Source organism: Enterobacter sp. K510 (assembly GCF_055804875.1).
On the sequence record NZ_JBNRLQ010000008.1, the window covers coordinates 57,085 to 114,755 of the forward strand.

Genomic DNA, 57,671 nt, shown 5'->3' on the forward strand with positions numbered 1-57,671 from the left:
GGCGGCCATTGCCTACGGTCTGGATTCCGGCACCGAAGGGGTCATCGCGGTTTACGATCTGGGCGGCGGCACCTTTGATATTTCCGTCCTGCGTCTGAGCCGCGGCGTGTTCGAAGTGCTGGCTACCGGCGGCGACTCCGCGCTGGGCGGCGATGATTTCGATCACCTGCTCGCGGATCATATCCGTGAGCAGGCGGGCCTGAACGATCGCAGCGACAACCATCAACAGCGCGAGCTGCTGGATGCGGCCATTGCGGCGAAAATTGCCTTAAGCGATGCCGACAGCGTTGAAGTTAACGTGGCTGGCTGGCAGGGCACTATCACCCGCGAGCAGTTCGATGCGCTGATCGCGCCGCTGGTGAAACGCACGCTGCTTTCCTGCCGTCGCGCCCTGAAAGATGCGGGCGTCGAAGCCAGTGAAGTGCTGGAAGTGGTGATGGTCGGCGGTTCAACCCGCGTGCCCCTGGTGCGCGAGCGCGTCGGCGAATTCTTTGGCCGCACGCCGCTGACCTCCATCGATCCCGATCGCGTGGTCGCCATTGGCGCGGCTATCCAGGCCGACATTCTGGTGGGTAACAAGCCGGACAGCGAAATGCTGCTGCTGGACGTCATCCCGCTATCCCTCGGCCTTGAAACCATGGGCGGACTGGTGGAGAAAGTGATCCCGCGTAACACCACCATTCCGGTAGCGCGTGCGCAGGAATTCACCACCTTCAAAGATGGGCAAACCGCCATGTCGATCCACGTGATGCAGGGCGAGCGCGAGCTGGTGCAGGATTGCCGTTCGCTGGCCCGCTTTGCGCTGCGTGGCCTTCCGGCGATGCCGGCGGGCGGGGCGCATATCCGCGTCACCTTCCAGGTGGATGCTGACGGACTGCTTTCCGTCACCGCGATGGAGAAATCCACCGGCGTGGAAGCCTCTATTCAGGTCAAACCGTCGTACGGGCTGACCGACAGCGAAATCGCCACCATGATCCAGGATTCCATGAGCTTTGCCGGGCAGGACGTGAAAGCGCGTATGCTGGCGGAGCAAAAAGTGGAGGCGGCGCGCGTGCTGGAAAGCCTGCAAAGCGCGCTTGCTGCCGATGCCGCGCTGTTAAGCGCCGCAGAGCGTCAGGCCATTGACGACGCTGCCGCGCATCTGCGCGCGATGGCGGAAGGCGATGACACCGACGCAATAGAACAAGCCATTAAAAATACAGACAAACAAACCCAGGAATTTGCCGCTCGCCGCATGGACCAGTCGGTCCGTCGTGCGCTGAAAGGCCATTCCGTAGACGAGGTTTAACATGCCTAAGATTGTTTTTCTGCCTCATCAGGACCTCTGTCCGGATGGCGCAGTTCTGGAAGCGAAAACCGGTGAAACCATTCTCGACGTGGCGCTGCGCAACGGTATCGAGATTGAACACGCCTGCGAAAAATCCTGCGCCTGTACCACCTGCCACTGCGTGGTGCGCGAAGGTTTTGACTCGCTGAACGAGAGCACCGAAGACGAAGACGATATGCTGGACAAAGCCTGGGGGCTGGAGCCGGAAAGCCGTTTAAGCTGTCAGGCCCGCGTCGCCGACGAAGACCTGGTGGTCGAGATGCCGCGCTACACCATCAACCACGCGCGGGAGCATTAATATGGGCCTCAAGTGGACCGACAGCCGCGAAATCGGCGAGGCGCTGTACGACAGCCGCCCGGATCTGGATCCGAAAACCGTTCGCTTCACCGATCTGCACCAGTGGATTTGCGACCTGGAAGACTTTGATGACGATCCAAACGCATCCAATGAAAAAATTCTGGAAGCGATTCTGCTAGTCTGGTTAGATGAAGCAGAATAATTAAACGGGCTGCCTGCGGGCGGCCCTTTTAACATACAGGCCAGAAAGGATAAAAAAATGACAACTGAAGCCATGAACATCACCTTATCCACCGCGCCTGCCGACGCGCGCTGGGGCGAAAAAGCGACCTACAGCATCAATGCTGAAGGCATCATGTTGCACCTTAACGGTAAAGACGATTTAGGCTTGATCCAGCGTGCCGCGCGTAAAATCGACGGGCTGGGTATTAAACATGTGGCGCTGGCTGGTGAAGGCTGGGACGTGGATCGCAGCTGGGCTTTCTGGCAGGGTTATAAAGGGCCGAAAGGCAGCCGCAAAGTGGAGTGGGCCAGCCTGCCGGAAGCGGAGCAGAAAGAGCTGGACAGCCGCCGTAAAATTATCGACTGGGTGCGCGACACCATCAACGCCCCGGCTGAAGAGTTAGGCCCGGAGCAGCTGGCAGAGCGCGCGGTCGATCTGCTGAGCGACGTGGCTGGCGACCAGGTCAGCTATCGCATCACCAAAGGCGAAGATCTGCGCGAGCAGGAGTACATGGGGATCTACACCGTGGGTCGCGGCTCTGAGCGCACGCCGGTACTGCTGGCGCTGGACTACAACCCGACCGGCGACAAAGATGCCCCGGTGTTCGCCTGTCTCGTCGGCAAAGGCGTGACCTTTGACTCCGGCGGCTACAGCATCAAGCAAAGCGCCTTTATGGACTCCATGAAGTCCGATATGGGCGGCGCGGCCACCATCACCGGCGCGCTGGCCTTTGCCATCACTCGCGGGCTGAAAAAACGCGTCAAACTTTATCTCTGCTGCGCCGACAACCTGATCAGCGGCAATGCCTTCAAACTGGGCGATATTATTCGCTATCGTAACGGCAAAACCGTGGAAATCATGAATACCGATGCGGAAGGCCGCCTGGTGCTGGCTGACGGCTTAATCAACGCCGACAAGCAAAAACCGCAGATGATCATCGACGCAGCCACCCTGACCGGCGCGGCGAAAACCGCCCTGGGTAACGACTACCACGCACTGCTGAGCTTTGACGACCAGCTGGCTAACCGTCTGCTGGCGAGCGCCGCTGCCGAAAACGAACCGTTCTGGCGTCTGCCGCTGGCGGAGATCCATCGCAGCCAGCTGCCGTCGAACTTTGCAGAGCTCAATAACACCGCCAGCGCGGCTTTCCCGGCGGGTGCCAGCACCGCGGCAGGTTTCCTGTCCCACTTTGTGGAAAACTACAAACAGGGCTGGCTGCACATCGACTGCTCCGCAACCTATCGTAAGGCGGCGGTGGAACAGTGGTCCGCAGGGGCGACCGGTCTGGGCGTGCGTGCCATCGCGAACCTGTTGACGGCGGAATAAGCATGTCGGAAACGAAAAACGAACTGGAAACCTTGCTTGAGCAGGCGGCCACGGAACCTGCACACCGCCCGGCATTTTTCCGGGCGCTGATGACGGCCACCGTCTGGGTGCCGGGTACGGCAGCAGAAGGGGAGGCCGTGGTCGCAGACTCCGCGCTGGAGCTTCAGCACTGGGAAAAAGATGACGGCACTTCGGTGATCCCGTTCTTTACCTCGCTGGAGGCCTTACAGCAGGCGGTAAGCGACGAGCAGCCATTTGTGGTGCTGCCGGTGCGTACGCTGTTTGAAATGACGCTGGGCGAAACCCTGTTCCTGAACGCCAAACTGCCGACCGGTAAAGAGTTCACGCCGCGCGAAATCAGCCATCTGGTGGGTGGGGAAGAAAACCCGCTCAGCCAGCAGGAAGTGCTGGAGGGCGGTACTTCGCTGTTGCTGTCAGAAGTGGCGGAGCCGCCCGCGCAGATGATCGATTCGCTGACCACGCTGTTTAAGACCCTGAAAACGGTGAGGCGCGCCTGGCTGTGCTCCATCAAAGAAGGGGCCGACGCGCCGGCGAATTTACTGATTGGCATTGAAGCGGAAGGCGACATCGAAACGGTGATCCAGACCACGGGCAGCGTCGCCACAGACACCCTGCCGGGGGATGAACCCATCGACATCTGTCAGGTGGTGGAAGGCGATAAGGGCATCAGCCACTTTATGATGGCGCACATTACGCCGTTTTATGAAAAGCGCTGGGGCAGCTTCCTGCGCGACTTCAAACAAAACCGTATTATTTGATCAGCACACAGGCCGGATAAGGCGCTTGCGCCGCCATCCGGCGTACTGTCACCCCGCCTTTGTAGGCCGGATAAGGCGCTTGCGCCGCCATCCGGCAAACTGTCACCCGATCTTTGTAGGCCGGATAAGGCGTTTACGCCGCCATCCGGCACAGTATCAACCGGTCGCTTCAAGCAACAGCAAATCCATCAGCAGCACCAGATTCGACTCAAACGAGGTCACGCCTGCGGCCTCGGCATCGTAATGCACCGCTTCGTCATACAGCGGAAAGTGCAGATCCGCCATCCCCGCCAGGGTATTCGCCGAGGCGCGGGTAAAGGCCACCACCGTCATGCCGACATTCGCGGCGATCGTCGCCTTATCCACCACCTGCTCCGTTTCGCCGCTGCGCGATACGGCAATAAACACTTCATAGCGCGCCGCATTGCTGAGAAAAATATTGCGGCTGTCACCCGGCCCGGAAATAAACGCCGTCTTGCCCAGCACCTGTAGCTTCTTGGTCAGGTATTCAGCAAACAGATAGGAAAACCCGGCGCCATAGAGAAAAAAGCTCTCTTTTTCCCGCAACAGCGCCGCGAACTGGCGGCGTTTTTCTTCCGTCACCCAGCGAAAGGTTTGCTGATAGTTATTGATAAACTGGCTGAACAGCGCGGGCAGATCCGCGCTCAGCCCCGCCTCCACGCCGATATGTGGCGTGTCGGACAGCAGTTGCTTACAGTGCCAGATAAGCTCGCTGTAGCCGCTGAATCCGAGCTTGCGGCATAAACGCATAATGGTGGCGGTGGAAACGTAGGTCGCCTGCGCCAGATCGCGCACGGTCATTTTGCCCACCTGCAGCGGGTGCGCCGTCAGATGGGCCAGTACGCGGTACTCCGCCCGCGTCAGCGATTTACTGTGCGTCAGCAACGGCGCCAGTCGGTTATCCATATCCGTGGTTATCCTTGTTTATACAGGCTCAACGGGCAGATCGTCCCGCGCGCCCCATTCACTCCATGAGCCGTCGTACAGTTTGACATCGTTGACGCCAAGCGTTGCCAGCGCAAGGATCACCACCGCCGCCGTGACGCCGGAGCCGCAGCTGGCGATAATCGGCTGATGCAGATCCACACCCTGACGCGCAAAGATTTCTTTTAACTCATCGGTGGTTTTCAGCTCGCCTTCAATCACCAGATCCGGCCAGGGCACGTTAAGCGCGCCGGGAATATGGCCGCGGCGCAGACCGGGGCGAGGTTCGTCGGCTTCGGCGTTAAAGCGTGCCGCCGGACGGGCATCCACCAGTTGCGCCGTGCGTTCATGACTCACCAGCAGCACATCGGTAAGACGTTTTACACGATCGGCATCGAAGGTCGCCTCGAAATCGCTTTCCGCTTGCGTGACTTCCCCCTCCTGTAGCGGCAGCCCGGCGCGCTGCCAGCCCGCCAGCCCGCCCGCCAGAATCGAGACGGTCTCAACGCCAAAGGCTTTCAGCATCCACCAGGCGCGCGGCGCGGAAAACAGGTTGCCTTCATCGTAGACCACCAGATGTTTACGGTGATCGACGCCCAGCTCGCGCATCGCCACCGCAAAGGCTTCGGCGCGCGGCAGCATATGCGGCAGGGGAGTGCTGTGATCGGAAAGGGCTTCGATATCAAAAAAAACCGCGCCCGGCAGGTGCCCGGCGCGGTATTCAGCGTTCATATCCCGCAGATGCTCCTGTCCGGCAGGGGCCATACGGGCGTCAATAATCTGGATTTCAGGATCATCACTGTGTTCGATGAGCCAGTCGGCTGCGACAAAATACGAGGTGGTCATGGTTATCTCCGTCAGCGTCTTTACCCGTCATACTTCAAGTTGCATGTGCGTTGGCTGCCTTCGTTCACCCCAGTCACTTACTTGTGTAAGCTCCTGGGGATTCGCTCAGTTGCCGCCTTCCTGCAACTCGAATTATTTAGGGTATGTATTAACGGATTGTCGGTGTTTTTTCTCACACCGACAAGGTCACCATCGCTAAGTCGCGAGCAAGCTTCAGAAAATCACACGGATTCTCCGTCTCGCCAGGCTTTTTTCAGCGCTGGCCAGTAGTCCTGATTCGCCTCGATCATGTCATCCAGAATCGCTTTCGCATGCTGCATGGTCGGCACGGTACGGTTAAGGGTGAAGGCCTGGAGCGCTTTCTCGTAGCTGCCTTCAATGGTGGCTTCCACCAGCAACTGCTCTGACGCCAGCTGTTGCATTAACAGCGTCTGGTGGAATAACGGCACCGCGCCCATGCGCACCGGCTCCGGCCCCTGCGAGGTGATATACGCGGGCACTTCCACCATGGCGTCGTAGGGCAGGTTCGCGATTGCGCCTTTGTTTTCCACAATCACCAGATGGCGCTGACGCAGGTTAAACGCCAGCGAGCAGGCCACATCGACGATAAAAGCGCCATGCACGCCAACGTGAAAGGCATCGGGGAGAATACCGGTACGCTGATACTCTTCGGCTGCGGCAAATAGTTTTTTCTCGCGCCCGTTCATCACTTCATTGGCGCGGGTGATGTTCGGATCCTGATGTTCGACGATCTGATTCGGCATCAGGTAATACTGTAAATACGGATTCGGCAGGTACTCCGGGAAGTGCTCCATAATCGGCTGGATGTTACGCCAGGTTTTCACCCACGACGGATCCGAGTGCTGCGGATCGGTTTGCGCCGCATCTTCCGTCAGCAGGCCAAATTTCGCGATATGCCGACGCAGTTCCGGCAGGCGATCTTCGCCATCCACCAGCACGCGGGTAAACCAGCCGAAGTGGTTCAGACCAAAATAATCCACCTCCAGCTTATGGCGATCCACCCCGAGAATAGCGCCCATATTACGCATGGCGGCGACCGGCATATCACAGATATTCAGCACCCGCGCATGAGGACGCAGACGTCGTACCCCTTCGGCAACGATAGCCGCCGGGTTGGAATAGTTGACGATCCAGGCGTCTTTATGGGCATAGCGCTCCACCAGATCGATCAGTTCCACCATCGGCAGAATAGTACGCAGGCCGTAGGCCAGGCCGCCAGGCCCGCAGGTTTCCTGACCTACCACGCCGTGACGCAGAGGGATTTTTTCATCCTGCTCGCGCATTTTGTACTGACCGACGCGCATCTGGGCGAAGACGAAATGTGCGCCGCTAAAGGCCACTTCCGGATCGCTGGTGACGGTAAACCTGATGCTCTGGCTGTGATCGCGGATCACTTTTTCCACTACCGGCGCGATGGTGTTCTGACGCGCGGCGTCGATATCGTAAACGCGGATCTCCGCCAGCGGAAAATCTTCCAGGCGCACCATCAGGCTTTTTACGATGCCAGGGGTGTAGGTGCTGCCGCCGCCGGCGATAGCTAAAATAAAGGGAGGTTTAAACATGTTTGGCTCCTTTAGAGAAACGTCTCAACGGCTTCTCGCATTTTTTTGACATGCAGCCCGTAGACCACCTGAACGTTATTACCTTGTTTGATGATGCCCTTCGCGCCTGTCGCTTTCAGGCGGGGTTCATCAATGACGTCGACATCTTTTACCGTCACCCGCAGACGGGTATAACAGTTGTCGACCACGTCAATATTCTCGCGTCCGCCCAGCCCCAGCACGATGGCTTCGCCCAGCCCGCTGTTATTGCCTTTCGCCTGATACTCCTGCTTGCTGTACAGGCGCGTCTCCTGATCGTCCTCTTCACGCCCTGGCGTTTTCATATCAAAGCGGCGGATCAGGAAGCGGAAAATCACGAAGTAGAGGCAGAACATGATCAGCCCGACCAGGATATACATCGGCCAGTTAGACTTTTCGGTGCCGAGCGGCAGGTTATAGAGAATGAAATCAATGATGCCGTTCGCGCCGATAGCGTGTACGCCCAGCAGATAAAACAGCATCATGCCGATACCGGTAAGCACCGCATGCACCACAAACAGCAGTGGGGCGACGAACAGGAAAGAGAATTCGATGGGTTCGGTGACGCCCACCAGCAGGGAGGTTAACGCCGCCGGAATAAGGATGGCTTTTGCCGCCGCTTTACGCTCCGGCTTCGCGGTCATATACATCGCCAGCGCCGCCGCGGGCAAACCGAACATTTTGCTGATGCCGCGTGCATCCCAGACCACGGTGCTGCTCAGCTGCTTAACATCCGGACAGGCCATCTCCGCAAAGTAGATATTACGCGCGCCCTGATACGTCTGGCCGCACACGTCTGCCGTTCCGCCCAGCTCGGTATACAGGAAAGGGGTATAGACCAGATGATGCAGACCGGTAGGCACCAGAATGCGCTCAAGGAAGCCGTAAATCGCCACGCCAATGGGACCCGCGCCTTTGATCGCCAGCGCCAGCGTGCTGATACCGTGCTGGGCGAAGGGCCAGAGTTCGCTCATGATGACGCCCAGAATCATGGAAACCGGCAGCATAATGATGGCGACGAAGCAGTGACCGGAATAGATCGCCATCGCCCCGGCAAACTGCACCCCGGAGTAGCGGTTATAGAGATAACCCGACAGCGCGCCGGTGAGGATCCCGGCGAACACGCCCATCTCCAGCACCTGCACGCCAAGCACCATACTCTGCCCCGCGGCTTTCATCTGATCCGCAGGAGCCAGCTCGCCCTGCATTTGCAGCGTGACGTTCATGGCGTTGATAAAGACGACAAAGGTAACGAGACCAATCAGCGCCGCATAGCCTTTATCCCGCGCGGCAAGGCCTACCGGAATACCGACGGCGAAGACCAGCGCCAGGTTAACCAGCACCGAAACCGCAGACTTAGCGATGAGCTGTCCGATGTTCTGAATAATCGGATGACCGAGAAAAGGCACATACTCGGCCAGATTCCCGTTACCGAACACATTGCCAAATGCGATAAACAGACCCACAATTGGCAGGATAAGTACCGGACCATAAAGCGATTTACCGAAATTCTGTAGGGCATTAACGGCTCTTTTCATAACGTATTCTCTTATATGAACCGCGCACAACGGTGCGAAGACAGGATAACGGTAGCAGTCGCAAGCGGTGCTTATCCAGCTATCTTATTGTTTTAAAAACAAATGACGCATAACGTAACATGTAACGTTATGACCTGTGATCCACCTTACAATGGTGCATCAACAGGCGCAGGGCAATTTGCGAGGCGTCTTCCAGAGTCAGAATCTGACTTTGTATTTCAGCCGCTCGCGCATAATAATCAGCGTACCGTCGCGTAACGGGCTTTTGGGCAAGGGACACAGGATGAAACCGTTAAAATTAGCGGCGCTGTCAGTGGCATTACTGACAGCGCTCACCGTCGTGGGTTGTGATGACAACGATAAGCCGCAGGCAGCGCCTGTCAAAGCGGCAACCACAGCAGAGGCAAAACCCACCGCAAAACCTGATGCGGCGCAAAGGGAAAAACTGGCGGCGCAGAGCAAAGATAAAGCGCTGACGCTTATCGACGCCTCAGAAGTTCAGCTGGATGGCGCCGCCACCCTGGTGCTGACTTTCTCCATTCCGCTCGATCCGGATCAGGATTTCGCGCAAAACGTGCACCTCGTCGATAAGAAAAACGGCAAGGTCGACGGGGCATGGGAGCTGGCGCCCAACCTGAAAGAGTTGCGTTTACGCCATCTGGAGCCGAACCGCGAACTGGTGGTCTCCGTTGACTCTGGTCTGCTGGCGCTCAACAAAGCCACGTTCGGCGTCAATTACGAAAAAACCCTTACTACCCGCGATATTCAGCCCAGCGTTGGCTTTGCCAGCCGCGGATCGCTGCTGCCCGGAAAAGTCGTCGAAGGGCTGCCGGTGATGGCGCTGAACGTGAATAACGTCGACGTGAATTTTTACCGGGTGAAGCCAGAATCACTGCCCGCCTTCGTCAGCCAGTGGGAGTACCGTAATTCGCTCTCTAACTGGGAATCTGACGAACTGCTGAAAATGGCGGATCTGGTGTATACCGGCCGCTTTGACCTCAATCCGACGCGTAATACCCGTGAAAAACTGCTGCTGCCGCTTGGCGAAATCAAGCCGTTACAGCAGGCAGGTATCTATATCGCGGTGATGAACCAGGCCGGGCATTACACCTACAGTAATGCCGCCACCCTCTTTACGCTGAGCAACATCGGCGTGTCCGCGCACCGTTATCACAACCGGCTGGATGTCTTCACGCAGAGCCTGGAAAACGGCGGGGCGCAACAGGGTATCGAAGTGATGCTGCTCAATGAGAAAGGGCAGACGCTGGCGCAGTCATTAAGCGACGACAAAGGCCACGCGACCCTGGAAACCGACAAAGACGCCGCGCTGCTGCTGGCGCGCAAAGACGGTGAAACCACGCTGCTCGATCTTAAACTTCCGGCGCTGGATCTGGCGGAGTTCGACATCGCAGGCGCGCCTGGCTACAACAAACAGTTCTTTATGTTTGGCCCGCGCGATCTCTATCGCCCCGGCGAAACCGTGATCCTCAATGGCCTGCTGCGTGATACCGACGGTAAACCGCTGGCGGCGCAGCCGGTGAAGCTGGAAGTGGTGAAACCCGACGGCCAGGTGGTGCGCACGCTGGTGAGCCAGCCGCAGGACGGGCTGTATCAGGTGAATTATGCCCTTGATGCAAACGCCCAGACGGGCCTGTGGCACGTGCGCGCCAATACCGGCGACAACCAGTTGATCCAGTGGGATTTCCACGTGGAAGACTTCATGCCGGAGCGCATGGCGCTGGTGCTCGAAGGCAGTAAAACGCCGCTGGCGATGGCGGACAATGTGGACTTTAACGTCACCGGTTACTATCTGTATGGCGCGCCGGCAAACGGCAATACCTTGCAGGGACAGCTGTTCCTGCGTCCATTGCGTGAAGCGGTGAAAGCCCTGCCGGGCTTCCAGTTCGGTAACATCGCGGAAGAAAATCTCTCCCGCAGCCTGGACGAAGTACAGGCCACGCTGGATGAAAAAGGCCACGGCCAGGTAAGCGTGGAAAGCCAGTGGCAGGAAGCGCACTCGCCGTTACAGGTGATTTTGCAGGCCAGCCTGCTGGAATCCGGTGGCCGCCCGGTCACCCGTCGCGTTGAACAGGCTATCTGGCCTGCGCAGGCGCTGCCCGGTATTCGTCCGCAGTTTGCCGCTAAAGCGGTGTATGACTACCGCACCGACACCACGGTCAATCAGCCGATGGTGGATGAAAACAGCAATGCGGCCTTTGATATCGTTTACGTCAACGCGGAGGGCGTAAAACAGCCGGTGTCCGGCCTGCAGGTGCGTCTGATCCGCGAGCGCCGCGACTACTTCTGGAACTGGTCAGAGAGCGAAGGCTGGCTGTCGCAATATGACCAAAAAGATCTGGTCGAAGGCGAGCAGTCGCTGGATCTGCGCGCTGATGAAACGGGCAAAGTAACCTTCCCGGTGGAGTGGGGCTCCTATCGCCTCGAAGTGAAAGCGCCGGATGAAACGGTCAGCAGCGTGCGTTTCTGGGCCGGTTACAGCTGGCAGGATAACAGTGACGGCGCGGGCGCGGCGCGTCCCGATCGCGTCACCATGAAGCTGGATAAACCCGCCTATCAGCCTGGCGACACCATTAAGTTACATATTACGGCACCGGCCGCCGGTAAAGGTTACGCCATGGTCGAATCTGCCGCAGGCCCGCTGTGGTGGCAGGAGATCGACGTGCCTGCTGAAGGGCTGGATCTGGACATTCCGGTGGATAAAGCCTGGAAACGTCACGATCTGTACCTGAGTACGCTGGTGGTGCGTCCGGGGGATAAATCCCGCTCCGCCACGCCGAAACGCGCGGTCGGGCTGCTGCATCTGCCGCTGGGCGATGAAAACCGCCGCCTGAGTATTGCGCTGGATAACCCGCCGAAAATGCGTCCGAATCAGGATCTGACGGTTAAGGTGAAGGCCACGGTAAAAAATGGCGTGGTGCCGAAAAAGGTTAACGTTCTGCTTTCCGCCGTTGACAGCGGGGTGCTGAACATCACCGATTACGTGACGCCGGATCCGTGGAACGCCTTCTTCGGGCAGAAACGCTACGGCGCGGACATCTACGATATTTACGGGCAGGTCATTGAAGGGCAGGGGCGTCTTGCCGCGCTGCGCTTCGGTGGCGACGGCGATGAGCTTAACCGCGGCGGCAAGCCGCCGGTCAACCATGTGACCATAGTCGCGCAACAGGCGCAGCCGGTAACGCTGGATGAAAACGGCGAAGGCACCGTCTCGATGCCGATCGGCGATTTCAACGGTGAACTGCGCCTGATGGCCCAGGCCTGGACCGACGACGATTTCGGCAGCAGTGAAAACAAAATTGTCGTCGCCGCGCCGCTGATTGCGGAACTTAATATGCCGCGCTTTATGGCGAGTGGCGATACCACGCGCCTGACGCTCGATCTCACTAACCTGACCGACAAACCGCAAACGCTGAATGTCTCCCTGAATACCAGCGGGCTGATTAGTCTGGAAGGCGCACAGCCGCAGCCGGTGAAAATCGCCCCGGGCGCACGCTTTACGATGCATATCCCGGTACGTGCGAAAGATGGTTTTGGCGACGGTGAAATCAACGCGCAAATCAGCGGCCTGACGCTGCCGGGTGAAACCTTCCCGGCGCAGCAAAAACAGTGGAAAATTGGTGTGCGTCCGGCGTACCCGGCGCAGACGGTCAATACCGGTATGCTGCTCAATCCGGGAATGAGCTGGACCGCGCCGACGTCAAGTCTCAGCGGATTTGCGCCATCAACCCTGCAGGGCCAGCTGTTGCTCAGCGGTAAGCCGCCGCTGAACCTGGCGCGCTATATTCAGGAACTACGAGCCTATCCTTACGGTTGCCTGGAGCAAACCGCCAGCGGTCTGTTCCCGTCGCTGTATACCAACGCCGCCCAGTTGAAGGCGCTGGGTATTGTGGGCGACAGTGATGAAAAACGCCGCGCGGCGGTGGATATCGGTATTGCCCGTCTGTTGCAGATGCAGCGTGACGACGGCGGTTTTGCCCTGTGGGATAAAAATGGCGCAGAAGAGTTCTGGCTCACCGCCTACGTGACCGACTTCCTGGTCCGTGCCGGACAGCAGGGGTACAGCGTACCGACTGACGCGCTTAACAACGCCAACCCCCGTCTGCTGCGCTACTTGCAGGATCCGGGCGTGATTGCCGTGCGCTACAGCGAAGATAGCGAGGCGAGCAAATTTGCCGTCCAGTCCTATGCCGCTCTGGTGCTGGCGCGTCAGCAAAAAGCCCCGCTCGGCGCACTGCGCGAGATCTGGCAGCATCACGATAAGGCGAATTCCGGCCTGCCGTTAATGCAGCTTGGCGTGGCGCTGAAGCTGATGGGCGACGAAGCCCGCAGCGGTCAGGCGTTGAAACTGGCGCTCAAAACCCCGCGTAAAGGGGGCGATCGCTGGACCGGGGATTACGGCAGCGCGCTGCGTGATAACGCCCTGATGCTGGCGCTGTTGCAGGAAAACAATCTGCTTAACGACGCGCAGAATCAGCTGCTGATGACCCTCTCTGAACAGGCTTACGGCCAGCGCTGGCTCTCCACCCAGGAGAGCAACGCGCTGTTCCTCGCCGGTAAATCCCTACAGGATCTGCCGGGCACCTGGCAGGCGCAAACCTCTCTGGAGGCGGAAGCGCTGCACGGCAATAAATCCCTGACCCGCAATCTGTCGGGGGATCAACTGACCGCGCTGCAGGTGACGAACACTGCCGATACCCCGCTGTGGCTGCGTCTGGACACCACCGGTTATCCGGAATATGCGCCGCAGCCGTCGTCTAATGTGCTGCACATCGAACGCCGCATTTATGGCACCGACGGCCAGGCAACGACGCTCAGCTCGCTGAAGAGCGGCGATCTGGTGCTGGTCGCGCTGGAAGTGAACGCCAGCCAGAACGTACCGGATGCGCTGGTGGTGGATCTGCTGCCTGCCGGTCTGGAACTCGAAAACCAGAACCTGGCCAGCAGCAGCGCCAGCCTTGAAGACAGCGGCGATGAGATCCGCAATCTGCTTAATCAGATGCAGCAGGCGGATATTCAGCATATGGAGTTCCGCGACGATCGCTTTGTCGCTGCCGTGGCGGTGAACGAAGGGCAGCCGGTGACGCTGGTCTATCTGGCGCGCGCGGTGACGCCGGGCACGTATCAGGTGCCGGTGCCGCAGGTGGAATCGATGTATGTGCCGCAGTGGCGGGCGACGGGAGCTGCAAGCGGCCCGCTGATTGTCACGCCATAACGTGAAGCAACATCGTTTATTGCGCTCCCGCTGGCTTTGGCTGCCGGGAGCGCTGTTGATCGTGCTGGCGTTGGTCTGGCTTGCGGATCGGATCTGGCCGCTGCCGCTCACCGAGGTGCACCCGGCGCGCGTGGTGGTCAGCGAAGACGGCACGCCGCTGTGGCGCTTCGCTGATGCCGACGGTATCTGGCGTTATCCGGTAACCATTGAAGAGGTCTCACCGCGTTATCTGGACGCGCTGATCCAGTATGAAGATCGCTGGTTCTGGCAGCATCCGGGCGTTAACCCGCTGTCGGTTCTCCGCGCGGCCTGGCAGGATCTGAGCTCGGGGCGGGTGGTGTCCGGCGGCAGTACGCTGACCATGCAGGTGGCGCGTCTGCTCGATCCCCATTCCCGCACCTTCGCCGGTAAAGCGCGGCAGCTGTGGCGCGCGCTGCAACTGGAGTGGCATCTGTCCAAGCGCGATATTCTTACGCTCTATCTCAATCGCGCCCCCTTCGGCGGCACCTTACAGGGCGTGGGGGCTGCAAGCTGGGCTTATCTGGGTAAACCCCCGTCACAGCTGAGCTATGCGGAAGCCGCGCTGCTCGCAGTACTGCCACAGGCGCCGAGCCGTCTGCGTCCCGACCGCTGGCCGGAGCGCGCCCAGGTGGCGCGGGATAAGGTGCTGGCAAGAATGGCATCGCAGGGTGTGTGGTCGGCACAACAGGTGCGAGAGTCGCGGGAAGAACCGGTGTGGCTGTCACCCCGACAGATGCCGCAGCTCGCCCCGCTGTTCGCCCGTCTCGTCGCCGGGAAAACCCGTAGCGACAAGATTGTTACCACCCTGAACGCCGGGCTGCAACGCCAGCTGGAAGATCTGGCGCTGAACGTAAAAACCCGTCTGCCGCAGCGCAGTTCGCTGGCGATGATCGTCGTCGATCACACTGATATGAAAGTGCGCGGCTGGGTGGGATCGGTGGACATCAACGACGACAGCCGTTTCAGCCACGTGGATATGGTGACCGCCGTGCGATCGCCTGGCTCGGTGCTGAAACCCTTTATCTATGGTCTGGCGATGGACGACGGGCTGATCCATCCGGCTTCTCTGTTACAGGACGTTCCGCGTCTCTCCGGCGACTATCGCCCCGGCAACTTTGACAGCGGTTTTCACGGCCCGGTCAGTATGAGCGAAGCGCTGGTCAGATCGCTGAATCTGCCCGCTGTGCAGGTGCTGGAAGCCTACGGGCCAAAGCGTTTCGCCGGGCGTCTGCGTAACGCGGGATTACCGCTGATTTTACCGGCGGGAGCGGAGCCTAATTTATCGCTGATCCTCGGCGGGGCAGGGGCGCGCCTGGCGGACATTACCGCCGCCTACAGCGCTTTTGCCCGTCAGGGGAAAGCGGGCGCGCTGCGTCTACTGCCGTCCGATCCTCTGGCCGAGCGGCCGCTGCTCTCCCCGGGTTCGGCCTGGATCATTCGCCGCATTCTGGCTTCCCAGGCGCAGCCGCTGCCGGACAACGCCCTGTCGCCGGTGGTGCCGCTGGCCTGGAAAACCGGTACCAGCTACGGCTACCGGGATGCCTGGGCGATTGGCATTAACGCCCGCTATGTGATCGGCATCTGGGTCGGCAGGCCGGACGGTACGCCGGTCGCCGGACAGTTCGGTTTCGCCAGCGCCGTGCCGCTGCTTAACCAGGTACATAATCTGTTGCAGGCGCAGTCGGTGAGCGGCAACGCGCGTCAGCCTGTCGATCCGCGTCCGGCATCGGTGACGCGCGGCGTGATTTGCTGGCCGGGGGGACAGAGTTTGCCGCAGGGCGACAGCAACTGCCGTCGTCGCCTCGCCACCTGGCTGCTCGACGGCAGCGAGCCGCCGACGCTGCTGTTACCGGATCAGGAGAGCGTGAACGGTATTCGTTTTCCCATCTGGCTGAATAAGGCGGGCGAGCGGGTGGCGGCGGACTGCCCGGACGCCACGCAACAGACGCTCATCGTCTGGCCGCGTCCGCTTGAAGCCTGGCTGCCGGCGGGAGAGCGTCGTGCCGCCAGATTGCCGCCCGTTTCGGCGCAATGCCCGCCGCCTGTGCAGAATGCCGCCGCGCCCTTGCTGTTGACCGGCGTACGGGAAGGGGCGTTAATCCGCCGTCTGCCCGGCGAGGCGCAGGTTTCGCTACCGCTGTATGCTCCCGGCGGCGAAGGACGCCGCTGGTGGTTTATTAATGGCGAAGCGTTAAATGAGTCGTCCGCAAGATTAACCCTGCAACTGACGAAGGCGGGCAACTACCAGGTTGTGGTTATGGATATTTCAGGGCAAATGACGGCTGTAAGCTTCGAATTGCGTTAAAAAATCAGAAAAGTAAGTCTTATTTCTCAACTTTAAATAAGAACCATTTAGGTTAAGGGGCTTTTAAACTAATAACTTAGTGGTAGTTGATAAAGGTCAAAAGGCATTCGTTCGAAAAAGATGAAACTTACGTTTTTACGTAATCCCTCTCTTTTTTTACGGATGAAAATGACCAGTTCCAGAAATCCCCGGCCTGAAGAAGGCCTGCTGCCTGTTTCACGGCGCAGTTTCCTTCAGGCCAGCTCCGCGCTGCTAACCCTGCCTTTTTTCTCCACGTCCGGTCACGCCGCGCCAGCAGACGCACAACCGCTGGCGGCGGTTACCGGCGACGAGCGCGTGGTACAGACCTGCAGCACCTTTGACTGCGGCGGTAAATGTGACATCCGCGCCCATGTAAAAGACGGGGTTGTCACCCGTATTTCCACCCGCGCCGATAACGAACTGGATCCGCAGATGCCGGTAATGCGCGCCTGTGTGCGGGGCCGCAGCTACCGCAAATTCGTTTATCATCCGGATCGTCTGAAATATCCGATGAAGCGCACCGGCAAACGCGGCGAAGGCAAGTTTGAGCGCATCTCCTGGGATGAAGCCACCACCCTGATCGCCGAAAAGATGCGGACGATCACCGAAAAATATGGCCCCGCCTCACGCTATGTTCACGTCGGCACTGCTGTTTCTGGCGGGCCTTTTTCCGGTACGGCAATGGTGCAGCGCTTACTGAATCTGACCGGCGGGCATCTGGCCAGCTATCACTCGGTAAGCATGGGCAATACCGCCGCAGCCACGCCCTATACCTACGGCGTGGCGGCCAGCGGCAGTTCGCTGGACACGCTTGTGGATACCAAACTGGTGATCCTCTGGGGTCATAACCCGACGGAAACCATTTTTGGGCACAGCAACCATTACTTCCAGCAGATGAAGCAAAACGGCACCCGTTTTATCGTCGTTGATCCGCGCTATTCAGATACGGTGGCGTCGCTGGCAGACCAGTGGATCCCGCTGTTGCCGACCACCGATAACGCCCTGATGGACGCGATGATGTACGTCATCGTCACCGAATCGCTGCATGACGAGGCCTTTATTCGTCGTTATACGCTGGGCTTTGATGAAGCGTCCATGCCGGAAGGCGCGCCGGAAAACGAATCGCTGGTGGCGTACCTGACTGGCGCGAAAGATGGCGTGCGCAAAACCCCGGAATGGGCGGAGCGCATTACTCATGTTCCGGCGCAAACCATTCGCCAGCTGGCGCGCGACTATGCCACCACTAAACCGGCGGCGCTGATCCAGGGCTGGGGACCGCAGCGTCACAACTGCGGGGAACGCACCGCGCGCGGCTCGACGCTGCTGGCGACCATCACCGGCAACGTCGGCGTAAAAGGCGGCTGGGCGGCGGGCTACGGCGGCTGCGCGAACCGCAAATTCACCGTCGGGCCGGAAATGCCGGACAACCCCGTTAAAGCGCAAATCTCGGTGATGAACTGGGTGCAGGCGGCTGAGGACGCGTCAAAAGTCACGCCGCAGGACGGGCTGAAAAATGCGGAAAAACTCGACAGCAATATTCGTCTGCTGTTCTCGCTGGCCGGAAACTACCTCACCAATCAGAACCCGGATCTGCGCCAGGCCGCCAGAATGCTGGAGGATGAATCTAACATTGAGTTCATCGTCGCAAGCGATCTCTATATGACGCCAAGCGCGAAATACGCCGACCTGTTGCTGCCGGAAACCAGCTTTATGGAACGCTGGAATATCGGCGAAACCTGGGGCACCGCCAGCTATCTGATGCTGTCTGAAAAACTCATCGAGCCGGAATTTGAGCGCCGTTCTGACTATGAATGGCTGCGCGAGGTGGCGGCAAAACTGGGCGTTGAACCGGCGTTCAGCCTGGGGCGCGATGAGAAACAGTGGATCGAGAGTATCTGGGAGCGTACGCGTCAGGCGATGCCGGAAGAACAACTGCCGGATTTCGCTACCCTGCAAAAAACCCGTCAGCACCTGTTCAAAAGCGAGCCTTATGTGGCCTTCGCCGACAATATCCGCGATCCGGATAATCACCCGTTCCCGACGCCGTCCGGCAAAATTGAGATCTTCTCACAGCGGCTTTACGACATGCAGCATCCGGAAATCCCGGCGCTCTCCCACTATGTGCCCGCGCATGAAGGGCCGGACGATCCGCTGGCGGAAAAATACCCGTTACAGCTGATCACCTGGAAAGGGAAAAACCGCGCCAACTCTACTCAGTATGCCAACCCCTGGCTGCAGGAAGTGCAGACGCAAAAACTGTGGATCAACCCGCAGGACGCGCAGGCGCGCGGCATCCGCCAGGGGGATGAGGTACGTATTCATAACGACCGCGGCATCAGCGTTGTACCGGCGGAAGTAACGCCGCGCATCATCCCCGGCGTGGTGGCGATGCAGGCTGGCGCCTGGTGGCAACCCGATGCGCAGGGCATCGATCGCGGCGGCTGCGCCAACGTTCTGAGTTCGGCGCGCATCACGGCGCTGGCGAAAGGGAATTCACATCAAACGATGCTTGTTGAGGTAGTAAAAGCATGAGTCAGTTTACAGACTATCCACCGGTGAGCGACAAGCAGCTGGGATTTTTTATTGATTCCTCACGCTGTTCAGGCTGTAAGGCCTGTCAGGTGGCCTGCAAGGATAAAAACGATCTGGAAGTCGGGCGTCGCTTCCGTCGCGTGTATGAAGTGACCGGCGGCGGCTTTATACCGACCGGGCAGGGCGGGGTGCAGCATAACGTCTTTGCTTACACGCTCTCCATTTCCTGTAATCACTGTGCCGATCCGATCTGCACTAAAAACTGTCCGACCACCGCTATGCATAAACGGCCTGGCGACGGCATCGTGCGGGTGAATACCGATAAGTGCGTGGGCTGCGGCTACTGCGCCTGGTCCTGTCCTTACGGCGCGCCGCAGTTAAATACGCAGACCGGCCAGATGTCAAAATGCGACTTCTGCGTCGATTTGCAGGCTAAAGGCGAACCGCCGGTATGCGTGGCTACCTGTCCACTGGGCGCGATCAAGTTCGGGCCGATTGACGAGCTGCGCGCGGCCTGGGGCAATGTTAACAGCGTGAAAGGGCTGCCGGATGCCGCCATCACGCAGCCGAATCTGGTGATCAAAGCGCATCAGGGCGCAGAAAAAGAGGAGCCGCGCCATGCATGAGTTGCCCTTACTGCTGTTTACGCTACTGCTTCAGGGATCGGTGGGCATCACGCTCTGGCTGGCATTGCTGCCAGCTCGTGGCACCCCGCCGCGCAGCGGGCTGTTGCTGGCCTTCATCATGGCCAGCCTTGGGCTGCTGGCCTCCACGCTGCATATGGGGTATCCGCTTAATGCCCTGAACGCCCTGCGTCATATCGCCAGCTCCTGGTTAAGCCGGGAAATAGTGTTCGCCTCGCTGTATCTCGGTGCGCTCGGGCTGTGCACGCTGCTTGCGCTGTGGCGCAAACCGGGGGGCGGATGGTTGCTGCCGGTGGCGGCGCTGTTCGGCTTGATCGATGTGTTCTGCATGGCGCAGATTTACATTAATACCGCGGTGATCGCCTGGCAGCACCTGAATACGCTGATCCTGTTTGCCGGTACGACGGGCATTGTCGGCTCGGTATATGCCGCGCTGAGCGCTCCGGATATACGCAGAAGGCGTATTACGCTTGCCGTTATGGTCGTGGCGCTGGTGGTACTGATTCGCCTGCTGGCGCAGCCACTGTGGATGGGCGCGCTCTCTGCCAGCCCGCAGATCGTCACCCTGCCGCATAATCCGCTGGCCGCCTTTGAGAAGCTGCGCACGCTCTCTATCCTGAGCTGGGCAGTGTCGGCGGCGGGCATGATTATTTTTGGTCTGGGAGGTATTCGGAAAGCGAAAAAGCTGCTGCTGGCGGGAAGCGGGCTGCTGTTGCTGGCTGAGATCGGCCTGCGCTTTATTTTCTTCAGTATCGGCTGATGGTGCGCTTCAGGCTCACTCAGAAAGCAGCGGCGCCAGCCATCGGCGACCGCTGCGTGCGCCATGCGCTGCGTTTTGCCCGCTGTCAGGCCTGCGTGTCGGCATGCCCCGTGGAGGCGCTGTCGGTGGTGAACGGAAAAGTCACGCTCGCAGAGGATCGCTGTCTGTCCTGCGGCGACTGCCTGTTTGTCTGTCCGACAGAGGCCATCAGCGGTATTACTCCGCCGATCCGCCATTACCGCGGGGATGCGCTGGTCGCGCCCTTGTCCTTACGGGCGGCCAGCACGGAAGAGCTGCTGATCTGGCACCGGCTTTATCAGCTTCGTGCCGTGGCCTGTAATATTGATGCGCAACCCGGCTGGGCGCTGGCGGTGGCGCGGCTCAACCTGACGTTGCGCCGCTATCAGGAGCCGGAATGGCGGATTATTCCGCCAGCGGATGCCGGAATCGATAGCTCGCGCCGTTCATTGCTGCGCGCTCAGGCTATTGAAACCCGCAGCGCCCGTGTACCGACGGGAAGGCGCGTGTTGCGCCAGCTGTATCCGCAGGTAAGCGGCTGGCTGCCGGACATAGATCGGCAGCGCTGCCAGTTATGTGGGGCCTGCTGGCGGATCTGTCCTGAACAGGCGCTGCGCGCAGAAGGCGGGCGTTTTATCATCGAATCAGCGCGCTGTACCGGCTGTGGAAACTGTCAGGCGGTGTGCCATCATCAGGCGGTGATCCTGAATGCCGGGCCGCGGGAGGATCCCGTCAGGCAACTGCCGCTGGCATCTGCCCGTTGCGCCTCCTGCCAGCAGCCGTTTCTGACGTGGCAGCAGGGCAGTACGCACTGTCCGACCTGCCAGCGGCATCAGCACGGTATGCGGGCGCTTTGTTGCTAATACTCATCTTATTTTAAAAAAATGTTACCTTCGTCCATAGGCAATAGTGCGGTTGCTCTCTATAATTCGCGCCGGGTCATACGCATGTATGCACAACAACAAAACATAACACTGAGGTAATCATGGCTATTGAACGTACTTTTTCCATCATTAAACCTAACGCGGTGGCAAAAAACGTTATTGGAAGCATCTTTGCGCGCTTTGAAACGGCAGGTCTGAAAATTGTCGGTACCAAAATGCTGCATCTGTCCTCTGAAAAAGCCGGCGGTTTCTATGCTGAGCATCAGGGCAAACCTTTCTTTGACGGTCTGGTTGAGTTTATGACCTCCGGCCCGATCGTGGTTACCGTGCTGGAAGGCGAAGACGCAGTACGTCGTCACCGTGAAATCCTTGGCGCAACTAACCCGGCGAACGCGCTGGCAGGTACTCTGCGCGCGGATTACGCTGACAGCCTGACCGAAAACGGTACCCACGGTTCCGATTCCGTTGAATCAGCTGAGCGTGAAATCGCTTACTTCTTCGCTGAAGGCGAAGTTTGCCCGCGTACCCGCTAACTATTTATTTAGTAAATGTCACGCGCGGTCGTGGCATCTGCGCAACATAATTTGTACAATGCAACGCCCCAGGATGAGCACAGGCTTACCGGGGCGTTTCTTTTTAACCCTCCACGGGCCATAACGTGTAATAACGAGGCCGGAATAAAATATGTCTGAACAAACTGTTACGCCTGAAACCGTTATCTCAACGGTACCGAATAAAGACGCCAAAATTAACCTGCTGGATTTAAACCGTCAGCAGATGCGTGAATTTTTCAAAAATATGGGCGAAAAACCCTTCCGCGCCGATCAGGTGATGAAGTGGATGTACCATTATTGCAGCGACAACTTTGACGAGATGACTGACATCAACAAAGTGTTGCGCACCCGCCTGAAAGAAGTGGCGGAGATCCGCGCCCCGGAAGTGGTGGAAGAACAACGCTCCGCTGACGGCACCATCAAATGGGCAATTGCCGTAGGCGATCAGCGCGTGGAAACCGTCTATATCCCGGAAGACGATCGCGCGACGCTGTGCGTGTCGTCCCAGGTCGGCTGTGCGCTGGAGTGTAAATTCTGCTCCACGGCGCAGCAGGGCTTTAACCGCAACCTGCGGGTTTCCGAAATCATCGGCCAGGTCTGGCGCGCAGCGAAAATCGTCGGCGCGGCAAAAGTCACCGGCACGCGTCCGATCACCAACGTGGTGATGATGGGCATGGGTGAACCCCTGCTTAACCTGACCAATGTGGTTCCGGCGATGGAAATCATGCTCGATGACTTCGGCTTTGGCCTGTCCAAACGTCGCGTGACGCTCTCCACTTCTGGCGTTGTGCCAGCGCTGGATAAGCTGGGCGATATGATTGACGTGGCGCTGGCGATCTCCCTGCACGCCCCGACGGATGAAATCCGTGACGAGATCGTGCCGATCAACAAAAAGTACAACATCGAAACCTTCCTTGCTGCCGTGCGTCGCTACCTTGAGAAGTCCAACGCCAATCAGGGCCGTGTGACCATTGAGTATGTGATGCTGGATCATGTGAACGATGGCACCGAACATGCGCATCAGTTAGCGGAATTGCTGAAAGATACGCCATGCAAGATCAACCTGATCCCATGGAACCCGTTCCCCGGCGCGCCTTATGGCCGCAGCTCGAACAGCCGTATCGATCGCTTCTCGAAAGTGCTGATGGAATATGGATTTACCACAATCGTGCGTAAAACCCGTGGCGACGATATTGACGCCGCCTGTGGTCAGCTGGCAGGCGATGTGATCGACCGTACCAAGCGTACGTTGCGTAAACGTATGCAGGGCGAAAGCATTGCGGTGAAAACCGTCTGACAACGATGCCTTAGCGGTACACTCTCTGCACCGCTAAGCATAAGTATGTGGAATATACCGCCCAAATATACTCGTATAGTCAATAATTACGGTGCGTTTCAGCCGTGTTTAGGGCAGTATGTAATGATGGAACAACAGTTTAGCCTGTTACAGGAAAGCTTAACTGTTAACGCCTGGCAGACCGTCTTATACTGTCTTGCTCAGGTTAATTGACCAGAAGTTTCGCGGCGCGGGCGGGCATTCTGACCCGCCAGCGCCTCAATTTACATTTCACGTACCAGCAGTTGTAGCGAATGAATACTGAAGCCACTCACGATCAAAATGAAACACAATCCACTGGCGTTCGTCTGCGCAGCGCCCGTGAACAACTCGGACTCAGCCAGCAAGCGGTCGCTGAACGCCTGTGCCTCAAGGTTTCCACCGTTCGCGATATTGAAGACGACAAAGCGCCTGCTGATTTAGCCTCGACGTTTTTACGTGGATATATCCGCTCCTATGCCCGTCTGGTGCACATCCCGGAAGAAGAACTGCTGCCGATGATGGAGAAGCAGGCACCGGTACGCGCGGCGAAAGTTGCGCCGATGCAGACCTTTTCGCTGGGTAAACGTCGCAAAAAACGCGACGGCTGGTTAACGAGCATCACCTGGCTGGTGCTTTTTGTCGTCCTCGGCCTGACCGGTGCCTGGTGGTGGCAGAATCACAAAGCCCAGCAGGAAGAAATCACCACTATGGCCGATCAGTCCACTGCGGAACTGAACGCCAGCAACCCGGACGCCCAGGCGATCCCGCTGAATAATGAAGCTGCCACGCCGTCTGCGGAATCCGAAACTACGGGCACCGCACCGGCAGACGCCGCGCCGCAGACCGCGGAAACCCCAGCGCCGACAGCCCCGACCACCACCGCGCAGAATGCGGTAGTGTCGCCTTCCCAGGCGAACGTCGATCCGGCGGCGACCCAGCCGCAGACCCCTGCGGCAACGGCGCTGCCGACCGATCAGGCGGCCGTTAACGCGACCGCGCCTGCCGACGCCAACGCGCTGGCGATGACCTTCACCGCCGATTGCTGGCTGGAAGTGAGCGATGCGACCGGTAAAAAACTCTTCAGCGGTATTCAGCGTAGCGGTGCTACTCTGAATCTTGCAGGCCAGACGCCTTATAAGCTCAAAATTGGCGCGCCGGCAGCGGTACAAATTCAGTTCCAGGGTAAACCTGTCGATCTGAGCCGATTTATCAGAACTAATCAGGTTGCGCGACTGACCCTCGATGCCGGACAATCAGCAGCACAGTAACAGTCGGGCAACGCGGGAGATTTTTCATGCATAACCAGGCCCCTATTCAACGTAGAAAATCAAAGCGGATTTACGTTGGTAATGTGCCCATTGGCGATGGTGCGCCTATCGCCGTACAGTCGATGACCAATACCCGTACCACGGATGTGGAAGCGACCGTAAAGCAAATTCAGGCGCTGGAGCGGGTAGGCGCGGATATCGTTCGCGTCTCCGTGCCGACCATGGATGCGGCAGAAGCGTTCAAACTCATCAAGCAACAGGTCAATGTGCCGCTGGTGGCGGACATCCACTTCGACTACCGTATCGCGCTGAAAGTAGCGGAATATGGCGTCGACTGTCTGCGTATCAATCCGGGTAATATCGGCAGCGAAGAACGTATCCGTGCGGTCGTCGATTGCGCGCGCGACAAAAATATTCCTATCCGTATCGGCGTCAATGCCGGTTCGCTCGAAAAAGATTTGCAGGAAAAATACGGTGAGCCGACGCCGCAGGCGCTGCTGGAATCCGCCATGCGTCATGTGGAACACCTCAATCGCCTGAACTTTGATCAGTTCAAAGTCAGTGTGAAAGCCTCCGACGTTTTCCTCGCCGTAGAATCCTATCGCCTGCTGGCCAAAGAAATCGAACAGCCTTTGCATCTTGGCATCACCGAAGCCGGTGGCGCGCGTGCGGGCGCGGTAAAATCAGCGATTGGCCTCGGGCTGCTGCTCTCTGAAGGTATCGGCGATACGCTGCGTATTTCGCTGGCGGCGGATCCGGTGGAAGAGATCAAAGTGGGCTTTGATATTCTGAAATCCCTGCGCATCCGTTCCCGCGGCATTAACTTTATCGCCTGTCCGACCTGTTCCCGTCAGGAATTCGACGTGATCGGCACGGTGAATGCGCTGGAGCAGCGTCTGGAAGATATTCTCACGCCTATGGATGTCTCCATTATCGGCTGCGTGGTGAATGGTCCTGGCGAAGCGCTGGTGTCCACCCTTGGCGTCACCGGCGGTAATAAGAAAAGCGGTCTCTACGAAGACGGCGTGCGCCGGGATCGTCTCGACAACCACGATATGATCGCCCAGCTGGAAGCGCGCATTCGCGCTAAAGCCTCCATGATGGATGAAGCGCGCCGGATTGATGTCCGGGAGCTTGAAAAATAACGCGGCTGGGAAGCGGCTTGCTTCCCGTGTATGATTGAACCCGCAGCGCGCCCGCAAGGTTCGGGTAAGCGCTGAGGGTTCATTTTTATATCTATAAAGAGAATAAACGTGGCAAAGAATATTCAAGCCATTCGCGGCATGAACGACTACCTGCCTGGCGAAACTGCCCTCTGGCAGCGCATTGAAGGCACCTTAAAAAGCGTGCTCGGCAGCTACGGTTACAGTGAAATCCGCTTGCCGATTGTAGAGCAGACCCCGTTATTCAAGCGCGCGATCGGTGAAGTCACCGACGTGGTTGAAAAAGAGATGTACACCTTCGATGACCGCAACGGCGACAGCCTGACGCTGCGTCCGGAAGGAACGGCGGGCTGCGTGCGTGCCGGCATCGAACATGGTCTTCTGTACAATCAGGAACAGCGCCTGTGGTACGTGGGGCCGATGTTCCGTTACGAGCGTCCGCAGAAAGGGCGCTATCGTCAGTTCCATCAGCTGGGCTGCGAAGTCTTTGGTCTGCAGGGGCCGGACATCGACGCCGAGCTGATTATGCTCACCGCCCGCTGGTGGCGCGCGCTGGGTATTGCCGATCAGGTTCGCCTTGAGCTGAACTCCATCGGCTCGCTGGAAGCGCGCGCGAATTACCGCGATGCGCTGGTGGCCTTCCTGGAACAGCATCAGGACAAGTTAGACGAAGACTGCAAGCGTCGCATGTATAGCAACCCGTTGCGCGTGCTGGATTCCAAAAATCCTGACGTACAGGCGCTGCTGAACAACGCCCCGGCGCTGGGCGATTATCTCGACGAGGATTCCCGCGAGCACTTCGCCGGTTTGTGCGCGCTGCTGGATAAGGCGGGTATCGCCTATACCGTTAACCAGCGTCTGGTACGCGGTCTGGATTACTACAACCGCACCGTATTTGAGTGGGTGACCAACAGCCTGGGCGCGCAGGGCACCGTGTGCGCTGGCGGCCGTTACGATGGTCTGGTTGAACAGCTGGGCGGTCGTGCTACCCCGGCAGTCGGTTTCGCCATGGGCCTTGAGCGACTTGTTTTGCTGGTTCAGGCCGTTAATCCGGAATTTAAAGCCGATCCTGTTGTCGATATATACCTGGTTGCATCCGGTACCGATACGCAGTCTGCTGCTATGCAGTTTGCTGAAAAGTTACGTGATGCGATGCCAGGCGTTAAGCTGATGACCAACCACGGCGGCGGCAACTTCAAGAAGCAGTTTGCCCGCGCTGACAAGTGGGGCGCTCGCGTCGCGCTGGTACTGGGTGAATCGGAAGTCGCTGACGGCAACGTGGTGGTGAAGGATCTGCGCTCTGGTGAGCAAATTACGGTGACGCAGGATGGCGTTGCGGCGCATCTGCGCACACTACTGGGCTAATCTTCCCCGGTGAATTATCGTTAAGGAGAGGGACTGCGTGGAAATCTACGAGAACGAAAACGAACAGGTTGATGCGTTAAAACGCTTCTTTGCCGAAAACGGCAAAGCGCTGGCCGTTGGGGTTATTTTGGGTATTGGCGCGCTGGTAGGCTGGCGCTACTGGGCGGGCCATCAGGACGAGTCAGTCAGAGCGGTTTCGCTCAACTATGAAAACGCCGTGTCTGCGCTCAGCGCGGATAAACCGGAAACCTTATCCGCAGCAGAAAAATTTGCCGCTGACAACAAAAACACCTACGGCGCATTCGCGTCGCTGGAACTGGCTCAACAGTATGTTGATAAAAACGACCTCAACAAAGCGGTTGCCCAGTTACAGCAGGGTCTTGCCGCGGCCAGCGATGAAAATCTGAAGGCCGTGATCAATGTACGTCTGGCCCGCGTCCAGGTACAGCTGAAGCAGCCCGATGCCGCGCTGAAAACTCTTGAGTCGATCAAAGGCGAAGGCTGGACGGCGATTGTTGCTGATTTACGCGGTGAAGCATTGCTGAGTAAAGGCGATAAACAAGGTGCTCGCACCGCATGGGAGAGTGGCGCTCAAAGCAACGCTTCACCGGCGCTGAGCGAAATGATGCAGATGAAAATCAATAATTTGTCCATCTAAGAGGGACCCGATGCAATTGCGTAAATTACTTCTGCCAGGGCTGCTTTCTGTCACCTTGTTGAGTGGCTGTTCTCTGTTTAGCGGCGAAGAAGATGTCGTCAAAATGTCCCCGCTGCCGGTGGTTGAAAACCAGTTCACGCCGTCCACCGCGTGGAGCACCTCTGTCGGTGACGGCATTGGCGATTTCTACTCGAATCTGCACCCGGCGTATGCCGATAACGTTGTTTATGCCGCCGATCGTCATGGCACGGTGAAAGCGGTGAATGCTGCCGACGGCAAAGAGATCTGGTCGGTGTCGCTGGCGCAAAAAAGCGGCTTCTTCTCTACCAGCCCGGCGCTGCTGTCCGGCGGCGTGACTGTGGCTGGCGGCCATGTCTATATCGGTAGCGAAAAAGCGCAGGTTTATGCGCTGAACGCCGCGGATGGATCTACAGCCTGGCAGACGAAAGTCGCGGGCGAAGCGCTCTCCCGTCCTGTCGTCAGCGATGGCGTGGTGCTGATCCACACCAGCAACGGCCAGTTGCAGGCGCTGAACGAAGCGGACGGCGCGGTGAAATGGACCGTTAACCTCGATATGCCTGCGCTCTCCCTGCGCGGCGAATCTGCCCCGGCGACAGCCTATGGCGCCGCTATTGTCGGCGGTGATAACGGCCGCGTCAGCGCGGTGATCATGGATAAAGGCCAGATTATCTGGCAGCAGCGTATTTCCCAGGCCACGGGTGCGACCGAAATCGATCGTCTGAGCGATGTGGATACCACGCCGATTGTCATCAATGGCGTGGTGTACGCGCTGGCTTATAATGGCAACCTGACGGCGCTGGATCTGCGCAGCGGTCAGATCATGTGGAAACGCGAGCTTGGCTCGGTGAATGATTTCATCATCGACGGCGATCGTATCTACCTGGTGGATCAGAATGACCGTGTGCTGGCGCTGACCACCGAGGGTGGCGTCACACTCTGGACGCAAAGCGATCTGCTGCACCGTAACCTGACCACGCCGGCGTTGTATAATGGTTCTTTAGTAGTCGGTGACAGCGAAGGTTATCTGCACTGGATCAATACCGCGGATGGTCGTTTTGTGGCGCAGCAGAAGGTGGACAGCTCCGGCTTCCTGACCGAACCTGTGGTTGCTGAAGGTAAACTGCTGATTCAGGCGAAAGACGGCACGCTGTACGCGATTACGCGTTAATCACAGCGGCTGTCGGCTTGAGAAAAACGGCTCCTGTTGCAGGGGCCGTTTTCCTGTTTTTACGTTTTAGCGTTTTAATTTTTGTATTTGCACAGCGCTGCCCTCCGGCGACGCTGTAAATGATTTTTTGAAAGAGGCTTTAAACATGGTACCTGTGGTCGCGCTTGTCGGGCGCCCTAACGTTGGAAAATCCACGCTTTTTAACCGTTTAACACGCACCCGAGATGCGCTGGTGGCGGATTTCCCGGGGCTGACTCGTGACCGTAAGTACGGTCGTGCTGAAGTGGAAGGCCGCGAGTTTATCTGTATTGATACCGGCGGTATCGACGGGACAGAAGACGGCGTGGAAACCCGTATGGCCGAGCAGTCGCTGCTGGCTATCGAAGAAGCGGACGTTGTGCTGTTTATGGTGGATGCGCGCGCGGGCCTGATGCCTGCTGACGAAGCCATCGCCCAGCACCTGCGTTCCCGTCAGAAACCGACGTTTCTGGTGGCTAACAAAACCGATGGTCTGGATCCGGATCAGGCGGTAGCGGACTTCTACTCACTGGGTCTCGGTGAGATCCACGCGATTGCCGCGTCTCACGGTCGTGGCGTCACCAGCCTGCTGGAGCATGTGCTGGTGCCGTGGATGGAAGAAGTCGATCCGCGTGAAGTGGAAGAAGTCGACGAAGAAGCCGCCTACTGGGCGCAGTTTGAAGCCGAGCAGAATGGCACCGAGCCGGTTGAAGAGCCGGAAGACGACTTTAACCCGCTGGATCTGCCGATCAAGCTGGCCATTGTCGGGCGTCCGAACGTCGGTAAGTCCACACTAACCAACCGTATTCTCGGTGAAGATCGCGTGGTGGTGTATGACATGCCGGGCACCACCCGTGACAGCATCTATATTCCGATGCAGCGTGATGAGCGTGAATTCATTCTCATCGATACCGCTGGCGTGCGTAAGCGCGGCAAAATCACCGATACCGTGGAAAAATTCTCGGTTATTAAAACGTTGCAGGCAATTGAAGACGCCAACGTCGTGCTGCTGGTGATCGATGCCCGCGAAGGCATTTCCGACCAGGACCTGTCGCTGCTGGGCTTTATCCTTAACAGCGGTCGCTCGCTGGTGATCGTTGTCAACAAATGGGACGGTCTGAGCCAGGAAGTTCGCGAGCAGGTGAAAGAGACCCTGGATTACCGCCTGGGCTTTATCGACTTTGCCCGCGTGCACTTCATCTCCGCCCTGCACGGCAGCGGCGTCGGCAACCTGTTTGAATCCGTCCGCGAAGCCTATGACAGCTCGACGCGTCGCCAGAGCACGGCGATGCTGACCCGCATCATGAACATGGCCGCAGAAGATCATCAGCCACCGCTGGTGCGTGGTCGCCGCGTGAAGCTGAAATATGCACACGCCGGGGGTTATAACCCGCCGATTGTGGTGATCCACGGTACTCAGGTGAAAGACCTGCCGGATTCCTACAAGCGTTATCTGATGAACTACTTCCGCAAATCACTGGACGTGATGGGGACACCGATCCGCATCCAGTTTAAGGAAGGGGAGAACCCGTTCGCCAACAAGCGCAACACCCTGACCCCGAACCAGATGCGTAAACGTAAGCGTCTGATCAAGCACATCAAGAAAGGGAAATAATCCCTTTGCTCCTCGCCCCGGCACGCCGCCGGGGTGAAGGCATACCAGGAGGCTTTATGGAACTGCAATGCCCGACCTGTCATCATCCGCTGGAACTTTCCGGCACGCAGGCGCACTGCGCGCACTGTCATCAGGATCTCACCCTTGAAGCGCGTTGCCCGGACTGTCATCAGCCCTTAGAGGTGCTGAAAGCCTGTGGCGCGGTGGATTATTTCTGCCAGCACGGCCATGGACTGATCTCGAAAAAGCGCGTCGAATTTACCCTCGCAACGCCTTAATCACACACGCAATCTTTTCCGCGTCGCCACAGCTCTTCCAGCTCTGACGGGGCATCACTTTCCGCGATTAGCAAGACGATGTCCGCATGATGCGTACTGTTTTGCTGCGTCCAGCTGATCTGAATGCGGTAATAGCGCTGATCGCCGCGTCCCGGTGACTCCGCCTTTCCCGGATCCTGTCCCAGCGGCAACGAGCGGCGCAGAATATTGCACACACGATCCCGTTGTTGTTCATCCAGTTCAGAAAGGGCGATACGGCGGGGCGCGGCAAGGCGCGGCATATACGCCACGCCGCCTTCTCGCGCCAGGTCAATAACGGCATCTTCCGTCAGCGCGGGCAGGGTTTTCATCACAGCACTCCTGTCTCTTTCCACGCCTGCTCAATGGCGTCGGCGACAGCGCTGCCAGAGCGTTTGCCGCCGTGCTCCACCGTCAGACGGGCAAAGGTGGCGAAATCGGCATTCTGCGCCAGCGAACGGTCGCACACCGTGTCATACCAGGCATAGCCCGCTTTTTCCCAGGCGTAACCGCCCAGCGCCAGCGCCGCGAGATAAAAGGCGCGGTTAGGAATGCCGGAGTTCAGGTGCACACCGCCGTTGTCCTCACGGGTTTTAATGTAGTCATCCATATGGGCTGGCTGCGGATCCTTGCCGAGCAGCGGATCGTCATAAGCGGTGCCGGGCGCAGACATTGAGCGCAGGCCGCGTCCGTTGATGCCTTCCGCCAGCAGACCTTCGCCAATCAGCCAGTCGGCCTGATCGGCGGTCTGCCCGAGGTGATACTGCTTCACCAGCGAACCAAACACATCCGACAGCGACTCGTTCAGCGCGCCCGCCTGCTCAAAGTAGATCAGGCCTGCTTCGGTTTCCGTGACGCCGTGGCTCAGCTCATGGCCGACGATATCAATCGCAATGGTAAAACGGTTAAAAATCTCGCCGTCGCCATCGCCAAACACCATCTGCTGACCGTTCCAGAAGGCGTTCTGGTAATCCTGACCGTAATGCACCGTGCCGCTTAAGATCATGCCCTTGTTATCGAGAGAGTCGCGCTGATACGCGTGCCAGAAGAACTGATGCGTGACGCCGAGATAATCCCAGGCTTCGTCGGCGGCGACATCGCCGTTCGACGGCTGGCCTTCCTTGCGCACCAGCTTGCCGGGCAGCGCCTGGGTGTTTTGCGCGTCATAGATTTCGCGTTCAGTATCGCCGCTGGCGGCGCTCGGGTGGGCAGCGGTTTTGCCATAGTGCTCCGCCATCAGCGTCTGTACGTGCATTAACGTCTGACGGGCGTACTGCTGCTGCGGGGGCGCGCCGTGGTCAATAATGTGGCGCAGGATATACGGCGGAATAACGGAATGCAGGCGAGAATAATTCATGCTGGTCTCCTTACTGGGCGAAAGCCGAAAAATAAGAAACACCAGCAGTATAGTTCCGGGCGGGAAGAGTTTCCCTTATCAGGCTTCAGGTTTACGCTTGCGGGTTTTCTTCACCGGCGTCACTTCTGTGACCTGGCTTGCCACCCAGCCATCTTCCAGACGGGTGGTCAGCGTATCGCCCGCTTTCACCTGCTTGGTTTTTTTCAGCACGCTGCCGTCAGCGGCGCTGGTCACGCTGTACCCGCGCGCCAGGGTGGCGAGAGGACTGACGGCTTCCAGATGGGTGATGGCGCCGCCAAAACGTTCGCGGGTACTGCTCAGGCGATCGCGCATGCTTTGTGCCAGACGGTACTCCAGCTGCTGTACGCGGGACTGGGCGCGATGGATGCGCGGTTGTGGGTTGTGCTGGTTCAGTCGCTGGGTGATGCGTTGCTGGCGCTGGGTAGTGCGCTTAAGCTGATTCTCCAGGGCGGTGGCCATACGCTGACGCAGGCGCTCCAGCACCGTTTGCTGACGCGCCAGCCGCAGCTGCGGATGCTGCTGTTGCAGACGATGATAAAGCTGTGTGAAACGACGATTGCGCGTCGCCAGATAATAATCCATCGCCATTTCCAGCCGCTGCTGGCCGATCTGCAACTGGCGCAACAATTCCTGCTGATTACGGCTGACCATTTCGGCGGCGGCAGAAGGCGTGGGGGCGCGCAGATCGGCGACGAAATCGGCGATGGTCACGTCCGTTTCATGCCCCACGGCGCTGACCACCGGAATGGCGCTGGCAAAGATCGCCCGTGCGACCCGCTCGTCGTTAAAGCTCCACAGATCTTCCAGCGAGCCGCCGCCGCGTCCGACGATTAACACGTCGCACTCCTGACGGCGGTTAGCCTGTTCAATGGCGCGGACAATCTGCCCCGGCGCATCCTCGCCCTGAACCGCCGTCGGGTAGATGACCACCGGCAGAGAGGGATCGCGGCGCTTAAGCACATGCAGAATATCGTGCAGGGCGGCACCGGTTTTCGAAGTGACGACGCCCACGCAATGCGCAGGGGAGGGGAGCGGCTGCTTGAACTGGCTGTCGAACAGCCCTTCCGCCTGTAACCGCGCTTTTAACTGTTCGTATTTTTGTTGCAGCAGGCCTTCACCCGCCGGCTGCATGCTCTCAACGATAATCTGGTAATCGCCGCGCGGCTCATAGAGGGTAACGCTGGCGCGCACCAGCACCTGCTGACCATGCTGCGGGCGAAAGGTGACGCGGCGGTTACTGTTGCGGAACATGGCGCAGCGCACCTGGGCGGTGTCGTCTTTGAGGGTGAAATACCAGTGCCCTGATGCGGGCTGCGTGAAGTTGGAAATCTCACCGCTGATCCATACCTGGCCCAGCTCTTTTTCAAGCAGCATGCGCACCGTCTGATTCAGGCGGCTGACGGTATAAATTGCAGGGGATTGAGTCATTGACATGTGAGCTGGATCAAATTCTAAATCAGCAGGTTATTCAGTCGATAGTAACCCGATGAGAGGCGAACGCAACTATTTTTCTGAAAAAAGTGTGGATGCAACCGATTACGCTCTGTATAATGCCACGGCAATATTTAACCACCCGGTCAGAGATATTGCCCATGCTACGTATCGCTAAAGAAGCCCTGACGTTTGACGACGTCCTCCTTGTTCCCGCTCATTCCACCGTTCTGCCGAATACCGCCGATCTCAGCACCCAGCTGACGAAATCCATTCGCCTGAATATTCCTATGCTCTCCGCAGCCATGGACACCGTGACGGAAGCGCGTCTGGCGATTGCTCTGGCACAGGAAGGCGGCATCGGCTTTATCCACAAAAACATGTCCATTGAGCGTCAGGCTGAAGAAGTCCGCCGCGTCAAAAAACATGAATCCGGTGTTGTTACCGATCCACAGACCGTACTGCCCACCACCACGCTGCGCGAAGTGAAAGAACTGACCGAACGTAACGGTTTCGCAGGCTACCCGGTTGTCACCGCTGACAACGAGCTGGTCGGTATTATTACCGGTCGTGACGTGCGTTTTGTCACCGATTTAAGCCAGCCGGTCAGCGTCTATATGACGCCGAAAGAGCGCCTGGTTACCGTGCGTGAAGGCGAAGCGCGCGACGCCGTGTTTGCCAAAATGCACGAAAAACGCGTGGAAAAAGCGCTGGTGGTTGACGCGAATTTCCATCTGCTCGGCATGATCACCGTTAAAGACTTCCAGAAAGCCGAACGTAAACCGCAGGCCTGTAAAGACGAGCATGGCCGTCTGCGCGTTGGCGCGGCCGTAGGCGCAGGCGCGGGCAACGAAGAGCGCGTGGACGCGCTGGTCGCCGCCGGCGTTGACGTCCTGCTGATCGACTCCTCTCACGGTCACTCTGAAGGTGTGCTGCAACGCATTCGTGAAACCCGTGCCAAATACCCGGATCTGCAAATCATCGGCGGTAACGTCGCCACCGGCGCAGGCGCACGTGCGCTGGCCGAGGCTGGCGTGAGCGCGGTAAAAGTGGGTATCGGTCCTGGCTCCATCTGTACCACCCGTATCGTGACCGGCGTGGGCGTACCGCAGATCACCGCCGTGTCTGACGCGGTGGAAGCGCTGGAAGGCACCGGTATTCCGGTTATCGCTGACGGCGGCATCCGTTTCTCCGGCGACATCGCCAAAGCCATCGCCGCTGGCGCAAGCGCGGTAATGGTCGGCTCTATGCTGGCAGGTACCGAAGAATCGCCGGGCGAAATCGAACTGTTCCAGGGACGTTCCTACAAATCCTATCGCGGCATGGGTTCGCTGGGCGCGATGTCCAAAGGTTCTTCTGACCGTTACTTCCAGACGGATAACGCCGCTGACAAACTGGTGCCGGAAGGTATCGAAGGCCGCGTGGCCTATAAAGGCTATCTGAAAGAGATCATTCACCAGCAGATGGGCGGCCTGCGCTCCTGTATGGGGCTGACCGGCTGTGCTACCATCGACGAGCTGCGTACCAAAGCCGAATTCGTACGCATCAGCGGTGCAGGCATTCAGGAAAGTCACGTTCACGATGTGACCATTACCAAAGAGTCGCCGAACTACCGTATGGGCTCCTGATCGTTTCCACGCCCGGCTTAATGCCGGGCGATTTTGTTTTACTTGCCTCGGAATTAGCGTCAATGACGGAAAATATTCATAAGCATCGCATTCTTATCCTCGATTTTGGTTCGCAATACACACAGCTGGTGGCCCGTCGCGTGCGCGAACTGGGCGTTTACTGCGAACTCTGGGCATGGGATGTCACGGAAGCACAGATCCGTGAGTTCAACCCAAGCGGTATCATCCTCTCCGGCGGCCCGGAAAGCACCACCGAGCATAACAGCCCGCGCGCGCCGCAGTATGTGTTTGACGCAGGCGTTCCGGTACTGGGCGTGTGCTACGGCATGCAGACCATGGCGATGCAGCTCGGCGGTCATGTAGAAGGCTCGAACGAGCGTGAATTCGGCTATGCGCAGGTTGAAGTTAAAACCAGCAGCGCGCTGGTACGCGGTATCGAAGACTCCCTGAGCGCAGACGGCAATCCGCTGCTCGACGTGTGGATGAGCCATGGCGATAAAGTTACCGCTATCCCGGACGACTTTGTGACCGTCGCCAGCACCGAGAGCTGCCCGTTTGCCATTATGGCGAACGAAGAAAAACGCTTCTATGGCGTGCAGTTCCACCCGGAAGTGACGCACACTCGTCAGGGTCAGCGTCTGCTGGAGCGCTTTGTACTCGACATCTGTGAGTGTGAAGCCCTGTGGACCCCGGCAAAAATTATCGAAGACGCCGTGGTGCGCCTGCGTGAGCAGGTCGGTAACGACAAAGTGATCCTCGGCCTGTCCGGCGGCGTGGATTCCTCGGTGACCGCCATGCTGCTGCACCGCGCCATTGGCGACCGTCTGACCTGTGTATTCGTGGATAACGGCCTGCTGCGTCTGAACGAAGCCCAGCAGGTGATGGATATGTTCGGCGATCACTTTGGTCTCAACATTGTGCACGTGGAAGGCGAAGCGCGCTTCCTGGATGCGCTGGCGGGTGAGAACGATCCGGAAGCGAAACGTAAAATTATCGGCCGTGTCTTCGTGGAAGTGTTTGACGAAGAAGCGCTGAAGCTGGAAGACGTGAAGTGGCTGGCGCAGGGGACTATTTATCCTGACGTTATCGAGTCTGCGGCCTCCGCAACCGGTAAAGCGCACGTGATTAAATCGCACCACAATGTGGGCGGCCTGCCGAAAGAGATGAAGATGGGCCTGGTTGAACCGCTGCGTGAGCTGTTTAAAGACGAAGTGCGTAAAATCGGTCTGGAGCTGGGCCTGCCGTACGACATGCTGTACCGTCACCCGTTCCCGGGTCCGGGGCTTGGCGTGCGTGTGCTGGGCGAAGTGAAGAAAGAGTACTGCGATCTGCTGCGCCGTGCTGACGCGATCTTCATTGAAGAGCTGCGTAAAGCCGATCTGTATAACAAAGTGAGCCAGGCCTTTACCGTATTCCTGCCGGTTCGTTCTGTTGGCGTGATGGGCGATGGCCGTAAATACGACTGGGTTGTTTCCCTGCGCGCGGTGGAAACCATCGACTTTATGACCGCGCACTGGGCGCACCTGCCGTATGATTTCCTGGGCCGTGTCTCCAACCGCATCATCAATGAAGTCAATGGCATTTCCCGCGTGGTGTATGACATCAGCGGCAAACCGCCAGCGACGATCGAGTGGGAATAAGATTAACCTGACCCCAACAGGTATTCCCGATAAAAAGCCCGCATTATTGCGGGTTTTTTTTATGCCTGATATTTTTTGCTCAGACATAATCTATCCTGTATTTTCCCCGCCGGTTGTTCAATTATGTTATTTCATACCTGCATTAAGATAATGCTCAAACGTGAGCCGTTTCGCAAAAAATAACGGCGAAAAGCTTTTGTATCTATGATCACAGAAATAAAAAAACATAATTAATTAGTTCAAAAACGTAATGGATTCTCCTTAGTCAGATGTGTCAGAAAGTGTTTCACCTACACAAAAGAGTCCGGAGAACTGATTAAAATGAGTGGAAACACAAAGCACAACCGGCATGATGAATATCATATATTAACCCGCGGCGAGCGTATTGGTTATGGGATGGGCGACTTTGCTCAAAACCTGGTGTTCGGTACGGTAGGCGGTTTTCTGGCGCTTCACATGCTGACGGTGAATACCATCAGTACAGCGACTGCCGGGTTTATATTCCTGTTTGTTCGTATCATCAATGTTTTTTGGGATCCGATGGTGGGAACCTGGGTGGACAAAAGAAGCTCGTCTGCCGGTAAATATCGCCCATGGCTTTTAAGAGCCGGCGTTCCGCTCGTCATTCTTTCCGCTCTGCTTTTTGCACCTATTCCTGGCGTCAGGGGATCTGTTGCTTTTGCATTTATTATTTATCTGGCGCTGGATTTACTTTATTCCGTGGTGAATATTCCTTATGGTTCTCTTAATGCGTCACTGACAAGAGATCCGGAATCTATTGACAGGCTGACCAGCACACGAATGATGCTGGCTAATAGCGCTAATCTGCTGGTCTATACGCTCTTTCCGATGTTTGTGCAGATGGCCGCGCCCAAAGATCGCAGCCTTAAGGATACCGGCTTTTTTGGCCTTGAACTGAATATGGGGAACTATACCGATCCCTCCGCCAGCTATGCCTGGTTTGGTGTGTATTCTGTCTATATGCTCTTAGGGGCGGTGGCGCTTTTTGTCTGTTATAAATTTACTAAAGAGCGCGTTGTGGCGACTGCAGAACAAACTGCCAGTGTAAAAACGACAGATTTGTTCCTTGAACTGAAAAATAACCGGCCGCTGGTTATTCTCGGAGTGTTTTTCATGCTGGCGTTTACGTTCATGTTTTTCATGAACACCGTTAATGGCTTTTTCAATCAGTACGTGGTGGGGCATTCAGAATGGATGGGTGCGATTGGCCTGGTCGCCTCAATCCCCGGCATTTTATTCCCTGTTTTCTGGCCAAAACTGAAGAAAATTTTTGGTAAAAAAGGCTTCTTTCATCTTTTCCTCGGCATGTTTATCGCAGGTGAATTGCTGACTTACGTCTGGTCACGCGAGGGTATGCATGATGCGCTCTGGCTTGCCTACATAGCTACCTTTATTAAACAGTGGGGCTTAACCTCGGCGACCGGTTTCATGTGGGCGCTGGTGCCTGAAGTTATCGCCTATGGCGAATTAAAATCTGGTAAGCGCAACGCCGCTATCATCAATGCCATCATGGGGCTGTTTTTCAAAATTGGTTTTACCATCGGCGGCGCTATTCCCCTTTGGTTACTGGCGGCCTATGGCTTTAATGAAACCGGAGCGCAGCAAAGCGCCCACGCGCTGGACGGTATCGTCATTACCGCGGTCTGGATCCCAATCCTGTTAGCTGCGATTTCAATGATTGTCATGCAAATCTATCCAATCTCAGACAAACATGTCACTGATATCAATCGTCAGCTTGATGAGATTCGTGTGTAGTCAGAAAAATTAACAATAAATAAAATTTAAGAAAGGTGTAATGATATGTCGCTTATTCAAAATCCTGTATTGCCTGGCTTTAACGCCGACCCGAGTATTATTCGTGTTGACGACACTTACTATATCGCAAATTCAACCTTTGAATGGTTCCCGGGCGTTCGCTTACATCAGTCAAAAGACCTGCAACACTGGGAGCTTCTGCCCGCACCATTGTCAACCACCACGCTTCTGGAGATGAAAGGCAACCCTTCGTCTGGTGGTATCTGGGCACCCGCGCTCTCGTATGCCGATGGCCAATTCTGGTTAGTTTATACGGATGTGAAAGTCACAGAGGGCGCTTTTAAAGATATGACCAATTATCTGACCACCGCAACGGATATTCGTGGTCCATGGACAGATCCTGTGAAGCTTAATGGCGTCGGTTTTGATGCCTCCCTTTTCCATGATGACGATGGTCATAAATATCTGGTTCAACAAACCTGGGACCACCGGGAATATCACCATCCTTTTAATGGCATCACGTTAACTGAGCTTGATACACAGACGCTGAAATTAAAGCCTGAAACCGCACGAACTATTTACCGGGGCACCGCGGTGGCGCTTGTTGAAGGGCCACACCTCTATAAACTGAACGGATATTATTATCTCTTTGCCGCGCAGGGAGGGACGGTGTTTACTCACCAGGAAGTGGTGGCTCGTTCCAGCACCCTGGAAGCGGACAGTTTCGAAACCGCGCCGGGAGACGTATTCTTGACGAATGTCGATACGCCAGACAGTTATATTCAGAAGCAGGGGCATGGCTCTTTAGTCTCAACGCCCAAAGGTGAATGGTATTATGCCTCGCTCTGCGCGCGCCCGTGGAATCGTCCTGGCGAGTCGGTTTATGATCCCCGTGGCTGGTCAACTCTCGGCAGAGAAACCTCTATCCAGAAAGTGTACTGGGATCAGGATGGCTGGCCCCGCATTGAAGGGGGGCATGGTGGCAAAACTTTTGTCGAAGGGCCAGCTGATGCTATCCACACCGAAAGCGCAAAAGATCATAGCCAGTATGATGACTTCAAAACGCCGACCCTGGATCTCAACTGGAATACGCTCCGGGTGCCGTTCACCGAAAAAATGGGCACAACGGGCGAGGGTAAATTGACGTTAATGGGGCAGGGCTCGCTGGCGAATACCCATGACCTGTCGCTGATTGCCCGCCGCTGGCAGGCCTTCTATTTTGATGCACAGGTCAAAGTCAAATTTGATCCCGTTAATTATCAGCAAATGGCCGGGTTAACGAACTACTATAACGATCGGCACTGGAGCTTTATTTTTATCACCTGGAATGAAATTAACGGTGCTGTCATTGAAATTGCTGAGAATAACCGCGGGAAATATACTTCATATCTGAAAGACGACGCCATTAAGATCCCTGAACACACCCATTACGTCTGGTTCCGCACGAAAGTCCGCAAGGAAACCTACACCTATGAATACAGCTTTGATGGGATCACTTTCACTGAAATTCCCGTTACATTAGATTCCGCTATTCTCTCGGACGACTATGTGCTGCAAAGTTATGGCGGCTTCTTTACCGGGGCATTCGTTGGTCTTGCGGTGGTGGACTACTCGGGTTACGACGCCTGCGCAGAGTTTTATGATTTCGCCTATCAGGAGCTTGGGGATTCGTTAACGGCAGATAATACTTATAGTTGGCAGGCTTCTGAGTCACGGTTCAATTAAAAGCTAAAGCGTCAATTAAGATCACATTTCAAGCCCGCGCAGACGCGGGCTTTTTATGCGTTACAGGCAGCAGGATATGCCCGTTCCGGTCACAAACGCGTGACCTTCTGAATTTGACCATGGTCGTTATGCGTAACCACAATGCGCTGCGCTTTCTGCAATTCCATGAACGTATCAGCATCCACATCCAGGCTTGCCATCAGGTTCGGCAACTGAATGCGCTGGGCGTTTTTGCGCCTCTCATACCGAAAACGGAGACGATTGTAGGTTGCCCAGATAATAAGACTGATGGCATTCAGACAGGAGAAATAAAAGTAAACCTTCAGTCGATGGATCACTTCTTCCCCTAATATTTCAGGATTGAAGAATTTTATCAGGCTTAACGCTAATAAACTGATAAACAGCAACCAGACAATACAGGTCAGGAACAGGTCAAGGCCATAACGTAATGGTCGCGTTTCTGTGCAAATGATGTGATTTTCCATATCAACCGGCGACGTTGTTCTCCTCGTTATAACAGGGGACAATTACCGAAACCAGCGGCTTGCCTTTTAACGTGGGCACATCATCTTCCCGGCCCCATGACCAGTGCCGTTCACGACTGAACCAGAACAGCAGCCCCCCGGCCATCCATAAAACAGACATAAAAAAGGGCCAGAAGAAAACAAAGCGAAGCATCGTTTCAACGGAAAATAACAGGGCTATCACCAGCGGAATGCTCACCACCAGGCACAGGATAATGAGCGAAACAATACGATTATTCATTTTCTGGATACCAGTTAGTTGAGATCTCAGGACTTATTACGCGGACGTGATCTTCACCAGTAATAAGATCGTCCGGGGTGTAACCATAATTTTTTACGCCGTTGAGTTGTAATAACTCCATCCAGCTGGCAATGTCTTTAGCATCAACAGATTGCGTTTCTAATTGCACTATTGCTTTATCGTTCGCAGCAGAGAAGCTGGTGATATAGCGGGCAAGCTGCTGTAGCCACTTACTGGCAAACTTTTTGTCTTGCTTCGCCCGGTAGGGATTAGCGACAACTATCGTCCAGTCGTAAAGGCGTAATGACTCCTGAATACGTCGATTAAACATGTCGTCCATTTGCGGGTGCAATTCCGGCATGGCGATAATCTGGCGTGCCGTTTTTATCGACGGTCCGCGAACAGCTTTAACCGTATTCGCCAGAGAAACCGTTAGCGCGGTGGACGTCGACTTGTTGGCGAACTCCCGTTTACGGGACGCTTTCTCATCGACAAAAACAACGCCGTCAAAGACGCTGTGTGCGGCCAGGTCCTCATACATGTCGTGTATTTTTTGCCAGGTGACGTCATCGATCACCTTTGAGGGCTTGTCTTTCCCGGCCGGGCTGAAGTCCCAGTTCAACAGCGGCATTGAGGCATATACCGCCACATCCGTGCGCGTCCTGAGTTGCCAGGCGAGACGATTGAACAGGTCTTCCCGGACAGGTAACCAGCGATTGGGGAAATACACCTCGCGAGTGGCGCTATTTGCTACCGGCGTTACCGATGCCTGTAAAAATACCGTACTCACATTCATGTCTTTAATCCGCTGAACAAGAAGATCAATATTCTTCTCCTGCCGATTTTTATCGACATCATAAATGCTATCAATGCTCACGCTGATTGAACGCATCTCTGACTGTTCCTGTACGCTGGCGACCATTTGCGCAAAATCAATCAGCGACGGATTATTATCAATCAACAGGCGTGGGATCGCGTCCAGGTTATCTACCGTGGCGAGTCCGTCCTCAAGCGTAAAGAAAGTATCAAAACCCAGCTTTTTGAGCTCCTGTATGGCCACGCCATTTTCCGCGCCATACGGCCACACCCAGGATTTGGGTTGTTTGCCGGTATATTTTTTTAGATGCTCAGCGATATTTTTACCGTCGGCGCTGACGCGTCGACGATATTGTTGCTCCGTTTCATAGGTCGAGGTTGTCGGCTTATAGAAACGGTTAGCGATGGCTGGCAATTTGCTTCCGCTGGGGTTGGCTTGCACACCATAATGGGAGTTCCAGGTATGAGCGCCTATTTCCACAAGCGGCGAGCGGGCAAGTTCAGCAATTTGCTGCCATGTCGCGATTTTCTCCCGATCAATATACTCATCGCCAAACTTTACCTTTTTATTGGCTGGCGTATCGACCCAACTGCCCACGGGGGCCCATAAAGCGGGCCACTGATAGGCTTTCAGTAGTGGAAAAACGCGGGTATAGAAACTCTGATAACCGTCGTCAAAGCTCAGCAAAACGGCTTTGGTGGGTAAGGTTATTTCGCGTCTGTGAGCTGCGCGAATTTGCTCCACGCTAATAGGCTGATAGCCATTTTCCCGCAGCCATGAAAATTGCTCCCGTAGCGCGCTGGTGCGTACCGACATAAAGCGCTGATCGGCACTCTCGTCCTCAACGTCATGGTAAGCCAGCACAATAAAGCTGTTGTCAGGCCAGGGATTTTCCGCACGTAATTTTTGCCTATGTCCGGTGAAGAAAACGATACCTTTCGGTGATCGTTACAGGCTGTAAGCATGCTGATGCCAAGCACTATTATAAAAGTACGCAGTATCTTCTTTAACATACCTTATCCTTAAAACCTTAAAGTCATATCCAGTTCAATACCCAGGTTATGCTCTCGCTTCCCGTCATAAGGGCGCTTAACCCAGTTCACTTTCGCACCTACACTTCCTTTGTCATTCCATTCAAAACGCTGGCCGTAACTCACTTGCGTGACGGGAGCACTGCCATGATTTTTCTCCCAGGCACTCCCTGCACCGGCCGTGAATTGCTGGCTTAAATTGGTTGAGTAATTCTCATAAATGACGTTGTTAATATTCAGGGCAGGCAGAACGTCCACTGTTTTTTGCGGATTGTAATAAGGCGTATCTAATTTCTTATTCGCCCCGTAATAGATGCCAGCCTGCGCATTAACCTGCGTTTTATGGCTCGACCATAATGTCTGTTCACCCGTAAGGGAGAATTCTGAACGCCGGTTTCCGTCGGAAAAATGCGTCCGGCTATAGCTGAAATCAGCGCGGGTACGCTCATTTTTCTGCCATTGCAGGTTAGCTTCAGCGCTATTTGCCGTAATACCGTGCTTCAGGGCGCGTGCAGGTGTGCGATGCGAAATACGCTCCGCCTGCGTACCGATACTGAAATTATCGTTAAGGTCATAGCGCGCCGAGAAGCGGCCGCCTAATTTATCGCCATGATTAAAATGACGCTCCATGATTTCGCCTTCCATCCAGATATCGCGCGAACGCCACTCTAAGCCTGCTGACCAGTCGCGAACGTTACCCTGGCCTTCGGTGAAATGACTGTTGATCTCGCCAAAGCCCGCAAATGCCCGCCAGTTTTTTGCCAGCGGCGGGGTATAAATGGTCGTGGTAAAGCTGTTGTCATGGCGGCCGGAATCAGGGCTGTCAGAATCCAGATCGACTGTTGCGCCAACACGCAGCTCCGCGGAATGATGAATATCGTGGGCCCGTTTCAGCTCTTTCACCGCAGAATTTGCCGGATCGCGTTTTTGCACGTCCGCTAATAACAGTTCAGCGTGTCGCCAGTCCTGAAGCGCCATTGCAACATAGCTCTGTTCTACTTCCAGCGAAATGTTTGTCGGCTCAAGCACTTCCGCTTTCTTTAATTCCTTCTCAGCCTTACGCGGCCAGCCTCTGGCCATCAGCACTCGCGCATAGTCAATTTTCAGGTTCTGGTTACCCGGTGCCCTGTCTTTGAGATTACGCAGGTAACGTTCAGCCGCAGGAAGGTCGTTGGCATATTCATGCAGCTCGGCCAAAAACAGATGGCCCTGCAACCATTCGTTATTTGGCAAAGGCAGCGGCGAACCTGGCATATAAGTATGAACAGGCTCTTTTTTCAGAATATGATTTGTCAGCAGCGACGCCGATTTAAATCGATTGCTTTCCAGATGGCTATAAAACAGATCGGCACGTTGCTCTTCGGTAACGTCTTCTTTTAATACTCCCTTGCTGTAGAAAAGGTCTTTCAGCATTGCTTCGGCTTGCTGCGGTTTCTTTTCATGCAAATAGGCCGATGCGACCCAGTAGCGGGCATATTCGGGAAGCGCGATACCTTCACTTTTCAGTACTTTTTCCTGCTTAAGCACATCCTTATGCCTGTCGCGTGCAAGCAGCGCACCCATTTGATCAATAAGAGCGCGGCGATAGTAAGGGGCCAGCTCTTTTTTATCCTTCCACTCACTTAATAATGACTGGTAGGTGGCTAACGCGCGATCGGCAATGTTATAGCGCTCGGATTCACTACGGGTTGGCATAAACGCCAGTCGTACAAGTTCGGCAGCATAACCGGCACGAGCATCAGGATCAGCGTGAGATCCATTCTCTTTCAGCAACACATACGAAAGATCGTTATCCTGCAGCGCCTCCTTATATTCTTTAACACCCGTGCCTGATGATGAATGCTGCATCGCCATCGTACTGGCAAAAAGTTCATTCTGCTCCTGTCCGGCGAGTCGATACACCCAGGCCGCCGCCAGATAGTTACGGCTGTCCGGATCCTTCTTAAGCAACGTATTTACGTGTTCTATAGCGGATTTATGATTACCGCTGTCCGCCAGCGTTAATAAATACCCCCGCTGATAGTCGGCATTGGCAGGATCCTTGTCGCATAAACGTTTCCAGAGCTGTAATGATTCAGACCAGCGTTTCTGATTGCGATAAGCTTTAGCCGCCGCCGGATAAGCCCGCAGCGGTAAGTTTTGCTGGCTAAAGCGCTCATATACAGAAATCACCTGCGCATCCTCGCCTGCCCAGGAGGCGATCTGTAACCAGTCTGCAATTTGCTGATTGTTTAGCGATGCGTGGGAGGCGAACCAGGCCAGCGCGGGCGTGGTATTGCCGTTTCTGGCTTCCCGTACCAGCGCATCATAATTCTGAGGCTGTGCATTAACCTGGCAGCTAAAAAAAGATGCCAGACAAACTGCAATTAATTTATAACGGGTTTTTACACTGCTTTTCTTTACGTTAAACATAGGCCCTCATGTAATTTATCAGAGTGATACTGTCCCTTGCCTGATAAAGACATAATGGTTACGCTAAAGTTATTTTATTTATGGGCCGGAAAGGGTTAGCTTTTCTGATCCGCGAGCTAAAAGCTTGCTTTCATTTTTTATCCTGAAACAACCGGTGAGAAAAAAATTCTTCTCCCGACGCTGTCTGACAAAAAATACGATAGCGGGAAAGCTTTTCCTCAAATATTTTTCGCTCCTGCGGCGTCAGGCCGGTAAGCGTACACGCCTGCAAATTGTCAATGCCCAGCCACTCGCTAAAAGCGACAGAAAAAGCGACAGAATCAATATCCCGTTCGTTGAGCGGAAAATTATCAACAGTCATCTCATGCCTCATTTATTTTCAGGTAGTCATCGAGTAATAATCGCCATCAAAAACGATGCTTCTGTTCTTGCCTTCACGTTTCGCTTCATAGAGCGCCACGTCAGCAAAGCCGATAATATCTTTCACGCTTTCCGTACCGTTACTACGGTAAATACCGATGCTCGCGGTTATCTCGCCTGGTAATCCAAGGGAGGAGGAGTGGGAAAGCCGCGCGACGTTTTTGCATATGTTATCCGCCACATATTGCGCCTCTTTTTCAGAAGCGGCGGGTAATATAATGGCAAACTCATCACCGCCGAGACGGGCAAAAATATCTTTTGAGCCAAGATTGTTGCGGATCACCTGTGCAAATTCCTGAAGCACCTGATCGCCTTTTTGATGTCCGAAGGTATCGTTAATCTCTTTGAATTTATCCAGATCAAGTAACAGTACACTGAATCCGTTTTTTTTGTTTTTGTGCGCCAGCAGTGTTTCTATTTCCTCAAGAAAATAGGTGCGGTTATAGGCTTTTGTTAATGCATCGTACATGCGCATATGGCACACCTTTTTTAACGAGGTGAGGGTATCGGCGATGATGAAAGCCGTGATGAGCAAACGGCAACTCACTTTTATGCCCCTGATCAGGTTCCAGGCTACAATACTCTCCTGGCCATAAATATAAAGAATCATAACGCACAGCATTTCTGTCAGCATCAGCGCGGCAATGCCATTCCAAAGGGTGTTGTTAAAATTGTTGTAATAAACAACCAGCACAAACAACACCAGCGCGAGCGCACCACAGGCATAACGGGCATAGTCCATATTTTTTAGTGCCACGGGATGCCCTGGCGAAGGGATAGCGGCATCTTTATAGAGATAACAGGCGACGATATATACACAGATAATATATGCCGCTGACAGAGATAAGATGATGCTGTCATTATTCAGGCATTTGCCATGCTCTTTTATATCCGCGGCATACATCAAAAGCGCGGCAAAAATAAAGCTCATGGTGCATACTTGTCTTGCCAGATTAAATATTCCAGGATTTGCGGCTTTACTCATTGATCGCACGAAATCGATGGGGCGCCATGTCGTCGCGTCATAGACGATGGAGGTACTTTCTGTGTAAAACAGTGCACCTGCCAGAAAAGCCATGCTCAGCAGTAGATAATGCTTTTTACGGTTATCACAATAATATTTGACAAGGATCGCTGAAAACGCCGCGACGTCCGTGGCAATTAATATCAATAATGATAATAAGTGGAATTGTGGTGTAGTATTTGAAAATACTGAATCAGCAGTAATGATTAAATCTTTCATAATACAGGTATTGATTAGTAAATTAAAATCATGCTGTATGCTACAGCCCAGGTTAAAGAGGGTGCATTATATTTTCAGCTTTTAATAATATCGACAGATTTTTTAATTACATTACCGGAATAAAAATGCTGAAGTTTACGCGTTCCTCTGAATAAAAATTTAATTTCATTAAGTGTATTTCATGACGCAGCTTTAATTTATATCTGGTCATGATGAGCATATAAACAATTTTGCTAAAAGCTCCATAGGTATCCCAGTCCCCTTCGAAATTCATTTTTGCATAATCACCACTAAAAAGATGAGTGTTTTCTGTTGCTGCTGATTTCGTTGATGTCGCCCAGGAGATATCCACATCGACTATACTTTCGCGTCCTTTACTTAACAGCGCAGAGTGCTTAGCTGAGATAGCCAGTTCTTTTATGACTTCTTCACTATCAAGTAATAATTTTTTAATGCTTTTCGTCACGTCAGATACTGCTGGCTCAAAAATATGATCATGCACCGTCACCGTGTGGTTGTAAGCAAATTCCCGCGTTATGGTGCACAGCTCCACCTCCGGCAGCTGGACGTCTTTCAGCAACAATGAAGGCTGTAATTTATCAAATTCCCAGACGTCTGATCGGCGATAATCTGTGGGCGACAGGCCAGTAAATTTTTTAAAGGCTCTGGCAAACCCCTGATTGCTCTGATAATGAAATAAGTATGCAATTTCGGTGATCGGCAGTGACGTCATGCGGATCAACACGGCTGCACGGCATATTCTCCGTTTAAGGATGTAATCACCCAACGATTGACCATATTGTTGCTTAAACCAGGTTTCAATAGTACGTCTGCTATAGCCTAACACTTTGGTCAGATCGTCAATGTTTGCCAGAGAATAGATATTCTCTTCAACCCAGGAAATGATGTGCTTGCGTATAGTTTCTTTCATTCCCTCAGATTTTCCTTAAATTCTAGCGGGTAAAATGAGGCGAACGGATCATTTTACGCAAAAGTGCAGCCGGTAAGTCATTATGAGTATAGATGAATAAAAGAGCGGCCCCTGGGGGAGGGTTCGTGCAGGAGTCGTTGCCTGTCAGCGCAGGGCGGTCACAGGGTAGATTTTTACGGACGCAGGAATACCCACGCTAACAGAAGCGTGCTGTCTGACAGGGTGAAGTCTTAGCGTTGTGCGGTGGGGTCGATAGTCTGGCTAATCTGTTGAGACTGGGCTTTATCCTGATGATGATACCAGGCGCCAATGGAGGAATAGACGAAGCGGCCAAAAAAGAAGAAGAAGCTGATGAGAAGTACGATACGGGTCATGCGACTGTCAAATCGATGTCGTTTTCGCATACTGTTTGCCTGACTCACAAGGGGTCCTATAAGGTAAGCCCGATCGACGGGCGGTACGTTATTAAGGCACAAAGCCAGATGCAGGTCAATTCACAATAATGTAAAAAATCGTCAAAAAAATATTAATCAGAATTATATATTCCGGCGCGAAACATTCATAATATCTATAAATAAAGTGCTGGAATGATTAATTGTGTAATTATTGATTAGTGTGGGCCGCTTTTTTGATGCAGATCAATTATTCATGACAGTACATAACTAAAATCGCAACAGACTTCACGAAATCGTACCTTTACAGACGGGTTGGATGCCTGCCTGAAACGCCCCTCCTGGACCCTGGGTTTTCTGACGAGCATCTATGACTTTTTTAAAAAGGTATCAACAATACAAAGATCAATGGTGGGCGCTACCGCTTTTCCTCCCTGTTGTTTTACTGCCATTCGTTATCCTTGCTAATACATCCACCCAGATTGCTGGCGGTGTCGTTACGCTCTACTATCTGCCGCTGGCATTTTTTATCAGCCTGATGCTGTTTTTTGGCTGGGCGGCGCTGCCTGGCATCACGCTTGCGCTGGTTTTCCACTACTACCCCCATACCGGCGGTATGGAGATCCTGGCAAAAACTGTCCATTTTCTTATCCCGACCATCCTTAGCTGGGCGGGGTATCGCCTTTTTGTCACGCGACGGCATATGGTGTCGTACGGAAATGCCGATTTAATGGGGCAGCGCCTTTTCTGGCAGGTGATCTGTCCTGCCGCCATTATTCTGCTTATCTTCCATCTGGCGACTTACCTCGGCATGTACAATAACTACAGCATGATGGCAGGTTCCAGTCCGTGGAGCGTTCGTACGCTGATCAATTTTCAGGCGTTGATGGTAGGCTGTCTGACCGGCATACCGATGTGCTATCTGCTGATCCGTATCATCCGCCATCCGCGCTATGTGCGCAGTTTTATTACCCAGATGCGACGTGAATTCCATCCACGATGCTCACGGGTTGAAGTCGTGCTGTGGCTTGGCTTACTCATCGTCATCCTGGGTTTTTTACTGCAACCCATGAATGAAGAAAGTACCATTTTCAGCTCCAACTACACGCTGACGCTGTTAATGCCGGTAATGCTGTGGGGAGCGATGCGCTTCGGCTATCGTTTTATGTCGGTGGTCTGGACGCCGTTTCTTATCGTCGCGGTGCACTATTTTTACTGTTACCTGCCGGTCCGCCAGGACTATGGCATCCAGCTGACCATCACCTCGTCCAGTTATCTGGTGTTCTCATTCATCATTAACTATATGTCGATGCTGGCCACCAGCGAACGTATGGCCCATGTTCGCGTCCGAAAACTCGCTTACCTCGATCCGGTGATGCACATGCCTAACCTGCGGGCGCTGAATCGCGCGCTGGCGGATACGCCCTGGTCGGTACTCTGTTTTCTGCGTGTCCCTGAACTGGAAATGTTAGGACGTAATTACGGCGTCATGCTGCGCATTCAGTACAAACAAAAACTGGCAGAGTGGGTGCGTCAGGATCTGCATACCCATGAGGATGTCTATCATCTTTCGGGGCCCGATCTGGTGATCCGTCTGAATACGGAATCCTATGAAGAGCGTATTGACGCGCTGGACGCCAGGATCAAACAGTTCCGCTTCGTCTGGGATGGCATGCCGCTACAGCCGCAGGTGGGGATCAGCTATTGCTATGTGCGTTCACCCGTCGTCCATCTTTACCTGCTGCTGGGCGAGTTAAGCACAGTGGCGGATCTGTCGCTGGCGACCAATCATCCGGAAAGCCTGCAACGTCGCGGCGCCGCCAGCTTACAGCGGGGCCTGAAAGATAAAGTCGAGATGATGAACCGGCTCCAGCAGGCGCTGGAAGCGGATCGCTTTGTGCTGCTTGCGCAGCCCATCGCTGGCATCCGCGGCGATAATTATCATGAGATCCTGCTGCGCATGGTGGGGGATAACGGCGAATATATCGGCCCGGACAGCTTCCTGCCGGTGGCGCACGAACTTGGTTTGTCGTCGCGCATCGACAAGTGGGTAATAGAAAATACGTTACGCTTTATGGATGCCCATCGCGATGTGCTGCCCGGTCAGCGTTTTGCCATCAACCTTTCCCCGTCGTCCGTCTGCCGCGCGCAGTTTACGCTGGAAGTCAGCCGCCTGCTGAAAGCCTGGAATATCGAAGCCTGGCAACTGATTTTCGAAGTGACGGAAAGCAATTCCCTTACCAACATCGAACAGGCTAATCAGACCCTCGGACAGCTGCAACATATGGGCTGCCGGGTAGCGATTGATGATTTTGGCACCGGCTATGCCAGCTATGCGCGGCTGAAAAACGTTAATGCCGATATTTTAAAAATCGACGGCAGTTTTATCCGCAATATCACCTCGAACAGCCTCGATTATCAGATTGTCGCGTCCATTGTTCATCTGGCGCGCATGAAAAAGATGCAGGTGGTGGCGGAGTACGTAGAAAGCGAGGAGATCCTGCGCGCGGCCATGGAGCTGGGGATCGACTATATGCAGGGCTATCTGATTGGCAAACCAGAGCCGCTGAGCGGCCTGGTTGAAAGAGCAGCTTTGCCGTCATTGCGCGCCTGAGCAGGCGATGACGGCGGAGGCGATCAGGCGGCCACGTTGTCCGGGGCGTCTTCTTCCTCGATCTTGAGCATCCAGCCGGTAACCGACTGCCAGTATTCCTGTTCTTTTTCGAGATCAAAAAGCACCAGCGCATTCTGGCTGAACCAGTCATGGGGGAAGCTCAGCGTCCAGTGATTGTCATCGGTCTTCAGACGCAGGGTCGGCGGCGTGGTGGTGGCCTGACGCTGGTTATTCAGCAGCACGCCAAGGCGCAGCAACTGGATCAGCGGCAGGTAATGCTTCTTTTTGTACAGCGCGAAACGCGGCAGATCGTCAATTTTGATCCCCTTGCGGTGATAGCGCACCATCGTTGCCATCATCATCTGCTGCTCCTGGTTGAAGCCCGGCAGATCGCTGTGTTGCAGAATATAGGCTGAATGACGGTGCATACCGCTGTGATTAATATTCAGGCCCACTTCATGCAGCATGGCTGACCAGCGCAGCAGCGCCGCCAGTTGCGGATTATCGAGCTTCGGGTTTTGCGCCAGCCACTGATCGTACATCAGCATGGTGGTTTCCAGTACGCGCTTCGCCTGATCCCGGTCGATGTTGTACTGATTCGCCAGGCTTTGTGCCGTGCGGCTGCGAATATCCTGATGGCGGAAGCGACCTTCCATCTCATACAGCACGCCTTCACGCAGCGCGCCGTCGGAAAGACGCAGCTCGCGGATCGCCAGCGCGTCGAACACGCCGCAAAGGATCGCCAGCCCCGGCACGAACACCGCTTTACGCTCGTCTGACAGACCCGGCAGGCTCAGCGCGTCAAAGTTTTTGGCTTTCAGGGTTTCACTGACCAGCAGATCCAGGCGTTCCGGCGTGATAAAACCGTCCTTTTCGCCCATCGCCAGCAACACTTCGTGGGCGGCCTTGATGCTGCCGGATGCGCCCAGCGCGACATTCCAGCCCTGAATACGGTACTGCCACGCCAGACCTTCCAGTTTTTGTACGGCGGCAAGGCGCGCACGCTGGAAGTTTTCCCGGCTGATGGTGCCGCCAGGAAAATAGAGCTGCGCAAAGCTCACGCAACCCATACGGCGGCTTTCCACCAGCTTAGGTTCGAAATCTTCACCAATCACCAGCTCCGTCGAGCCGCCGCCAATATCCACCACCAGCTTGCGGCCTTTTTCCGGCTGCGTGTGTTCCACGCCCATAAAAATCAGCCGCGCTTCTTCGTTGCCGGAAATGATTTCAATCGGATAGGGGATCACCTCGCTGGCGCGTTTTAAAAACTCCGCGGCGTTCAGCGCCTGGCGCAGGGTATGGGTGCCGACAATGCAGACGCTGGACGGCTCAAAGCCCTGCAAACGTTCGGCAAACAGCGCAAGGCAGCTCAGCCCGCGCTCCATTGCCTCTTCGCTGAGCATATTTTTATCGTCCAGCCCGTCGGCCAGGTGCACGCGCTGCTTCAGACGGCCGATGATCTGCATCGCGCCATCCACCACACGGGCAATCACCATGTGGAAACTGTTCGAACCAAGGTCGACCGCAGCAAATTCCTGCGGGCGAGGGGCGTTGTCATTTATAGGCATAGATTAGTCGGGCTGCTCGAGTGATTTGATGTAATCGTAAATCGCCAGTTGCGAGCGCACTTTACGGCGATTACCACGGGGTACATAAGTGTTGCTCAGCTCTTTGTCGATATAACGCGCTTTAACCGTATCGTTAAGCTGAAGATCCACAATATTCAGTATTTGTTGTTTCAGGCGCGGATCCAGCAGCGGCGTTGCCACTTCAATACGGTAATCAATATTACGCGTCATCCAGTCGGCGGAGGAGAGATAAACCTGCTTATCGCCCCCGTTTTCAAAAATATAAACGCGATCGTGTTCCAGATAACGGTCAACGATGCTGATCACGCGGATATTGTCGCTGATGCCCTCAAGCTGTGGGATCAACGAACACATACCGCGCACCAGCAGATTTACCATCACGCCTGAACCCGAGGCCGCATACAGCCTGTCCACAAGGCCTTTATCCACCAGGTTATTCAGCTTCAGGGTGATCCCGGACGGGCGGTTGTTCTGCGCGTTGGCAATTTCGCGGTCGATCATATCATACAGCAGGCGACGGGAGTTTTGCGGCGAAACCAGCAGGTAATCGAAGTTTACCGGACGGTATGGATTCTCGATAAAGTTAAACACCCGACGCACTTCGTTGGTGATCCGCGCATCCGCCGTCAACAGTGAATAGTCGGTATACAGGCGCGCGGTTTTTTCATTAAAGTTACCGGTGCCGATATGGGCATAACGCACCACTTCATCGCCTTCTTTACGGGAGATGAGGAACAGCTTGGCATGGATCTTAAGTCCGGGCGCTGAGAAGATCACGTGTACACCCGCCTCGGTAAGACGACGCGCCCAGTGGATATTGGCTTCTTCGTCGAAACGCGCCTGCAGCTCCACCACCACGGTGACTTTTTTGGCGTTATGCGCCGCATGGATCATCGCATCAATAATGCGCGAATCTTTCGCCACACGGTAAATGTTAATTTTGATCGCCAGCACGCTCGGATCGAACGACGCCTGACGCAACAGTTCCAGCACGTGCTCAAAGGTGTGGTACGGATAGTACAGCAACACATCGCGCTCGCGGATGGCATCGAATCCGTTACGGAATTTATCGAACCAGATATGGCGCAGACGCGGCAGGGGCTTATTCACCAGATTGGCTTTGCCGACGTTCGGGAAGCCAATAAAGTCTTTGAAGTTATGATAGCGGCCGCCGGGAACGATGGAGTCATAGCGCGAAATGGTCAGCTTGTCGCGCAGCATTTCCACCATCGCGTCAGGCATATCCCGCTGATACACAAAGCGCACCGGCTCGGCGGTCAGACGCTGTTTCAGGCTGGAGGACATCAGCTCCATCAGGCTCGCTTCCATTTCATGCACCAGATCATACTCGGCATCACGGGTCATTTTCATCGAGTAGGCGTTGAGCGCATCGTAATCAAAGAAGCCTTTGAAAATATCATCGAGGCAGTAGCGCAGAATGTTATCCAGCAGGATCATCGGCTTACGGCGGCGCGGCGCTTCCGGCGGCAGATTGACAAAACGTGGCACCTTGTCGGACGGGATCTCCAGCAACGCATAGCGAATGGCGTCGCCACGGATAATTTCCACCGCCAGATAGGTGTAATCATCTTTCAGGAACTGCACCAGATCGGTTTCGCGATTAATCAGAATGGGCGTAATGTGCTGGCGCAGATAGTGTTTGAAATAGTTACGCAACCAGCTCTGCTGGTTAACGGAAAGCTGGCGTTCGTTGATCAGAAAGATCTGGTTACGGGCCATTTCCAGCAGCAGTTCATTATAAAGGCCGTCAAATTCCTGATCGGCTTTCAGCACGCGGGCCTGGATCTTGCCGAGTAAATGGCGTGAATGGGCGTTAGAGCCTTGCTCTTCGCTGATGATGATCCGGCGTTTCAGCTCGGCAAAACGCACTTTATAGAACTCATCAAGGTTGTTGGAATAGATACCCAAAAAACGCATGCGTTCGATAAGCGGGTTCGATTTATCCGCGGCTTCCTGAAGGACGCGCTCATTGAACGCCAGCCAGCTTAATTCTTTCTCGATATATAGCTTTTCCTGACCCATTACAACTCACACTCCGGTTCAATCACGGTTCGTGGCAATCCGTCTCTGCCTTCATTATGGCGAGCTTTGCCACAGGTTGTCCAATTGTGACAGGGAAGTATGACATTAAGTGTGTGAACGGGACGGCAGATTAAACGCATTTTTTCCGTTAGCGTGCACCACGAGGATGGAGAGGGAATGCCATGTGGGAAATACGTGCACTGGAATTGAATAATCAGGAAATATGGAACTGGGAACGGGTGTGTCAGTTTATCGATTACGCCTGTCGTCATCAGTTTACGGCGCTGGTGGTCGGGCAGATGGATCTTTTCGACAAACTGGTTACGCCCGAGGGCTATTCGCCCGCGCAATTAAACGATCGTCTATCCAGCCAGCAACGCGCGCGCTGTATCTATCTGGAGCGAGTGGGAAATTATTGCCATGCCCGTGGCCTGCGTTTTTATCTGCAGGCCAAAGAGTTAAATTTCCCGACCGATGTCCTTCTCAGCCATCCGCAGCTGGTGGATGCGCGTGAAGGCGTGCGCTTTGATATGGAGTTCTGGCGCAGCTTTCTGACGGATAAAGTGGCGCTGATCTGCCAGCGCATCGCCTCTCTTGATGGTTTACTGATCGCGCTGTCCACCACCGACAGTCTGTTGCCGATCTCTCGCCCGCACTGGGCGGACAACAGCTCTGCGCCCGGCAACAGCCGTGAACGCTATAAGTGCTTTTTTCACGCCTTAAGCGAGGTGATGGCCCGCGAAGGGCGTCATCTGGTGCTGCGCGTCTTTCCGGCGAGTAACAGTGATGTGGACAATGTACTCCATGCCGTCAGGTCATTGCCGGAAGCGGTGTCGGTATCAATAAAACTGACGCCGGAGCGTTTCTGGCCGGCCTTTCCTAATAACCCGGCCCTATTAGCGGTGACCGGGCGGGACGTCTGGGTGGAGATTGACCTGGCCGGTGAGGAGGTGGGCTGGGGAAACTTTCCTTTTATACGCATTGATGAACTTCAGGGACGGTTGTTGTGGTGTCAGGGGAAAAATCCGGCGATCCGCGGTGCGCTCTGTAAAGTCAGCTGGGAAGGCATTGATAATCACTGGATCATCGGCAGCCTCAGCGAATGCAACCTGATAAGCTGCGGCTGGTTGCTGCGCCATGATCAAAATCCGACCGTCAGATTTTTATTGCAGCGCTGGTTGAGTGAATGTTACGGCTGGCGACCGCATCAGGATGTCGTTGACAGGTTAGGGGAACTGCAGGAGCAGGGCGGGCAGGCGCTCTATGGTGCGTTGTATGCGCGCGATCATGTGTTTCATCGCCACAGCTTAATTCCGGAAAGCGTCGAGCAGGCCCTGTGGAGCCTTTACGGACAGCTGGATCGCAACCACTGGCTGCCCGGCTCAGGCAACGAACTCTACTTCTCCCGCGATGACGTTAAAACCTCATCACTTCATCTTTACCAGATAGCCAAAGAGAAGGACGCTGCGCTCTCCCTGGCCCGTGACGTGGCATCCAGGGCCGCAGATTTTGCCCGCAATGCGGAATTTCCGGCCGCGCTATACCAGCGCTGGCAAACAGAATGGGACGGACTGGCGCTTTATTGTCAGATTTTCGTCTGTGCGCAGAAGGCGTTTTTCACGCTCTGTTATGCCCGGCAGGTCGAAAACAGCTGGAGTATGCGTGAGATCTGCCAGACCAACATTCAGGGTTTATACAGCGCCGCCGGAGAGATGGCCGATTTTTGCGCCCGTCATCCCGATCTCCCGCCGGGGCTGTATGTCATGTTTGATCCCCGGCGGGTCAGGCAGTTTGCTGCCAGCCTCAGCGAGGCGCTGGCAAAGCTCATGGCGTCACTTTAGGCCGCCAGTTGTCATTACGGTGGCGGTGGCCGGTGAGCGTTTCCACCACCTCACGGGCCTGCGCACTGGCCTGCTCCGGAAAACCGCCTGCCCGCAGCCTTTCCAGTTCGCTGAGCAAAACGGCATGGCGCTGGCGGCTCAGGCGAAAGCGGAACGCGCCGGTGAGCGCCATGATCGCCAGCAGCCCCGGCCCGATGAGAAACACCAGCCACAACCCCTGGAGCGCCTGTGCTGACTGGCTGTCGGCTCCTTTGGTGAAGCCAAAGGCTTCCAGCGCCAGACCCACCACAAACAGCGCCAGCGCCTGGGATAATTTGCGGGTCAGCATCATCACCCCGGCGTAAATACCTTCCCGCCGCACGCCGGTCAGCGCTTCATCCACGTCGGGCAGAAAATTATAAATATTCCATGGGATCAAATAGGTCCCGCCGCGGGCGATCCCCATCATCACGGCACCCGCCAGCAGAAAAAGAGTTAACTGCGGCGCGGTGGGGGAAAGCTGGCTGAACCAGATCAGACTGAGCAGGATCATGCCGATGGCGCATTTATAGGCGTGACCATTACCGATACGGATACACAGCCAGGTAAACAGCGGGATCGCGAAAAACTGAAACAGGGTCATCAGGCTCATGGCTTGTGACGCGAGGCTGGTGCTGACCTGCAGCACATACGCCATAAAATGCGTAAACAGGGAGCCGAAAATATCCAGCGCGACGGCGCCGCCGACATACATCATGATGTGCACGCGAAAGGTTTTCAGCCGGAAGGTGGTTGCCATCTCCCGGTAAAGCGAAATGACGGTTTTCAGCATTCCCTTCTCAACGGGCGGTGGAGGCAGATTTTCCCGCTCCCAGGTGCCGCGCCAGACAAAAAACCACGGCAGCGCGAACAGCACTGCGAATACGATGCCGATCCACATAAACGCCTGCGCTTTGGTGGCGGTATGCGCGATGATCTGGCCCGGGATCAGCGCCGCCAGAAACGCCGTCGCCTGGGCGAATAACATGCGCGCCCCCGACATCTTAGAGCGAATGTCATAGCGCGAGGTCATCTCTGCGGGCAGTGTGTCGTAGGGCACCATCAGCAGCGTGAACACCGTGTTGAACACCAGATAGGTGCCCAGATACCAGACATAGCCGAAGCCGCTCAGCCACATCAGCGCGAAGGTGAGGGAAAGCGGTGCGCCCAGAATGAAAAAAATGCGCCGCCTGCCCCAACGCGTGCGTACGTTATCGGTGATATAGCCCATC

General features: G+C 55.5%; 43 protein-coding genes and 1 pseudogene (2 of these 44 only partly in view). 26 read left to right on the plus strand and 18 right to left on the minus strand.

Features of this window, described 5'->3' with window-relative positions; translation table 11 throughout:
• The 5 genes in view from hscA to sseB are tightly spaced (at most 57 nt apart) and all read left to right on the plus strand, a layout consistent with a single transcriptional unit that may run on beyond the window.
• Nucleotides 1–1,288 carry the 3' portion of a Fe-S protein assembly chaperone HscA gene (gene hscA / locus ACQUTD_RS14990; RefSeq protein ID WP_473277290.1) on the plus strand. 563 nt of this gene lie to the left of the window's left edge, so the window shows 1,288 of its 1,851 coding nt (coding positions 564–1,851); its start codon lies off the left edge, out of view; the stop codon is at nt 1,286–1,288.
• Between the two features lies 1 nt (nt 1,289).
• Nucleotides 1,290–1,625: an ISC system 2Fe-2S type ferredoxin gene (fdx, locus tag ACQUTD_RS14995; RefSeq protein WP_318362713.1), complete on the plus strand. Its 336-nt coding sequence runs from the start codon at nt 1,290–1,292 to the stop codon at nt 1,623–1,625.
• A 1-nt stretch (nt 1,626) separates the two neighbouring features.
• Nucleotides 1,627–1,827, plus strand: a complete 201-nt coding sequence (iscX, locus tag ACQUTD_RS15000; protein WP_064544436.1) for a Fe-S cluster assembly protein IscX — start codon at nt 1,627–1,629, stop codon at nt 1,825–1,827.
• A gap of 57 nt (nt 1,828–1,884) precedes the next feature.
• On the plus strand, nt 1,885–3,174 hold the full coding sequence (gene pepB, locus ACQUTD_RS15005; RefSeq protein WP_473277291.1) for an aminopeptidase PepB: 1,290 nt from the start codon (nt 1,885–1,887) through the stop codon (nt 3,172–3,174).
• A gap of 2 nt (nt 3,175–3,176) precedes the next feature.
• Complete coding sequence (sseB, locus tag ACQUTD_RS15010; protein WP_473277292.1) at nt 3,177–3,953, plus strand: enhanced serine sensitivity protein SseB; 777 nt, start codon at nt 3,177–3,179, stop codon at nt 3,951–3,953.
• Between the two features lie 156 nt (nt 3,954–4,109).
• On the opposite strand, the gene ACQUTD_RS15015 is transcribed toward sseB, so the two are convergent.
• The 4 genes from ACQUTD_RS15015 to ACQUTD_RS15030 form a co-directional block, all read right to left on the minus strand.
• Entirely contained in the window at nt 4,110–4,880 is a 771-nt protein-coding gene (locus ACQUTD_RS15015) for a MurR/RpiR family transcriptional regulator (protein WP_318374405.1), read from the minus strand.
• Nucleotides 4,881–4,898: 18 nt separating this feature from the next.
• Nucleotides 4,899–5,744 carry a 3-mercaptopyruvate sulfurtransferase gene (sseA, locus tag ACQUTD_RS15020; RefSeq protein WP_318374404.1) on the minus strand — a complete coding sequence of 282 codons (846 nt, stop codon included), beginning with the start codon at nt 5,742–5,744 and terminating at the stop codon, nt 4,899–4,901.
• A gap of 221 nt (nt 5,745–5,965) precedes the next feature.
• On the minus strand, nt 5,966–7,327 hold the full coding sequence (locus tag ACQUTD_RS15025; protein WP_318374403.1) for a 6-phospho-alpha-glucosidase: 1,362 nt from the start codon (nt 7,325–7,327) through the stop codon (nt 5,966–5,968).
• Between the two features lie 11 nt (nt 7,328–7,338).
• Nucleotides 7,339–8,883, minus strand: coding sequence for a PTS transporter subunit EIIC (locus tag ACQUTD_RS15030; protein ID WP_072569339.1), 1,545 nt, complete (start codon nt 8,881–8,883; stop codon nt 7,339–7,341).
• Nucleotides 8,884–9,166: 283 nt separating this feature from the next.
• Between ACQUTD_RS15030 and ACQUTD_RS15035 the strand changes: the two genes are divergently transcribed.
• From ACQUTD_RS15035 to ACQUTD_RS15105, 15 genes are all read left to right on the plus strand, one after another.
• Complete coding sequence (locus ACQUTD_RS15035) at nt 9,167–14,116, plus strand: alpha-2-macroglobulin family protein (RefSeq protein ID WP_473277293.1); 4,950 nt, start codon at nt 9,167–9,169, stop codon at nt 14,114–14,116.
• A 1-nt stretch (nt 14,117) separates the two neighbouring features.
• On the plus strand, nt 14,118–16,442 hold the full coding sequence (gene pbpC / locus ACQUTD_RS15040; protein WP_473277294.1) for a peptidoglycan glycosyltransferase PbpC: 2,325 nt from the start codon (nt 14,118–14,120) through the stop codon (nt 16,440–16,442).
• 168 nt (nt 16,443–16,610) lie between these two features.
• Nucleotides 16,611–18,995: a DMSO/selenate family reductase complex A subunit gene (locus tag ACQUTD_RS15045; protein WP_473277295.1), complete on the plus strand. Its 2,385-nt coding sequence runs from the start codon at nt 16,611–16,613 to the stop codon at nt 18,993–18,995.
• Nucleotides 18,992–19,621, plus strand: coding sequence for a DMSO/selenate family reductase complex B subunit (locus ACQUTD_RS15050; protein ID WP_473277296.1), 630 nt, complete (start codon nt 18,992–18,994; stop codon nt 19,619–19,621). Before ACQUTD_RS15045 ends, ACQUTD_RS15050 begins: the two co-directional genes overlap by 4 nt.
• Complete coding sequence (locus ACQUTD_RS15055; protein ID WP_473385693.1) at nt 19,614–20,399, plus strand: DmsC/YnfH family molybdoenzyme membrane anchor subunit; 786 nt, start codon at nt 19,614–19,616, stop codon at nt 20,397–20,399. The genes ACQUTD_RS15050 and ACQUTD_RS15055 overlap by 8 nt, the downstream gene beginning before the upstream one ends.
• Nucleotides 20,399–21,280, plus strand: coding sequence for a 4Fe-4S binding protein (locus ACQUTD_RS15060; RefSeq protein WP_473277298.1), 882 nt, complete (start codon nt 20,399–20,401; stop codon nt 21,278–21,280). Before ACQUTD_RS15055 ends, ACQUTD_RS15060 begins: the two co-directional genes overlap by 1 nt.
• 122 nt (nt 21,281–21,402) lie before the next feature.
• Nucleotides 21,403–21,834 (plus strand): nucleoside-diphosphate kinase, encoded by a 432-nt coding sequence (ndk, locus tag ACQUTD_RS15065; protein ID WP_072569332.1) that lies wholly within the window; start codon nt 21,403–21,405, stop codon nt 21,832–21,834.
• Nucleotides 21,835–21,985: 151 nt separating this feature from the next.
• Nucleotides 21,986–23,152 (plus strand): dual-specificity RNA methyltransferase RlmN, encoded by a 1,167-nt coding sequence (gene rlmN / locus ACQUTD_RS15070; protein ID WP_318374395.1) that lies wholly within the window; start codon nt 21,986–21,988, stop codon nt 23,150–23,152.
• A 293-nt stretch (nt 23,153–23,445) separates the two neighbouring features.
• Nucleotides 23,446–24,441 carry a cytoskeleton protein RodZ gene (rodZ, locus tag ACQUTD_RS15075; RefSeq protein WP_072569330.1) on the plus strand — a complete coding sequence of 332 codons (996 nt, stop codon included), beginning with the start codon at nt 23,446–23,448 and terminating at the stop codon, nt 24,439–24,441.
• Nucleotides 24,442–24,467: 26 nt separating this feature from the next.
• Nucleotides 24,468–25,586, plus strand: a complete 1,119-nt coding sequence (ispG, locus tag ACQUTD_RS15080; RefSeq protein WP_318362725.1) for a flavodoxin-dependent (E)-4-hydroxy-3-methylbut-2-enyl-diphosphate synthase — start codon at nt 24,468–24,470, stop codon at nt 25,584–25,586.
• A gap of 108 nt (nt 25,587–25,694) precedes the next feature.
• A complete protein-coding gene (hisS, locus tag ACQUTD_RS15085) occupies nt 25,695–26,969 on the plus strand; it encodes a histidine--tRNA ligase (protein WP_473277299.1) in 1,275 nt (424 codons plus the stop codon).
• A 37-nt stretch (nt 26,970–27,006) separates the two neighbouring features.
• Nucleotides 27,007–27,627: a YfgM family protein gene (locus tag ACQUTD_RS15090; protein WP_072569327.1), complete on the plus strand. Its 621-nt coding sequence runs from the start codon at nt 27,007–27,009 to the stop codon at nt 27,625–27,627.
• A 10-nt stretch (nt 27,628–27,637) separates the two neighbouring features.
• Entirely contained in the window at nt 27,638–28,816 is a 1,179-nt protein-coding gene (gene bamB / locus ACQUTD_RS15095; protein ID WP_072569326.1) for an outer membrane protein assembly factor BamB, read from the plus strand.
• Between the two features lie 145 nt (nt 28,817–28,961).
• Nucleotides 28,962–30,449 (plus strand): ribosome biogenesis GTPase Der, encoded by a 1,488-nt coding sequence (gene der / locus ACQUTD_RS15100; RefSeq protein WP_072569325.1) that lies wholly within the window; start codon nt 28,962–28,964, stop codon nt 30,447–30,449.
• Between the two features lie 56 nt (nt 30,450–30,505).
• On the plus strand, nt 30,506–30,727 hold the full coding sequence (locus tag ACQUTD_RS15105) for a zinc ribbon domain-containing protein (protein ID WP_318362729.1): 222 nt from the start codon (nt 30,506–30,508) through the stop codon (nt 30,725–30,727).
• On the opposite strand, the gene ACQUTD_RS15110 is transcribed toward ACQUTD_RS15105, so the two are convergent.
• From ACQUTD_RS15110 to xseA, 3 genes are all read right to left on the minus strand, one after another.
• A complete protein-coding gene (locus ACQUTD_RS15110; RefSeq protein WP_072569323.1) occupies nt 30,724–31,077 on the minus strand; it encodes a protealysin inhibitor emfourin in 354 nt (117 codons plus the stop codon). The genes ACQUTD_RS15105 and ACQUTD_RS15110 overlap by 4 nt on opposite strands.
• A complete protein-coding gene (locus tag ACQUTD_RS15115; protein ID WP_318374390.1) occupies nt 31,077–32,102 on the minus strand; it encodes a M4 family metallopeptidase in 1,026 nt (341 codons plus the stop codon). Before ACQUTD_RS15115 ends, ACQUTD_RS15110 begins: the two co-directional genes overlap by 1 nt.
• 78 nt (nt 32,103–32,180) lie before the next feature.
• Entirely contained in the window at nt 32,181–33,557 is a 1,377-nt protein-coding gene (gene xseA / locus ACQUTD_RS15120) for an exodeoxyribonuclease VII large subunit (protein ID WP_473277300.1), read from the minus strand.
• Nucleotides 33,558–33,715: 158 nt separating this feature from the next.
• Here xseA and guaB point away from each other — a divergent pair, with 158 nt between their 5' ends.
• The 4 genes from guaB to ACQUTD_RS15140 all read left to right on the plus strand — a co-directional run bounded on the left by guaB (nt 33,716) and on the right by ACQUTD_RS15140 (nt 40,323).
• Nucleotides 33,716–35,182 (plus strand): IMP dehydrogenase, encoded by a 1,467-nt coding sequence (guaB, locus tag ACQUTD_RS15125; RefSeq protein ID WP_158684905.1) that lies wholly within the window; start codon nt 33,716–33,718, stop codon nt 35,180–35,182.
• Nucleotides 35,183–35,244: 62 nt separating this feature from the next.
• Entirely contained in the window at nt 35,245–36,822 is a 1,578-nt protein-coding gene (guaA, locus tag ACQUTD_RS15130) for a glutamine-hydrolyzing GMP synthase (RefSeq protein WP_072569506.1), read from the plus strand.
• 321 nt (nt 36,823–37,143) lie between these two features.
• Nucleotides 37,144–38,598 (plus strand): glycoside-pentoside-hexuronide (GPH):cation symporter, encoded by a 1,455-nt coding sequence (locus tag ACQUTD_RS15135; RefSeq protein WP_473277301.1) that lies wholly within the window; start codon nt 37,144–37,146, stop codon nt 38,596–38,598.
• Nucleotides 38,599–38,643: 45 nt separating this feature from the next.
• The gene (locus tag ACQUTD_RS15140) at nt 38,644–40,323 is read left to right on the plus strand and encodes a family 43 glycosylhydrolase (protein ID WP_473277302.1); all 1,680 of its coding nucleotides are present in this window, start codon (nt 38,644–38,646) and stop codon (nt 40,321–40,323) included.
• Nucleotides 40,324–40,412: 89 nt separating this feature from the next.
• Here ACQUTD_RS15140 and pgaD read toward each other — a convergent pair whose 3' ends face one another.
• From pgaD to ACQUTD_RS15180, 8 genes and pseudogenes are all read right to left on the minus strand, one after another.
• Nucleotides 40,413–40,808: a poly-beta-1,6-N-acetyl-D-glucosamine biosynthesis protein PgaD gene (pgaD, locus tag ACQUTD_RS15145; RefSeq protein ID WP_473277303.1), complete on the minus strand. Its 396-nt coding sequence runs from the start codon at nt 40,806–40,808 to the stop codon at nt 40,413–40,415.
• Between the two features lie 10 nt (nt 40,809–40,818).
• Nucleotides 40,819–41,088, minus strand: a pseudogene (locus tag ACQUTD_RS15150) (poly-beta-1,6 N-acetyl-D-glucosamine synthase); the annotation flags it as partial.
• Nucleotides 41,081–42,769: a poly-beta-1,6-N-acetyl-D-glucosamine N-deacetylase PgaB gene (pgaB, locus tag ACQUTD_RS15155; RefSeq protein WP_473277304.1), complete on the minus strand. Its 1,689-nt coding sequence runs from the start codon at nt 42,767–42,769 to the stop codon at nt 41,081–41,083. The pseudogene ACQUTD_RS15150 and the gene pgaB, both read right to left, overlap by 8 nt.
• 158 nt (nt 42,770–42,927) lie before the next feature.
• Nucleotides 42,928–45,348, minus strand: coding sequence for a poly-beta-1,6 N-acetyl-D-glucosamine export porin PgaA (pgaA, locus tag ACQUTD_RS15160; RefSeq protein ID WP_473277305.1), 2,421 nt, complete (start codon nt 45,346–45,348; stop codon nt 42,928–42,930).
• Between the two features lie 130 nt (nt 45,349–45,478).
• Nucleotides 45,479–45,709, minus strand: coding sequence for a hypothetical protein (locus tag ACQUTD_RS15165; protein WP_473277306.1), 231 nt, complete (start codon nt 45,707–45,709; stop codon nt 45,479–45,481).
• 18 nt (nt 45,710–45,727) lie between these two features.
• Nucleotides 45,728–47,011, minus strand: coding sequence for a diguanylate cyclase domain-containing protein (locus tag ACQUTD_RS15170; RefSeq protein WP_473277307.1), 1,284 nt, complete (start codon nt 47,009–47,011; stop codon nt 45,728–45,730).
• 106 nt (nt 47,012–47,117) lie between these two features.
• Nucleotides 47,118–47,942 carry a helix-turn-helix domain-containing protein gene (locus tag ACQUTD_RS15175; RefSeq protein WP_473277308.1) on the minus strand — a complete coding sequence of 275 codons (825 nt, stop codon included), beginning with the start codon at nt 47,940–47,942 and terminating at the stop codon, nt 47,118–47,120.
• A 230-nt stretch (nt 47,943–48,172) separates the two neighbouring features.
• Entirely contained in the window at nt 48,173–48,364 is a 192-nt protein-coding gene (locus ACQUTD_RS15180; RefSeq protein WP_072569504.1) for a YfgG family protein, read from the minus strand.
• Between the two features lie 340 nt (nt 48,365–48,704).
• Here ACQUTD_RS15180 and ACQUTD_RS15185 point away from each other — a divergent pair, with 340 nt between their 5' ends.
• Nucleotides 48,705–50,948 carry an EAL domain-containing protein gene (locus ACQUTD_RS15185; protein ID WP_473277309.1) on the plus strand — a complete coding sequence of 748 codons (2,244 nt, stop codon included), beginning with the start codon at nt 48,705–48,707 and terminating at the stop codon, nt 50,946–50,948.
• Nucleotides 50,949–50,971: 23 nt separating this feature from the next.
• On the opposite strand, the gene ppx is transcribed toward ACQUTD_RS15185, so the two are convergent.
• Nucleotides 50,972–52,516, minus strand: a complete 1,545-nt coding sequence (gene ppx, locus ACQUTD_RS15190; RefSeq protein ID WP_318375548.1) for an exopolyphosphatase — start codon at nt 52,514–52,516, stop codon at nt 50,972–50,974.
• Nucleotides 52,517–52,519: 3 nt separating this feature from the next.
• Nucleotides 52,520–54,580, minus strand: a complete 2,061-nt coding sequence (gene ppk1 / locus ACQUTD_RS15195) for a polyphosphate kinase 1 (protein WP_072569311.1) — start codon at nt 54,578–54,580, stop codon at nt 52,520–52,522.
• Nucleotides 54,581–54,762: 182 nt separating this feature from the next.
• Between ppk1 and ACQUTD_RS15200 the strand changes: the two genes are divergently transcribed.
• Nucleotides 54,763–56,421: a hypothetical protein gene (locus tag ACQUTD_RS15200; protein ID WP_473277310.1), complete on the plus strand. Its 1,659-nt coding sequence runs from the start codon at nt 54,763–54,765 to the stop codon at nt 56,419–56,421.
• Here ACQUTD_RS15200 and ACQUTD_RS15205 read toward each other — a convergent pair.
• A protein-coding gene (locus ACQUTD_RS15205; RefSeq protein WP_473277315.1) for an MFS transporter crosses the window boundary here: on the minus strand, nt 56,405–57,671 show its 3' portion. The gene runs 146 nt beyond the window's last position; the window shows 1,267 of its 1,413 coding nt (coding positions 147–1,413); the start codon falls outside the window, past its right edge; it ends in the stop codon at nt 56,405–56,407. The two genes, ACQUTD_RS15200 and ACQUTD_RS15205, sit on opposite strands and share 17 nt — an antisense overlap.

What these genes read in the sequence shown, in the direction of transcription:
- bamB (WP_072569326.1), top strand. Translation starts at nt 27,638, where the DNA reads ATGCAATTGCGTAAATTACTTCTGCCAGGGCTGCTTTCTGTCACCTTG.
- pgaA (WP_473277305.1), bottom strand. Translation starts at nt 45,348, where the DNA reads ATGTTTAACGTAAAGAAAAGCAGTGTAAAAACCCGTTATAAATTAATT.
- ACQUTD_RS15115 (WP_318374390.1), bottom strand. Translation starts at nt 32,102, where the DNA reads ATGAATTATTCTCGCCTGCATTCCGTTATTCCGCCGTATATCCTGCGC.
- ACQUTD_RS15030 (WP_072569339.1), bottom strand. Translation starts at nt 8,883, where the DNA reads ATGAAAAGAGCCGTTAATGCCCTACAGAATTTCGGTAAATCGCTTTAT.
- rlmN (WP_318374395.1), top strand. Translation starts at nt 21,986, where the DNA reads ATGTCTGAACAAACTGTTACGCCTGAAACCGTTATCTCAACGGTACCG.
- sseB (WP_473277292.1), top strand. Translation starts at nt 3,177, where the DNA reads ATGTCGGAAACGAAAAACGAACTGGAAACCTTGCTTGAGCAGGCGGCC.
- ACQUTD_RS15025 (WP_318374403.1), bottom strand. Translation starts at nt 7,327, where the DNA reads ATGTTTAAACCTCCCTTTATTTTAGCTATCGCCGGCGGCGGCAGCACC.
- pepB (WP_473277291.1), top strand. Translation starts at nt 1,885, where the DNA reads ATGACAACTGAAGCCATGAACATCACCTTATCCACCGCGCCTGCCGAC.
- der (WP_072569325.1), top strand. Translation starts at nt 28,962, where the DNA reads ATGGTACCTGTGGTCGCGCTTGTCGGGCGCCCTAACGTTGGAAAATCC.
- ACQUTD_RS15135 (WP_473277301.1), top strand. Translation starts at nt 37,144, where the DNA reads ATGAGTGGAAACACAAAGCACAACCGGCATGATGAATATCATATATTA.
- ppk1 (WP_072569311.1), bottom strand. Translation starts at nt 54,580, where the DNA reads ATGGGTCAGGAAAAGCTATATATCGAGAAAGAATTAAGCTGGCTGGCG.
- ACQUTD_RS15045 (WP_473277295.1), top strand. Translation starts at nt 16,611, where the DNA reads ATGACCAGTTCCAGAAATCCCCGGCCTGAAGAAGGCCTGCTGCCTGTT.
- ppx (WP_318375548.1), bottom strand. Translation starts at nt 52,516, where the DNA reads ATGCCTATAAATGACAACGCCCCTCGCCCGCAGGAATTTGCTGCGGTC.
- ACQUTD_RS15050 (WP_473277296.1), top strand. Translation starts at nt 18,992, where the DNA reads ATGAGTCAGTTTACAGACTATCCACCGGTGAGCGACAAGCAGCTGGGA.
- xseA (WP_473277300.1), bottom strand. Translation starts at nt 33,557, where the DNA reads ATGTCAATGACTCAATCCCCTGCAATTTATACCGTCAGCCGCCTGAAT.
- ACQUTD_RS15140 (WP_473277302.1), top strand. Translation starts at nt 38,644, where the DNA reads ATGTCGCTTATTCAAAATCCTGTATTGCCTGGCTTTAACGCCGACCCG.
- ACQUTD_RS15055 (WP_473385693.1), top strand. Translation starts at nt 19,614, where the DNA reads ATGCATGAGTTGCCCTTACTGCTGTTTACGCTACTGCTTCAGGGATCG.
- ACQUTD_RS15110 (WP_072569323.1), bottom strand. Translation starts at nt 31,077, where the DNA reads ATGAAAACCCTGCCCGCGCTGACGGAAGATGCCGTTATTGACCTGGCG.
- rodZ (WP_072569330.1), top strand. Translation starts at nt 23,446, where the DNA reads ATGAATACTGAAGCCACTCACGATCAAAATGAAACACAATCCACTGGC.
- fdx (WP_318362713.1), top strand. Translation starts at nt 1,290, where the DNA reads ATGCCTAAGATTGTTTTTCTGCCTCATCAGGACCTCTGTCCGGATGGC.
- guaB (WP_158684905.1), top strand. Translation starts at nt 33,716, where the DNA reads ATGCTACGTATCGCTAAAGAAGCCCTGACGTTTGACGACGTCCTCCTT.
- ACQUTD_RS15015 (WP_318374405.1), bottom strand. Translation starts at nt 4,880, where the DNA reads ATGGATAACCGACTGGCGCCGTTGCTGACGCACAGTAAATCGCTGACG.
- ACQUTD_RS15035 (WP_473277293.1), top strand. Translation starts at nt 9,167, where the DNA reads ATGAAACCGTTAAAATTAGCGGCGCTGTCAGTGGCATTACTGACAGCG.
- sseA (WP_318374404.1), bottom strand. Translation starts at nt 5,744, where the DNA reads ATGACCACCTCGTATTTTGTCGCAGCCGACTGGCTCATCGAACACAGT.
- iscX (WP_064544436.1), top strand. Translation starts at nt 1,627, where the DNA reads ATGGGCCTCAAGTGGACCGACAGCCGCGAAATCGGCGAGGCGCTGTAC.
- ispG (WP_318362725.1), top strand. Translation starts at nt 24,468, where the DNA reads ATGCATAACCAGGCCCCTATTCAACGTAGAAAATCAAAGCGGATTTAC.
- ACQUTD_RS15185 (WP_473277309.1), top strand. Translation starts at nt 48,705, where the DNA reads ATGACTTTTTTAAAAAGGTATCAACAATACAAAGATCAATGGTGGGCG.
- ACQUTD_RS15105 (WP_318362729.1), top strand. Translation starts at nt 30,506, where the DNA reads ATGGAACTGCAATGCCCGACCTGTCATCATCCGCTGGAACTTTCCGGC.
- ndk (WP_072569332.1), top strand. Translation starts at nt 21,403, where the DNA reads ATGGCTATTGAACGTACTTTTTCCATCATTAAACCTAACGCGGTGGCA.
- ACQUTD_RS15175 (WP_473277308.1), bottom strand. Translation starts at nt 47,942, where the DNA reads ATGAAAGAAACTATACGCAAGCACATCATTTCCTGGGTTGAAGAGAAT.
- ACQUTD_RS15200 (WP_473277310.1), top strand. Translation starts at nt 54,763, where the DNA reads ATGTGGGAAATACGTGCACTGGAATTGAATAATCAGGAAATATGGAAC.
- ACQUTD_RS15060 (WP_473277298.1), top strand. Translation starts at nt 20,399, where the DNA reads ATGGTGCGCTTCAGGCTCACTCAGAAAGCAGCGGCGCCAGCCATCGGC.
- pgaD (WP_473277303.1), bottom strand. Translation starts at nt 40,808, where the DNA reads ATGGAAAATCACATCATTTGCACAGAAACGCGACCATTACGTTATGGC.
- guaA (WP_072569506.1), top strand. Translation starts at nt 35,245, where the DNA reads ATGACGGAAAATATTCATAAGCATCGCATTCTTATCCTCGATTTTGGT.
- ACQUTD_RS15170 (WP_473277307.1), bottom strand. Translation starts at nt 47,011, where the DNA reads ATGAAAGATTTAATCATTACTGCTGATTCAGTATTTTCAAATACTACA.
- ACQUTD_RS15165 (WP_473277306.1), bottom strand. Translation starts at nt 45,709, where the DNA reads ATGACTGTTGATAATTTTCCGCTCAACGAACGGGATATTGATTCTGTC.